Origin of the sequence: Aureimonas phyllosphaerae (assembly GCF_900113065.1) — a bacterium.
Taxonomy (GTDB): domain Bacteria; phylum Pseudomonadota; class Alphaproteobacteria; order Rhizobiales; family Rhizobiaceae; genus Aureimonas; species Aureimonas phyllosphaerae.
The window spans coordinates 55,592-111,881 of the sequence record NZ_FOOA01000003.1 but is presented as its reverse complement, the minus strand read 5'-3'; the positions used below and the strand labels follow the sequence as shown (position 1 = coordinate 111,881).

Sequence of the window (56,290 nt, the reverse complement as noted above, 5' to 3'; positions counted from 1 at the left end):
GTCGCCAACCTGATGAAGCTCGGCCGTGGCGCGGTGGTGAAGCTCGACACCAACATCTCCGATCCCGTCGATCTCATCGTGAACGGCCGCATCGTGGCGCGCGGTGAGGTTGTCGTACTGGAGAACGAGGAATCGCGCTTCGGCATCACGCTGACCGAGATCGTCGCCCCCACCGCACGCCAGCCCCGCGCCAAGGGCGCCTAAGACACGATGCTCTCGGAAGCCTATCAGAGCCGCGAACTGGGCGCGCCGACGCTGAGCGGCGCCTCGCGCGCCGCCGTCCTGCTCCTGACGCTGGGCGGCGAGGGCGCGACCAAGCTCCTGAAGCATTTCAGCGCCGAGGAGATCCGGGCGCTGCGCCAGAGCGCGGCGCTGCCGAACTCGGTCACCCCGATGGAGCTCGACGAGATCGTCGCCGACTTCCAGGACGCGTTCCGCGCCGGGGCGGCCATCACCGGCCTCAACGACGAGATGACGAAGCTCCTGCGCTCGAGCCTGTCGAACGAGGATCTGGCGATCGTCTTCGAGGGCGAGGCGATGCCGATCGACGAGAGCGGTGTCCCGGTCTGGCAGGAGATCGAGCAGCTCGGCGCCGAGGCGCTTGCCAAGATCCTCGACCGCGAGCATCCGCAGGTGGCGGCCTATATCCTCCAGCGCCTGAAGTCCGACCTCGCGGCCGTCGTCGTCGCCGGCATGGCGCCCGCCCGCCGCAACGACATCATGCGCCGCATGCTGTCGTCGGCCCCGCCGCCGGAAGCGATCGCGCGGCTGATCGAGCGTCGCTGCCGCGAGGCGTTCGTCTCGTCCTCGAACGGCGCCGAGCGCCGCGAGCGCTACGCGACGATGGCCGAAATCGTGAACCGGATGGACAAGGCGCAGACCGAGGAACTCCTCGCCTCGCTGGAGACCACCGAGCCGGAAGAGGCGGCGGCGCTTCGCAAGCTGCTCTTCGCCTTTGAGGACGTGGCCGAGCTGTCGAAGAAGGGCCGTCTTGTCCTCTTCGACGCGATCCAGGTGGAACAGGTCACGCTCGCGCTCAATGGCGCGCCGCAGGACCTGCGCGAGGCCGTACTCTCGGCGCTCGGCGCGCGCGCCCGCCGCATGGTCGAGGCCGAACTCGGCCGCAACGAGCCGGCGGCTGCCGACGCCATCCAGGCCGCCCGGCGGGCCATCGCGGGCGCGGCCCTGCGGCTCGCCGCCGAAGGGCGAATCGACCTCACCGAGAAGGTTGAGGGCTGACAACCATCGCGGTCCCGGCGCTAGAGCGCGCACGGGGCCGCTATCTGTTTCGTGAAGGGGCGGGCGCGGCATGTCGGAGGGTGCGGACAAGGAGTCCCAAACCGAGGAACCGACGGAGAAGAAGATCCGCGATACGGTCGAGAAGGGCAACCTTCCCGTCTCGCGCGAAGCACCGATCCTCGCCTCCCTTCTCGCCGCCATCGCCGTCGTCGTCTTCCAGGCGCGCAACAACGCGGCGCAGCTCGCCAGCGATCTCAAGGTCACCTTCGAGAACCCGACGCAATGGTCGATCGGGAACGGAATCGACGCCCTGCAGTTTCTGCACGCGATGGCGCTACAGAGCGCCAAGTTCGTGCTGCCGGCGACGGGCCTCTTCATGGTGGCGGGTATTCTTGCCTCGCTGCTCCAGAACCCGCCGCAGATCAACCTCGAGCGCATCCGTCCCAAGTATTCGAACATGTCGCTTTCGAGCGGCTGGGGGCGTTTGTTCGGGCGTCGCGGATTCACCGAGTTCGGTAAATCCTTATTCAAGTTCTCTGCCGTTACGATCATCGTCGGTTGGATCTTGTCCGACGAACTGCCCTTGCTGTTGAAGACGATGTTCTCGGACCCACTCCTGCTTCCCGAAACGATCCTCGGCCTGGCGATGCGGCTCCTCGCGGCCGTGTCGGTCGCCACCATCGTGCTGGTCGCCGCGGACCTTCTCTTCTCTCGCATCCTGTGGCGGCGCGACCTGCGCATGTCCAAGCAGGAGATCAAGGACGAGATGAAGCAGTCGGAAGGCGATCCGATGGTCAAGGCGCGCCAGCGCCAGATCGCCCGCGAGCGCACCAAGCGCCGGATGATGGCGGCGGTGCCGCGCGCGACCGTCGTGATCGCCAATCCGACCCACTACGCCATCGCCTTGCGCTACGTGCGCGAGGAGGGCGGTGCGCCGGTGGTGGTCGCCAAGGGCGTCGATGTCCTGGCGCTCAAGATCCGCGAGATCGCCGAGACCAACGACATCCCGGTCATCGAAGACAAGCTCTTGGCAAGGTCGATGTACGACCATGTCGAAATCGACCAGATGATTCCGCCCCAATTCTTCAAGGCGGTCGCGGAACTTATCTACTTCCTTCAGTCGCGCTCTCAGGCGCGCCTGGAGATCGGGGCAGCCTGACCCGGCCGACCTGTCGACGCCTGCCTTCCCCTCGGGAAGGCGTTTCGGTTCATTTCGCGTAAAGGTCCTCCATGGGTTCCCACGTCATGCTCAACGTTCGCAACAAGTACGCAGCCGACCGCGAGAAGGCGCTGGCGAACGGGATCAAGGAAGTGGTGGCCGAGCTGCGCCTCGTCGACGTCGTCGACTACGTGGCCTTCCTGCGGATGGACCAGTTCGGCAATATCGCCGACATCGTCGAGTCCTCGGCGCAGCTCTACCTCGCACCCGGCTCGCTGCGGTTCGCGGGCGGCGGCGACGTGCATCTCAACTGGGGCAGCGCGCCGACGATCGACCTCGACATGGAATTCCACGGCGGCGAGGTGACGGTGCACTTCAAGCTGTCGCTGACCGCGACCAAGGCGGCCGTCCATATCAACTACATCGCCTTCTCCGACCCGGATGCCGACCCTGCGGCCAATACCGAGCGCCTGAAGACTGCGATCGCGGCCGCGCGCCTTGCCACGGCGCGCAACGCCTGAAACCATTCCGCCTGCAGTTTTCGAGGCCTCGCCATCGGCGGGGCCTTTTTGTTGATGCTTTATAATTTCGTTAATACTGATTAACGATCAGTTAATACTAAGAAATCTGTAAGATCGTCAGCTTCGGACAAGTGGCTGTTCCTATGAATGGGGCACCGATCAAATGTCCGAGGACGCGACCCTTGAGCGAGTTCTATCTTTTCGGGCTGAGTTCCCGCCGAGCCGAATGGCTGTCCGCGCGCCAGGCCGTGGTCGCCGAGAACGTGGCCAACGCGAACACGCCGACCTATCGGGCCAAGGACGTGACGCCGTTCTCCGAAGTGCTGGAGACGACGGCGCTCCAGATGTCCGGCTCGAACCCGAGCCACCTCGTCGCTTCGGCCGGCCGTGATTTCGGCATCGACGAAGCCGCCCAGAAGCCGTGGGACGTCACCCATTCCGGCAACTCGGTCAGCCTCGAGCAGGAAATGCTCAAGGCCGGCGAGGTGTCGCGCGACTTCGCCCTTTCGACCTCCGTCGCGAAGTCGTTCCACCGCATGTTCATGACCACGCTGAAGGGCTGACGCCTTGACCGATTCGATCACCTCGGCCCTCAAGATCGCGGCGAGCGGCCTCGAGGCGCAATCCGAACGGATGCGCATCGTGTCCGAGAACGTGGCCAATGCCCGCTCCACGGGCGAGACGCCCGGAAGCGATCCCTACCGGCGCAAGACCGTCGCCTTCACGAGCGAGATGGACCGGCTTCTCGGGGCCGATCTCGTGCGCATCAAGTCGGTCGGCACCGACCGCTCGGACTTCCGCATGGAGCACGATCCCGGCAATCCGGCCGCCGACAAGGATGGCTACGTCAAGATGCCGAACGTCAACATGCTGGTCGAGATGACCGACATGCGCGAGGCGAACCGCTCCTACGAAGCGAACCTGCAGGTCATCAAGCAGGCGCGCGAGCTCATCAATCTCACCATCGATCTCATGAGAGGCTGACGCCCATGATCCCCGCCATCGGCAGTGCCATGCCGCGCGTCGACGCGCTGCGCCTCGACGGTCTTTCTCCTGCCGGCGCCTCGAGCGCCGCAGCCACCCAGGAAGCCGGTCAGAGCTTTGCCGCCGCCATGAACGAGATCGCCCGCGAGGCGACGCAGTCCATGAAGGGCGCGGAGACCGTCTCGATCCAGGGCGTCAACGGCAAGGCTTCCACCCAGGCGGTCGTCGACGCCGTGATGGGTGCCGAGCGCACGCTTCAGACGGCCGTCGCGCTGCGCGACAAGGTCGTCTCCGCCTATCTCGAACTTTCCCGCATGTCGATCTAACGAAAGTACCAGCCCATGCGCGCCCTTGCGATCGCCGCGACCGGCATGAACGCCCAGCAGACCAACGTCGAAGTGATCGCGAACAACATCGCGAACATCAACACCACCGGCTTCAAGCGCGCCCGCGCCGAGTTTACCGATCTCCTCTATCAGGTCGAGCGGATGCAGGGCGTGCCGGCGCGCGGCGGCGAGAACGTCGTTCCCGAAGGCGCGCGCATCGGCCTCGGTGTGCGCACGGCCGCCGTTCGCTCCGTCCACATCCAGGGTGCGCTCGAGCAGACCGGCAACAATCTCGACATCGCGATCAACGGTCAGGGCTGGCTCCAGATCCAGGGCCCTGGCGGCGAGACGCTCTACACGCGCGACGGCGCGCTCAACAAGAACGATACCGGCCAGATCGTGACGCTCGACGGCTTCACCGTGGACCCCGGCATCACCGTTCCGCAGAACACGACCGACATCTCGATCAACGATTCCGGCGAGGTCTACGCCACGGTGGAGGGCGAGGCGCAGCTGATCGGTCAGCTGACCCTCGTCAACTTCGCCAACGAGCCGGGTCTGGCGGCCGAGGGCGGCAACCTGTTCCGCGAGACGGCCGCATCCGGCGCCCCGATCGCCGGCGTGCCGGGCGATCCGGGCTACGGCGTCATCAAGCAGGGCTACCTCGAAAACTCCAACGTCGATCCGGTGAAGGAAATCTCCGAGCTGATCTCGGCGCAGCGCGCCTACGAGATGAACTCCAAGGTCATCCAGGCCGCCGACGAGATGTCGGGCGTCGTCTCCAAGGGCATCCGCTGAGCATCATGACCCGCATCGTCCGCCTTGCAAGACACGTCCTGGCCGCCGCCGCGCTCGGCCTCGTCCCGGCCGCTGGCACGGCGGGCGCCGCGGATCTGAACCTGCCGGTTCCCACCGCCGTGATCTATCCCGGACAGAGCGTCCTCGACCGCGGCGTCATCTCGGCGCGCTTCACCGTCCCCGGCAACCAGCTTTCGGCCTATGTGGTCGAGGAAGGCATGCTGAAGGACCGGATCGCGCGTCGCACGCTGCTGCCGAACCAGCCGATCCTCCTCAGCGACCTCAAGTCGCCGGATGCCGTCACGGTCGGACAGGTCGCGACCCTCATCTATCGCGAGGAGGGCCTCCTTATCACCGGCAAGGGCCTGCCGCTCCAGTCGGCGCAGGCGGGTCAGCCGGTGCGCGTGCGCAACGTCGACAGCGGCGTCCTGATCAGCGGCATCGCGTCCGAGGACGGTTCGATCGAGGTGTCGGCGCAATGAGAGCATCGCTTCGCACCGTCGTCCTCGGCGCCAGCCTCGCAGCCGTCCTCGTTCCGGCGAACGCGGCCGACTACGGCGTCGCGGACTACGGATACGCCCAGGCCGGCATCGGCGCGCACGAGAACTTCCAGACGATCGTCCCGCGTGCCCGCCAGTCCGGCGGAGTGCGCATCAAGGACGTCACCACGATCAAGGGCGTGCGCGACAACCAGCTCGTCGGCTACGGTCTGGTCATCGGCCTGCAGGGCTCGGGCGACAGCCTGCGAAACTCGCCCTTCACCGAGCAATCGCTCCAGTCCATGCTGGACCGGATGGGCGTCAACGTGCGCGGCGCCAACCCGCGCACCCGCAACGTCGCGGCCGTCATCGTCACCGCCGACCTGCCGGCCTTCGCCGGCATCGGCTCGCGCATCGACGTGTCGGTCTCCTCGCTGGGCGACGCCTCGTCGCTGATGGGCGGCACGCTCGTGATGACGCCGCTCTACGGCCCGGATGGTGAGATCTACGCCGTAGGGCAGGGGGCGCTCGCGGTCAGCGGCTTCTCTTCCGAGGGCACCAACGAGAGCCTGACGCAGGGCACGCCGACGACCGGGCGCATCGCCGGCGGCGCGCTGATCGAGCGCGAGGTTCCGCGTGCGACGGTGGATACGCCCAACATCACCATGGAACTGCGCAATCCCGACTACCGCACCGCGATCCGCGTCGTCGATGCGATCAACTCGTTCGCGGTGCGCTCCTACGGCAAGCCCGTGGCGCGCGAGCAGGATTTCCGCACGATCTCGCTGACGCGCCCGGCCAAGATGTCGTCCACCCGCTTCATCGCGGATGTCGGCGACCTGATGATCGAGCCGGACACCGCCGCGCGGGTCGTGATCGACGAGCGCACCGGCACGGTCGTCATCGGCAAGGATGTCCAGATCTCGACGGTCGCGGTCACGCATGGCAGCCTGACCGTGCGCATCACCGATATTCCCAATGTCTCGCAGCCCGCCCCCTTCAGCGAAGGGCAGACCGTGGTCACGGCGGATACGACGGTGAACGCCGAGCAGGGCGGCGGAAATCTCGCGATCGTGCAGGGCGCCAATCTCGACAGCGTGGTGCGCGGGCTGAACCGCCTCGGCCTCAAGCCGACCGGCATCATCGCCATTCTTCAGGCTATCAAGACGGCCGGCGCCATGCAGGCCGAGATCGTGGTGCAGTGATGACCTCGTTCCGCTCCCATCGTAAGGCCCTCGGGCTCGGCCTGATGCTCGCGCTTGTGACCGCAGACGCGGCTTTCGCCGAAGGCGCGTCGACGCCGCCGCCGGCCATGCCGACGACGCCCGCCAAGGTGCGCGTCATCGGCGCCGACGGCAAGGAGATGGTGACGCCGGAAGCGCCGATGACCGATACGGACCGTTTCTGCTCCAACATCGCCAATCCCGCGCTCGACGCACGCAACGCCATGCAGCTGGCCGAGATCCGCCAGGCCGAAGGCGAGATCTCCTCCAAGATCAACGAACTCGAGGCCAAGCGCGCCGAGGTCGAGAAGTGGCTCGGCGAGCGCCGTGACTTCATCAACTCGACATCCGACATCGTGATCGGCATCTATTCCGGCATGAAGCCGGATGCGGCGGCCGCCCAGATGGCCGCGCTCGACCGCCCGATCGCCGCCTCGCTCCTGACGCGCCTCAAGCCGCGGCAGGCGAGCGCGATCCTCGCCGAGATGCCCGCGCCGATCGCGTCCGAACTCGCGGCGCTGATCGTCAAGAAGACCGACCGCGCCTCCGCCGAGGCCGGTGCGAAGGACCAGTCCCTGTGAGAGCCATTGCCCCCCTCCTGGCCGTCGGCCTCCTTGCCGGTTGTTCCACCACGCGCGAGGATGCGTTTCGCGAGCCGCTGCTGACGCCGGTCGGCAGCGGGCTCTACCAGAATGCCCCGATCGTCCAGCCGGCGCCCGGCCCCGGGCCGAACGAGCTGCCGCGCAACGTCAACTCGCTGTGGACAGGCCGCAACGCCGATCTCTTCCGCGACACGCGCGCACTCAACGTCGGCGACATCGTGACGGTGAAGATCCAGATCGACGACAAGGCGACGCTCGACAACAACACCAAGCGCTCGCGCGACTCCGGCGTCAGCGTCGGCGCCGACCTCAAGGGCTCGATCGGCTCCTACGGGTTGCCGACCGTCGGCACCACGCTCGGCCTCAAGAACGGCACCAAGGCGACCGGCAAGGGAACCGTGGACCGTAAGGAAGAGATCGACGTGTCCGTCGCGGCCGTGGTGACGCAGGTCCTGCCGAACGGCAACCTCTACATCGCCGGCCAGCAGGAGGTGCGCGTCAACTTCGAGGTGCGCGTCCTGTCGATCGCCGGCATCATCCGGCCGGGCGACATCCTGCCCAACAACACGATCCACTACGAGAAGATCGCGGAAGCCCGCATCTCCTATGGCGGCCGCGGCCGCCTGACGGAAGTGCAGCAGCCGGGCTGGGGCCAGCAGGTCCTCGACAACGTTCTGCCCTACTGACGAGGGCGCACGTCGCACCGTGCCGATCTCGTCCACGGCCGCAGCCGCGTTGCCGCCGTGGGCGTTCGTCGTTCTGATGCGCGCGGCAAGGCTCGCGACAGGGCAATTCCTTAACACTTCCTTGCCGGGCGGCGGTGCCCGGCGGGACGATCCCGCCCACACCGCGCCCGGCTGCCCCATTCCATGCCGCCGGAGCGCCGAATGACCGAGCTCAGCCCTGAAGCCCTAGGCATGATGCCGGACGGCTTTGCACCGCCCAAGAAGAGCAATAAGGCGCAGACGATCGGCGCCCTCCTCGGCCTGACGGTGATCGCGCTGGCGGGAGGCGGGGCCCTTGGCTTCCTCCTCAAGAAGGACCCGCCGGTGGTCGCGGCGCCCCCGGTCGAGGCCCCGGCGGCCGCGGCCGCCGCTCCGTCGCTCGCCGCGGTCCCGGCCGGCACCAAGGAAGTGATCCAGCCGCTCGAGCCGATCCTCACCGATCTCGCCTCGCCGCCGGGCACGCAGGTCCGGCTCGAAGCCGGGCTGCTCCTATCGCTGTCGGAGGACGAGAGCGTCGACCAGACGGTGCTGGCCTCCCAGATCCAGGCCGACACACTGGTCTTCCTGCGCACGCTGGAACTTGCCCAGATCGAGGGGGCGCGCGGCCTTCTTCACCTGAAGGAAGACCTCCTCGAGCGCGCGAAACTGCGCTCGACCGCCGTCAAGGACGTCGTCGTCCGCTCGTTGATCGTCAAGTGAAGCGGCTCCTCCTCCTCCTTGCGCTCCTCGTCGCCAGCGCCGCGCCGGCCCTGGCGCAGGATGCGGTCGCGGAAGCGGCAAGCGGGCTCGCCTCGCTGATCCCCGCAGGCGACACCGCCGTCTCCGGCCGGATCGTCCAGCTGTTCGGCATCGTCACCGTCCTGTCGGTGGCGCCGGGCCTCCTCGTGATGGTCACGGCCTTCACCCGCGTCGTGATCGCGCTCTCGATCCTGCGCACCGGCCTCGGCCTCCAGACGACGCCGGCCAACCTGATCCTCATCTCGCTGTCACTCTTCATCACCTTCTTCGTGATGATGCCGACCTTCGACCAGTCCTGGCGCGACGGCCTGCAGCCGCTGATGAAGGGGCAGATCACGGAAGAAGAGGCGCTGCCGCGCATCGCCGAGCCCTTCCGCGAGTTCATGCTGGATCAGGTGCGCGAGGAAGACCTCGCCCTCTTCAACAACATCAACGAGGCCTCGATCCGCGATCGTCTGCCGGTGATGGAGCAGGGTTCGGGCGAGGGGCAGGTCGTCGACTTCCGCATCCTCGTCCCGGCCTTCATGATCTCGGAACTGCGTCGCGGCTTCGAGATCGGCTTCCTGATCGTCCTGCCGTTCCTCGTGATCGACCTCATCGTCGCGACGCTGACCATGTCGATGGGCATGATGATGCTGCCCCCGACGATCATTTCGATGCCCTTCAAGATCCTGTTCTTCGTCCTGATCGACGGCTGGAACATGCTGACAGGCAGCCTCGTGCGCTCCTTCATGTAGCGAGACCCGCACGCATCGCCTGTCTCGAAGGCTCTCGGACCCACCGGTCCGGGGGCCTTCTGCGTTGGGCTCGTGGGAAGTGCGACGCCATTTCAGTGACTTAGCCGGAAACGCCTTCAATTTGAATCGAACCCGCGCTGCAGCGGAAGTCGATTGTCATCTATACTTCACGCCGACAAGTCCAAACTCCAGATACGATTCAATTTTAGCGATCCAATACAGCAGGTATTCCGAGTTCCCCGGTAGTTTTGTCTTCGAAGCAGAGAGCAACGGCTCAAAGACAAGCTTCAAGATAAACGGGGAAAAGACAATGGTTGCTATCAGCACGACGAACAACGGTGTCGCCATGGCCGCTCTGCGCCGCGTGAACGCCGATCTCACGACCACCCAGAACCGCATCGCGACGGGCCTGCGCGTCGGCTCGGCGAAGGATGATGCCGGGATCTGGGCGACCGCCACGAAGATCCGCTCCGACATCTCGGCCTCCGAGTCGGTCAAGTCGAACCTCAGCACCGCCAAGGCCCAGGTCGATGCCGCCTCCGCCGCACTCGACGAGATCAGCGCGCTGGTTGATGAGGTCGCCAAGATCACCGCTTCTGTCGCAGCAGCTGGCGGCACGGCAACGACAAGCCAAGTCAATCAGGTCGTTGCCTTCCAGACCCAGATCACCGCCTTGATGGGCAGTTCGACGGTCAACGGCAAGAACCTTCTCGGCGCTGCGGGCGCACCAAACAACCTTTCCGTTGCGACCGGCGTTTCGGACGGGGCGCTTGTCGGAACCGTCGCCTACACTGCTGGTCTTCCGACCGCTGGCGCCGGCATGACCGAACTGATGGCCGTCACTGATGCAGCCAGCTTGGCGGCTTTCACGTCGACGGACGCTGCGACGGCGCAAAGTGAGATTGCAGCCATCGCGACCAAGCTTGGTGCCGTGTCGAAGGGGCTCGACAGCGCGATGAGCTTCAACGACCGGATGGCCGACGTCCGCAACAACGCCCTCGGTGGTCTGGTGGACGCCGATCTCGAGCGTGAAACCGCCAAGATGCAGGCGCTTCAAGTTCGCCAGCAGCTCGCCTACCAGGCCATCTCGATGAGCAACAACTCGGCCCAGAACATTCTCATGCTCTTCCGCTAAGCCTTAGGCGACGCATCGCGTCTCCCCGTCGCGCCACTTGCCGACGGCTTAGCAAAGCGACCCTCCGGCGCTCCCCGTGCCGGAGGGTTTTCGATTCCGGATCGGACCTCAGGTCCTCCATCCTTCATCATTCGGTAAGGTCATCACGTCCGCGCAAGCTTGTGCCCCCAGAGTGACGCCATCACTTCCCGCATTCCGCAGGCGAACGCATGGCGATGGTCGCTCGGGCCGAGGCCCAAAAACTCCTGTCCAACCTTCAGGCGCTGGGCGGCCGCAAGCTGGGTGCGCTGGCGTTGATCGGCGTCGTCGCCATCGCGCTTGTCAGCCTCGCCGCCTTCTACCTGTCAAAGCCGACGATGGAGTCGCTCTATTCCGGTCTCGACCGGCAGGACGTCACGCGCATCGGCGCTGCGCTCACCGAGGCGGGCATTCCGTTCGACGTGAATGCGGCCGGCGACACGGTGATGACCAACTTCTCGCAGACCGCGAACGCCCGCATGCTGCTCGCCGAAAAGGGCCTGCCGCGGTCGGAGAACGCGGGATACGAGCTCTTCGACTCGATGGGCTCGATGGGCCTCACCACCTTCATGCAGGAGGTAACGCGCGTCCGCGCTCTTGAGGGCGAACTCGCCCGCACGATCCAGACCTTGAAGGACGTGCGCGCTGCGCGCGTCCACATCGTCCTGCCCGAGCCGGGCTCGTTCCGCCGCGAGAGCCAGAAGCCGTCGGCCAGCGTCGTGATCCGCACCGACAACACCGAGGACTTTGCCAACGCGCAGGCGATCCGCCACCTCGTGTCCTCCGCCATTCCCGGCATGCAGGTCGATCAGGTGACGGTGCTGAACACCGACGGCACGCTGCTTGCCTCCGGTGACGACGCCTCCAACGCCACCTCGACCAAGCAACTCGGCATGGAGGGTATCGTCTCCTCCTCGATCCAGGACTCGATCCGCCGCACGCTCGCCCCGTATCTTGGCGTTGGCAACTTCCAGTCCAGCGTTATCGCCCGCCTCGATACCGACCGGCGCCAGATCTCCTCGCGCAAGTTCGATCCGGACGGCCGCGTCGAGCGCTCGACGCGCACGGTGCGCGAGACCGGCCAGTCGACCGACCAGGCGGCCGACGCCAATGCGGCGACCGCCGCGCAGAACGTGCCCCAGGCCGCGCCTCAGCCCGCCGCCAACGGCACGTCCTCGTCGGAGGCCAAGGAGCGCCGCGAGGAGCTGACCAACTACGAGATCAACGAGACCACCACGCAGACCGTCTCCGACGGCTACGACGTGCGCCGCCTGTCGATCGCCGTCGTCGTCAACCGTGCCCGGCTCGCCGCCACGCTCGGCGAGAACCCGACGCAGGAGCAGATCGACGCCGCGCTCGCCGAGGTGAAGACCCTCGTCGCCTCGGCGGCCGGGATCACCGACAGCCGCGGCGACCAGCTCGAAGTGACCGCCGTCGACTTCGTCTCCAACGGCCAGGACCTCCAGCCCGTGCCCTCGCTCGGCTATGGCGAGATGCTGCTGAAGCAGTCCGGCACGATGGTCAACGCGCTCACCATCCTCGTGGTCGCCGTGCTCGTCATCTGGTTCGGTCTGAAGCCCGCGATCCGCGCGATCTCGGCCCCGGCCGCCAACGACAACGTCGACGACGCCATGCTGACCGGCGACGGGCCGATCGAACTGCAGAACCCGATGCTCGACAGCGATCTCGGCCCGCTCAACACGCCTCCCGGCTTCGGCGCCGACCTCGTGGCCTCGCTGGGCTACGGCGAGCCGCCCGCCAACGACGACCTGTTCGACGAACTCACCCGCAACCGTGCCAACTCGCCGAAGGTCCGCCTCGAGAAGCTCGTCGATTTCGACGAAGCCCAAGCGGCGGCCATCCTCAAGCAGTGGATTCACCAGAAAGAGGCGGCCTAAGCCATGATCCCTCTCGCGCAATTCCTGTCGGACGAAAACGAAGACGAGTTCGTGCCGCTGCGGGCCCAGGCGCCGCGCCGGCCTCCGGTCGCCGCTCCCCGCGCCTTCGAGGCTGGCCTGCCGCGGGTCTCCTCGCAGGCCGCGCCGGCGGCGCGCGCGGCGGCCAAGCCTGCCGCTCCCATGCCCGCCATGCGCCCGACGGCGATGCCGCCCAAGGCCCTGCAGGCAGCTGGCGTCGCGCCCGTCCAGCCGCGGCCCGCGGCCGAGCCGCGCATCTCGCTGCGTGAGGTCGAGGCCGAGCGCCGGGCCTGGGCAAGAGAGCGTGAAACGCTTCTGCGAGCTCATGAGATCGCGTTGGCCCAGGCCCACCAGGACGGTGCCGCCGAAGCTGGCGAGGCGGTGCGCCAGGATCTGGAGCGCGCGTCCGCCGAACGCATCGAGGCCCTTCGCCAGACGCTGGCAGCCGACCACGAGGGGGTGCTCGCCGAGGCGCGCCGGCAGTGGGTCGAGACCGAAGGCGACCGGCTCGCCGATCTCGTCATCCTGCAGATGGCGGTGTTCGAGGATGCGTTGAAGACGACGCTGAGCTCGCTCCTGCGACCCCTCGTGCTCGACGCGCGAAAGCGCATGACGGTGGACGAGCTGGCGGGCGCGGTGAAGACCATCGCCTTCGACGGCACCACGGTGAAGATCGCGGCATCCGGCCCGAGCGATCTCCTGCATTCGCTGGAGGACAAGCTCGGCGATCACGCCCGCCATGTCTCCTTCGATCCTGACGAGACCTATGCCGACGTTCGCATCGACGCCAATCAGACCGTGATCGAGACCCGTCTCGCCGCGTGGCTGAAGGCCGTCGAGGAGGCGCTTTCGTGAGTGCACTCGATACCGAGCGGCACGAGATCATCATCGTCCGTCGCAGCGGCGAGGGCGAGGACGGGCACCATGGTGGCGCCTGGAAGATCGCCTTCGCCGACTTCATGACGGCGATGATGGCCTTCTTCCTCGTGATGTGGCTGACCAGCGTGTCGGACGACGCGACGAAGAGCCAGATCGCCCAGTACTTCAACCCGATCGAGCTGAACGACCCGCTGCCGCCGACGGACGGTGTCGCGCGCGACCCGTCGGCCCCGGCGCAGACGCCCGGTCCCGCCGCGGAGGACAGCAAGACGCCCGGCACCCCCGGCGGCAAGCCCGTCGGCGGCGACGCCAAGGGCGGCGAGGATCAGGCGATCTTCCGCGATCCGTATGCGGTGCTGGCCGAGATCGTCGCCGAGAACGAGGCGATGGGCGACACCGGAAAGGCGATCGGCAAGCCCGACGGCACCGGGCTTCCGGGCCTCAATGGGGGCGACGCCTATCGCGACCCGTTCGATCCGACGTCCTGGCAGCTGACGCCGAACGCGGTCGCCGGCAAGGAGGTCGAGGTGACTGCCGACGATTTCGCGACGGTCGCCGTCGAGCCGCCGAAGCCCGCGCCGCCGCCGGTCGAGGTTGCTGCCGCACCCGCCGCGCCGGCAACGCCCGAGCAGAGCGATGCGGCCGAGTTGCAGAAGGAGATCGACGCCAGCGTGCCGGGAACGGAAGTCGCCGACGTCCAGGTGAAGAGCGGCGATGCGGGATCGGGCACGGTCACGATCTCGCTCGCCGACACGCTCGACACCGGCATGTTCCAGATCGGTTCGGCCCGGCCCACGGCCGACGCGATCCGGCTGATGGAAAAGATCGCGGCGATCCTCAAGGACCGTCCGGGCGACATCGTCATCCGCGGCCATACGGACGCACGGCCCTATTCGGGCAACGGCCAGATCGACAACTGGCGCCTGTCCACCGACCGCGCCCACATGGCCTACTACATGCTTCGCCGCGGTGGCCTCGACGACAAGCGGGTGGAGGCGATCGAAGGCGTCGCCGACCGTCAGCCGAGCAATGCTTCCGATCCCGAGGCCGCCAGCAACCGGCGCATCGAGATCCTCTTGAAAGAACCCAAGGCGTGAAGAACTCTCTGCGGCTCCTGCTCGGCTCGTTGCTGATCGGTGCGTCCATGCTGCCCGCGCGCGCCATGGAAGCACCGGCGGCGCCCGATGCGGCAGGCCAGGTGGAGCCGTCGTCCGAGGCGGTCGCGCCGCCGGCGCCGGAAGCACACGGCGCGGACGCACCGGATGACGGGGCGCCGGCCGCAGAGCATGCGCCGGAGACCCCGGCGGCCCTTGCCGAGGGACATGACACGCATTGGACGGAAAGCCGGACGCCGATGCCGTTCGACGTCATGCGTTCGGTGCAGTTCCTGCAGGATCAGGTCGCGCGCGGGAACGTGCGCGCCATCCGGGTGCAGGCGCTGCTCCTGCGCCGCTTCGCCCGCACGTTCATCGAAGCGGCCCCCGAGGTCTGGAACGACCCACGCAACACGCGGGCTGTCGTCCTCTTCACGTTCAGCGGCGGGACGCCCGACGTGATCTCAACGCTTCTCGACCAGGGTCGCCTGCCGGAGTCGGAAAGGGCGCTCTTCGAGGGGGCGCTCGCCTATGTCCGCAACGATCTGCCGACGGCCGCCAAGAAGCTCGAGTCCGTGACGATCGACGACCTCGAGCCGGTCCTTGCAGCGCAGGTGAGCCTCGCCCTCGGGCAGATTCACCAGATCGACCATCCCGACCAGGCGATCGAGGATCTGGCGAATGCACGCCTGCTGGCGCCCGGCACGTTGATCGAGGAGGCCGCGCTGCGCCTCGGCGCACCGTTGGCGGATGCCGCGGGCTCTCATGACGATGCGGATCGGATGGCCCGACGCTATTTCGATACCTATCACGACTCCAGCTACGCCGCGAACTTCGAGACGCGCTATGTCGCGCTGGTCGTGGGTCGCGCCGTGCCGGACGCGCAGGGAGCCCTGATCTCGATGGATGCCGTCGTCGCCGGATTGCCGGATGATCGGCAGCAGCGCCTGTATCTGGCCGCCGCGCGACGCTCGCTGGTCGCCGGCAGCCTGCCTTTCGCTTCGCAGGTGGCCGAGCGTGCCATCGTTCTCGGCGGACTCGAACCCGGCGACGCCTCGCGCGCCACCCTCTACCGGACAGCCTCCTCGCTTGGAACGGACAGCCAGGACGCGTCCCGGAAGGCCCTCGACGGGATCGACCGGAACCTCCTGCATATCGAGGACCAGAAGATCCTCGATGCCGCCTATTCGGTGCTGGACTCGATGGCCAGGCCTGCCCTGATGACCGAGGTCAGCAATCCCGGTCCGGTCGAGCCGGAGACGTCAGCCGTGCTCGCGCGAGCCAAGGCGGCGCTCGACGCCGCGTCCCATGAAATGAAGAAGCCCTGAGCCATGAAGATCGATCTTTCCCTCGCGCCGGTCGACAAGGAGCCCGCGCGCGCCTCCGCTCATTCGGATCTCGACCGCGGCGTGATGGGCGATGCGTTCGGGAAGGCGGTGCGCGATGCCGAAGGCAAGCGTTCCGCCAACGCCAACGACCAAGCATCGCGGGCGGACGCCGAGACGGCGAAGCCGAGCGAGGAGGGGGCAGGCGATACGGTCGCAACCGACCAGCAGGATGCTCTCGAGACCGAAGGGAAGGACGAGACCAAGGGCAAGGCCGATCCGCTCCAGGCGCTACTCGGAGCGCTCGTGGGCGCGAAGGCGCCTGCCGGCGGCAAGGATGCGACCGCAGAACAGGGCAAGGCCGGGCGCGAGGCTCCCGAAATACCCGATGCGGCCGGGCTGAAGGTCGCGGTCTCCGAAGAGGCCGCCGCGAAGGACAAGGCGGCGGTGAAGCTCGACGTCCTCCGGATGGAGACGCATTTCGAGCCGCATCAGGACGGAATGGTGCTGGTCGAGGGCCGCGCGGTCGCGAAGCCGGACGCGGCATCCGCTGCCGAGGCGAAGGCCGGGGGTGCCGGCAATGCCAGCGTGACGGCAGCGCTCGCGGACATCGCGAAGGGACGAACGGGCGAGGCAAAATCGGCAGCGGCCAACGGTCCTCAGGCCGAAGCGGACGACGGAGCCGCCGTGCCGATGCGCTTCGACGAGGCGATCTCCCGGCTCGGACGCAACGCCTCCGAAAGTTCGGGTCGTGAAACCGGGCGCGACGGGTCGGCGGCAGCGCAGTCGGCACTCGGCGAACTCGCCGCCCGTCGCAATGCCGCGCGCAGCGCGGACGCTGCGGCAGGCACCGTCTCCGCCACGACGGCGATGCCCTCATCCTCCCCCTACAACCTGGCCGGACAGGTCGCCGGCCCGATCATGGAAGCGTTGGGCGACCCTGCCCAGGCTTCCACCCAGTCCGCCCCCGCCAGCAGCGATGCGCACCTGCGGATGCGCGCGGGCGGCGGCGCCCTGAAGACACTCACGATCCAGCTGCATCCCGAGCATCTCGGCACGGTCGACGTGTCGATGCGGCTGAACGAGGGACGGCTGACGCTGGAACTTGCCGCCAGCCGCAGCGACACGGCCTCGATGCTGCTCGACGATCAAGCGTCCCTGCGCAAGCTTCTCGAGCATGCCGGCTTCTCGCTCGACGACGCTGCGATCTCGGTTATCACGCGGGACAACGGGCAGTTGCGCACCGCGGACGCCAGCGGAACGAATTCGCAGCCGAACGACCAGGGCGGTCGTCCGGCGGGGGAGGGGCGCTCCGACGCCCGCGGCCAGTCCAGCGGATCGGACGAGCAGGCGAGCCGACGCCGTCCCACCCAGCAGGGCCGCGACGACGGCTCTCCGGCCAAGTCTCAGGCCGGATCGACCTATCTCTGAGCAATCGGACAGGGGATGCCGTCGGCCATCAGGTCTTCGGCATCCCTTCTCTTTTCGTAACCCGAGGTTGCGACACCCGATCGAGCGCAAAACGGTTGCAAGGCTCGCGATAGCTTGCACGGATAGATTGAAAATCAACGGTCCGTGATTTATCTCGAATGTGAATGGTTTCGAACAAGCGTCTGTCAACAAATGGTAAATCGACGCTGACTGTTACGAACCATTAACCCTATAGTGATTTTTGGGGATGGCCCGATTCGCGGTGGGTTGGTTATTTGTTTCCTAACGAAACGCAAGTCACGCGGCGGGGACAAATGATCGTAGTTGTGGACAATCGCGAGCTGGTCACGAACGGCTACAAGTCCCTCTTCGGGACGGAAGGGGTCTCCTCCGCCGGTTTCGGCGTCGACGAATTCCGCGACTGGGTCGAGTCCGCGTCCGACAACGACCTGTCGGCCGTCGAAGCCTTCCTGCTCGGCGACTTCCCCGAGCGCGGCGCCTTCACCCGTCTGGTCCGCAGCCGCTCCACCGCCCCGATGATCGCCCTGGCCGAAGCCAAGGCCCTGACCTCCACGCTCGACCTCTTCGCGGCCGGCATCGACGACGTCGTCGCCAAGCCCGTGCACGTCAAGGAGATCCTGGCCCGTGTCGGCGCCATCCGCCGCCGCGAGGTGACGATCGACCGCGCCAAGACCACGGTCGACGAGATCTGCGTCTTCGCCGACGGTCGCGACGCCGAAGTCGCCGGCCAGCCGATGGTGCTGCCGCGCCGCGAGCGCCGCATCCTCGAGTATCTGGTCGCCAACAAGGGTCGCCGCGTCTCGAAGCAGCAGCTGTTCAGTGCGATCTACGGGATCTTCGACGAGAACGTCGAGGAGAACGTCATCGAAAGCCACATCTCCAAGCTGCGCAAGAAGCTCAAGATGCGTCTGGGTTATGATCCGGTCTCGTCGAAGCGTTACCTCGGTTATGGTATCGGCGTCTGAAGCAACTCGCTTCGTAAAGTAGACGAACGACTTTGAGGGCCCGGCACGAAAGTGCCGGGCCCTTCGATTTATGAAGATATGGTTAATGATATGTTATTTAAATTCTATGTGACAGCAGCTTCGCGCAAGCCATTCCCACTAGTGTGAATGCAATCTGAGGTAACGGATAAGGGTGGCAGTATGAGCATCGGCGGCCTAATGCGCACGAGCGTCTCCGGCATGAACGCGCAGGCGACGCGCCTCAGCGCGGTGTCGGAGAACATCGCGAACGCCAACACCAACGGCTACAAGCAGACCACCACCGAGTTCACCTCGCAGATGCTGGCCAACGGCAAGGGCCAGTACAACTCGGGAGCGGTGGAGGCCAACGTGCGCACGCTGATCAGCGAGCAGGGCGGCCTCAGCTACACCGCCAACTCCGTCAATTCGAAGAAGCTCGACCTTGCGATCTCCGGCCAGGGCTTCCTGGTCGTCGACGACGGCAACGGCGGCAACGTCCTGACGCGCGCCGGCTCCTTCATGCAGCAGCCGGACGGCACGCTGGTCAACGCCGCCGGCTACGCGCTGAAGGGCTACCCGGTCGGTGCGACGGGCACCGACTTCGTCCTCAACGGCTTCGCCGGGCTCAAGCCCGTGAACCTCAACGCCGGCCTCCTCAGCGCCAGCCCGAGCACCAAGGGCATCCTCACGATCCCGCTGAACAAGGACTTCACGGAGCAGACCGGCGATCTGCCATCTGCGAACACCGACAAGACGCCCGACCCGAAGAAGACGGTCTCGAACTCGCTGGTGGTCTACACCAACTCCGGCGAGGCGGTGAAGCTCGACATTTATTATACCAAGACGAGCGACGCCAATAACGAGTGGGAGGTTACGGTCTTCGACAGCCGCGGTGCCAGCAAGACCGGCACCAACCGCCCATTCCCCTACGATGACGGCCCGCTGAAGACGGCGACGCTCGCGTTCGACGCCACGAAGAACTACTCGCTGGCGTCGATCGACGGCACCGCGACCGGAATCCTCGACATCGACCTCTCCAGCATCGGCGGTGTCGCGGCCTTCAATCTGGACATCGGCAATACGACCCAGTTCACCGGCGACAACCAGCCGCTGGAAGCCAAGGTCGACGGCAACCCCGCCGAGGTGATCGATAAGGTCAACGTCGGCAAGGACGGCACGGTGCTCGCGACCTTCACGTCCGGCGCCACCCGCGAGCTATACAAGATCCCGCTCGCCAAGGTCGCCGCGCCCGACAACATGACCGTCCTGTCCGGCAACGCCTTTGCGCCGAGCCTCGAATCCGGCAGCGTCCTGATGGGCTTCGGCGGATCTGACGGCTTCGGCGACCTGATCTCCGGTGCGCTCGAGAACTCCACCGTCGACATGGCCTCTGAGCTCACCACCATGATCGAGAGCCAGCGGTCCTACACCGCCAACTCCAAGGTCTTCCAGACCGGTTCGGAAATCATGGACGTGCTGGTGAACCTGAAGCGCTGACGGCGCCGGTTCCCAACCTTTCCTGACAGCAATGCGCGTCGCAGGACTGCGGCGCGCCGCCGGACCGATCGTCCTTCGTACCCTACCGGATTGCTCCCATGTCGCTCTCTGCCGCGTTGAACACTGCCAAGTCGTCGCTGGCCGCGTCGCAGCTTCAGACGCAGATCGTCTCGAGCAACATCGCCAATGTGAACACGGCGGGTGCCACCCGCAAGATCGCGAACGTGGTGACGGGCGCTGGCGGTGGGGTCACCGTTTCCTCGATCTCGCAGGCCTCCAACTCGGTCCTCTTCCGCAACATGCTGGACGCGACCTCGAAGCTGCAGGTCGCCGTCACTCAGTCCGACGCCTACTCGCGGATCAACGAAATCCTGGGCGACACCGCGGCCAAGGAGTCGCCGCAGGCCCGCATCGCCGCCTTGAACGACGCGCTTTCGACGCTGGCCAACACGCCGGGCAATTTCGATCTCGCCCGCAACGCCGTGCAGGCCGCTCAGGACGTCGTCACCACCATCCGCACCCATGCCGCGACCGTCGACACGATCCGTCGCGACGCGGACGACGGATTGGTGGTAGCGGCTGCCGACATGCAGCAGATCCTGGCCGAACTCGAAACGGTCAACCGCCAGATCGTGCAGGGCACGAACAAGGGCCAGGACATCACCGACCAATCCGACCAGCGCGATCGGCTCGTCACGCAGCTGTCCCAGTATGTCGGCGTCAGCGTCCAGCTGCGCGGCAGCAACGACATGGTGATCTACACCGACTCCGGCGTGACGCTCCTCGAGAACACGGCGCGTAGCGTTTCCTACCAGTCGACGAATTCCCTTGCGCCGGGCGCCGAGGGCAACAGCTTCTACATCGACGGCGTCGCCGTGACCGGCGAAAAGTCGTACATGCCCGTGAAGACCGGCAAGATCGCCGGGCTGACCGAAGTCCGCGACGAGATCGCCAACACCTATGGCGCGCAGCTCGACGAACTGGCCCGCGGCCTCGTGTCCGCCTTCTCCGAGTTCGATCCGTCGGGCACGGGCGTCGCCAAGACCGGCCTCTTCACCTCGACCGTCGACATGTCCACGACCACCGGGCCCGTTTCGGTCGGCGCGTTCACGACGCCTGGCGCCTTTGCGGCCGACAAGGACGTGTCCTTCACGGTCACCTACGAAGGCACGACCTACCAGGCTTCCGGAACGCTGACCGCCGCGGATCTCGCCAGCGAGGCAGCCTTCGCCAGCCGCCTTCAGTCGCTTGTCGCGGGCGCCAAGACCACGACGGGAGCGACGCTCGGCGCCGGACGCATCTCCGTCACCAGCACGGGCACCGCGCTGTCGATGTCGGCAACCGGCGTCGGCGATAGCATCGGATTCGCAATCTCCGGGCTTTCCGCCAACATGACGGCGGCCGGCGTCACCGCCGGGACCGGCACGCCTGATCCCGAGCCGGTCTATCGTGGCCTCAGCTCGAACCTGACGATTGCCGCCGGCCTTGGCGCCGATCCGACGCTGGTGCGCGACGGCGTGAACTACCAGTACAACCCGGGCTCGCCGACGAAGCTCGGCGGCTTCAGCGATCGCATCGTGGCGCTCGGCAAGGCCCTGGATACGGCCCGCTCCTTCTCCAGCGACGCGGGTGCCAATCCGAAGGCGACGCTGGCCGGCTACGCAGCTTCCTCGATCGGCTGGGTGCAGCAGTCGCGGACTGCCGCCAGCAATTCCGCGACGTCGATGACGACGCTTGTCAACAAGACCAACGAGACGCTGTCCAGCGAGACCGGCATCAATCTCGATGTCGAGCTGACCCGCCTGATCGAACTCGAACGCTCCTATCAGGCGTCGGCCAAGATCATCTCTACCGTGGACCAGATGTTGGCCCAGCTTCTCCAATCTATCTGACGGATCGCGTAAGTCATGACCATTTCCTCGCTGTCCTTCAACGCCGCCACCCGAGCGACGATCCTGCGTCTCCAGTCCGAGCTGAAGGACGCGACGACGGAGTTGAGTTCGGGGCGCCACGCCGATATCGGCATGACCCTCGGTCGGCTGACGGGGGATGCGGTCCAGTACCATTCGCAGGAGACCAGCATCGTGAAGATGCTGGAGTCGAACAATCTCGTCACCAGCCGCCTCGAGCTGATGGACGACACGCTCGACGATCTGCGCAGTTCGGCGGAATCCGTCTCGTCGAACCTGATGACGGTGGTGGCGAACGGGGCGAACGCCGATGCGGTTGCGGGTTCGATGATCGCGGCCAAGGGCGCTCTCGGCTCGCTGATCGGCTCGCTCAACGTCAACATTACGGGCCAGTACCTGTTCGCCGGCGCGCAGACCGACCAGCTGCCGATGACCGACGCCAGCAACGTCGTCGCGACGCAGTTCCAGGCCTTTCTGGCCGCCGCCGGCAAGACGCCCGAGACCGTGACGAAGGACGAGCTCACCCGGTACTTCTCGAAAGACGGTTTCACTGCCACCGGCGGCCAGATCTACCGGTTCGACGACATGTTCGCCGACAACCTGCCCCCGACCGCACCGCCCCAGCCAAGCTGGAACGACTGGTCGACCGCGTCCGACACGCCCGTCGTGTCGCGCATCTCGAAGACCGAGACGATCGAGTCGTCGCTCAGCACCAGCGACAGCGCGATCCGCAAGATCACGGCGGCCTATGCCCTGATCGGCAGCGTCGGCCTCGACAAGATGGGCGCCGATGCCCGCACGGCAGTCGCCTCGGCCGCCTACGAGAGGGTCGGCGACGGCATGAAGGGCCTGACAGCCCTGCAGACGCAGATCGGCGGGCGCCTCAACCGCGTCGAGATCGCCAACACCGCGCTGAACACCCAGAAGGCGCTGGTCCAGAATGCGATCGACCGTCTGGAAGGTGTCGATACCGCCGAGGCGGGCCTCCGGGTGTCGGCCTTGGAGACGCAATTGCAGGCTTCGTTCACGGTGACCGGGCGCCTGAAGAACCTCAGCCTTCTGAACTATCTCTGACCCCTTCGAACGGCCGGCATGATCGCCAGGCAGCCGCGAACCAGCCTCACGGGATACGAAGCATGTACCAGTTCTCCTATGCGGAAGTCAGTTCGGAGAGTTCCGCGACGGCTCGCGACCGCGAGCGTGAGGCGCTTGACCGTACCGTGGCCGCCCTTCAGCGCGCTCAGGCCGCCGGCCCGAAGTCGCGCGAAGCCGTCGAGGCGATCTACCTGACGCGCAGCCTCTGGAGCGTGCTCGTCGAGGATCTTGCCAACCCCGAGAACGCGCTTCCGGAGGAACTCCGCGCCGCGCTGATCTCGATCGGTCTCTGGATCATGCGCGAGGCCGAGGCCATCCGTCTTGGACGCAGCGACGACTTCTCCGCGATGATCGAGATCACCGCGATGATCCGCGACGGTCTCGGAGAGTAACGATGTCCACACTTCGGATCACGCTGCGTGCCGGAGAACGGATCTTCGTCAACGGCGCGGTGATGCGCGTCGATCGCAAGACGCATCTGGAATTCATGAACGACGTGACGTTCCTGCTGGAAAGCCACGTCATGCAGGCCGACGACGCGACGACGCCCCTTCGCCAGCTCTACTTCGTCATTCAGCTGATGCTGATTGACCCGGCCGGCGCCGCCGAGGCGCGGGCGCTCTTCGACCGCACCTATCCCTCGCTGCTTGCCGCCTTCTCGTCCGCCGAGATCCGCTCGGGCATCCAGGATGTCGTCGATCTCGTCCACCGCGAGCGCAACTTCGAAGGACTGAAGCGGCTCCGCTCGCTGCTGCCGCTAGAGGACCTCGTCATGCAGGGTGAAGGCGTCGTGATGCCAGAGATCAAGCCGATCGCCCGTCCGGTCGTCGCCATGGGAGCCCGATAGTCATGTCCACCGTCTCCAACGTCTCTACGAACGCCGCGACCTCGGCCGCAGCGACGAAGTCCTCCGGCAGCGTCTCAAGCGAGATGAAGACCGGGCTCGACTACGACGCCTTCCTGAAGCTTCTCGTCGCCCAGATGAAGAACCAGGATCCGACGAACCCGACCGATCCGACCCAGCAGATGAGCCAGCTCGCCTCGTTCTCGAACGTCGAGCAGTCGATCAAGCTCAACCAGAAGCTCGAGGCGATGACGACGCTCTCGACGCTGACGCAGGCGAACAACCTGATCGGGCGCACCGTCACCACCGGCGACGGGTCGGTCAGCGGCGTCGTGAAGTCGATCCAGGTCGCCAGCGATGGCGCAGTCGCCACGCTCGCCGACGGCAAGCTCGTGCTCCTCGAAGCCGGCATCAAGGTCGAGTAGCATGAACGAGGCCGACGCCATCGACATCGTCCAGTCCGCGATCTGGACCGTGGTCGCCGCCTGCGGGCCCGCCGTCGGCGGCGCCATGCTGGTCGGCATCGTGATCGCACTGTTCCAGGCGCTGACGCAAATCCAGGAGGTCACGCTGACCTTCGTGCCGAAGATCCTTGCGATCTTCGTCATCATCGCCTTCACGGCTTCCTTCACGGGCGCGCAGGTCTACGCCTTCACGCAGGAAACCTTCTCGCGGATCGAGCACGGGTTCTGACGACCTCAGTTGCGTAAAGCATAGAGAAGGCCCGGACCGCGCGCGGTTCGGGCCTTTTCGTTTCGGGCCCTGCGCCAGCCCGGCACCAGATCGAAATGGCAAGAAAGCGTTAACGATCCCGCTGTCCGCGCCGCGCGCCCGGCCAGCCGTCCAGGACCGATGCGCATGGCCGTCGACACCCTCAAGATTTCCTCATCAGCACTGCCGCCGCGCGCCAGCATGCGCGACATCGGCTTCGCGCTCGGCATCGTCGCGATCCTCGCGGTGCTGTTCGTACCGATCCCGTCCTTCCTGATCGACATCGGTCTCGTGGTCTCGATCGCGCTGTCGATCCTGATCCTGATGGTGGCGCTCTGGATCGAGAAGCCGCTCGACTTCTCGGCCTTTCCGACGGTGCTGCTGCTCGCGACCATGCTGCGCCTGTCGCTGAACATCGCGACGACGCGCGTCATCCTCAGCCACGGCGACGAAGGCCACAACGCGGCCGGCTACGTCATCGGCGGCTTCTCGCAGTTCGTGATGGGCGGCGACTTCGTCATCGGCATCGTCGTCTTCATCATCCTGATTACCGTCAACTTCCTCGTCATCACAAAGGGTGCGACGCGTATCGCGGAAGTCGGTGCGCGCTTCACCCTCGACGCCATTCCCGGCAAGCAGATGGCAATCGACGCCGACCTTTCGGCCGGCCTTATCGACGAAAAGCAGGCGCAGACCCGTCGCCGCGAACTGGAAGAGGAAAGCTCGTTCTTCGGCTCGATGGACGGTGCCTCGAAGTTCGTGCGCGGCGACGCCATCGCCGGTCTCATCATCACGGCCGTCAACATTTTCGGTGGCATCATCATCGGCGTCACGCGCCACGGCATGGACGCCGCGCATGCCGCCGACGTCTTCGTGAAGCTGTCGGTCGGCGACGGTCTCGTCACGCAGATTCCGGCGCTCGTCGTCTCGCTCGCCGCCGGCCTTCTGGTCTCGAAAGGCGGTACGCGCGGCGCGGCCGAGAGCGCCATCATGATGCAGCTCGGGCACTACCCGCGCGCGCTGATGGTGGCCGCCGCGCTGCTCTTCGTGCTGTCGCTGCTGCCGGGCCTGCCCTTCATGCCCTTCGCCATCGTCGCCGTCCTTTTGGGCACGATCGCCTATGTCATCCCGCGTCGCCGGGCGACGGAAGCGGAGAAGGTGCAGGTCGCCAAGCGCGAGCAGGAGGCTCAGGCCGTGGAAGCCGAACGCCAGTCGGTCAAGGAGTCGCTGCGCATCATCGAGGTCGAGCTCGTGCTCGGCAAGCAGGTGGCCGCGCACCTGTCCTTCTCGCGCGACGAGCTGGCCAACCGCGTCGGCAAGATGCGCCGCCGCTTCGCCTCGCGCTACGGCTTCGTGATCCCCGAGATCAAGCTGTCGGACGACCTGTCGATCGGCGGCAAGGCTTATGCGATCAAGGTCCACGGCACCACGGTCGCGACGCAGGAGGTGCGCCTCGGCGACCTTCTCATCGTGCTTGGCGACGCGCCCGCGCCCGACATGCCGCACGACCTGACGAAGGAGCCGGCCTTCGGCCTTCGTGCCGCGTGGATTTCGGAAACCTTCGCCTCGTCCGCCCGCCGCGCCGGTTTCGAACCGGTCGACACGCTGTCGATCATCCTGACGCACCTGTCGGAGGTGATGCGCAACAACCTTGCGCACCTCCTGTCCTACAAGGACATGCGTTCGCTGCTCGACCGGCTGGAGCCGGAGTACAAGCGGCTCATCGAGGAGATCGTGCCGACGCACATGAGCTATTCCGGCCTTCAGGCCGTCCTGAAGCTCCTCCTTGCCGAGCGCGTCTCGATCCGCAACCTCACGCTGATCCTCGAGGCCATCGCCGAGATCGCGCCGCATGTCCGTCGATCGGAAAAGATCGTCGAGCACGTGCGCACGCGCATGGCGCAGCAGATCTGCGGCGATCTCCTTCACAACGGGCAGCTCGGCGTCCTGCGCCTCGGCAACCGCTGGGATCTTGCCTTCCATCAGGCGCTCAAGCGCGACGCCAAGGGCGACGTCATCGAGTTCGATATCGATCCGCGCCTCGTCGAACAGTTCGCGACGGAAGCCTCCAAGGTGATTCGCGAGAAGACCGACCAGGGCGAGAACTTCGTCCTCGTCGCCTCGCCCGATGCGCGCCCCTACGTGCGAATGATGATCGAGCGGATCTTCGTCAACCTGCCGGTGCTGTCGCATCTCGAGATTGCGCGTGGCGTCGACATCAAGGCGCTCGGGTCGATCGCGTGACGCCGGACGTCGAGGTCCTCGTCCTCTCGGCCTTTCTGGTGTTCTGCCGGATCGGCTCGTGCCTGATGGTCCTGCCGGGCTTCTCCTCCATGCGCATCCCGGCGCAGATTCGCCTGTTCGTGGCGGTGGCGATCGCCTTCGCGGTCGCGCCGCGGCTTTTGCCCGACATCATGCCGCTGGTGCGCGGCGCGTCCGACGACATGCGCATCGCGATGATGTTCGGCGAACTCCTGAACGGGCTGCTGATCGGCCTTCTCGGCCGCGTCTTCATGATCGCGCTGCAGTTCTCCGGCAGCGTCATCGCCAACGCGATCGGCATGGGCCAGACCCTCGGCGTGCCGATCGAGGGGCACGAGGCGGACCCCGCATTGGTCTCGCTAATCACGCTGACGGCGACCGTCCTCATCTTCTCACTCAACCTGCATGCCGAGATCGTGCAGGCACTTCTGGCGTCTTACCGCGCGATGCCGGTCGAGCTTGGCTTCTCGATCCGCTCGGGGCTGGCCTCACTCGTCGACAATCTCGACGAGACCTTTCACCTCTGCCTGCGGATCGCCAGCCCCTTCGTCGTCTATGCCGTGATCGTCAACTTCGCGATCGGCCTTGCCAACAAGATGACGCCGCAGATCCCGGTCTACTTCATCTCGCTGCCCTTCGTTCTGGCCGGCGGCCTCGTTCTTCTCGGCTTCTCGATCGGCGACTACCTGACGCTGTTCATCGAGGGCTTCCGCAACTGGGTGCTGAACGGATGAGCGGACAAAGCCGGGCAGCGCGTCTCGCGCGCGTGCGGGACGTTCAGGAGAAGATGCGCCAGCTGGAGGAATGGCGGCTCGGCGAACTGGTGCGCGAGGAAACGCGCCTTCGCGAGACCGAGCGCGAGCTCCTCGAGACCTTGGGCTCCCAGTCGCTGATGCAGGGTCTGTTTCTGGAAGGAAAGGCCGCGGCGCTCCGGCGGAACGACGTCGTGCTGCGCGAGACGCAGGCGAGGGAGGCCGTCGCGCGCGAGAAGGTTCAGAAGGCGCAGGCGACCGAGAAGCGCCTGGAGCGCGCCGCCGATAAAGCCGAGGCGACCGAGCGTGCCGCCACGGAGCGCTCCGAACTCCTGCTGGCTCTAGAAGACCATCTCGCCGCACGGGCCGCAAGTTTCGAATAAGTGGACTGGTCTACGAATCGTGTCAGCCGATCGCGGCACCGAACGAGGTGTCGCGGTGCGATCGAACTCCGGGATTGTCCTCCATGACCGTTTCAGCTCTCGCGGGCCCGCTGCCGGCCTTGCGCGCGGACCAGTCCGCGCCGTCGGCCGCGACCCGCAAGGTCGACGCCGGATCGCAGACGCAAGCCTTCGAGGCGGCCATGCAGGCCGCGCCCGTTTCCGCCGACGCGACCCTGGACGAGGTGAACTTCCACCATCAGAGCTCGCGCAGCGCCGAACTGAAGCCTCTGCAGAAGTTCGAGGCCTTCGTGCTGCGCAACTTCGTCGAAAGCATGCTCCCCTCCAAGAACACCGCGTTCTTCGGCACGGGCACGGCCGGCAATATCTGGCGTTCGATGCTGGCCGAGCGGATCGGCGACGAGATGGCCAAGGCCGGCGGGGTCGGGATCGCCGAGATGCTGGAAAAGGACGGTCGAGGCGGGGGCAAGGCTCCGGTCGTCGATACGACGAAGGCCTGACGACCCGGGGGTTGGGAGCCCCTGGCAACGAAACACAAGCGGCTCGTCCGCATCTGAAAAGGGTTGAGGCATTGGAAGCGGTTCTGACACAGGCGATTAACAGGCTCGAAGCTGTCATCGCCGGGGAGATGATGGCGCTGCAGGCCGGCGACCACACGGGGCTGGGGGACATCAGCCATCGCAAGAACCAGAGCCTCTTGGAACTGACCCGCATCTCGCGGGGCATCGAGCCGGAGAGCGTCAGCGATGGTCTGCGCACGCGCCTCACCGTCCTGCGCGAGCGCCTCGACGACAACAGCCGTCTCCTCGAGCTTCATATGGAAGCCACGGCCGAGGTGGCCGGTCTCATCACGCGCGCGATCGCGGAAGCCGAGTCCGACGGCACCTATGTTGCGCCTCAGAACGGCGGCAGGCGGAACGGATGATCAAGATCCTGGGCATCGGCATCTGGGTGTGTCTGGTCACGTTGGGGACGGGCTATGCCGTCGCCAACATGACGGCCGGCGCTGCGCAGGAGGCGCCGCCGCCCGCCAACTACTTCGAAGGTCTCGACTACAAGAAGACCGACACGATCGCCGTGCCGATCATCGCCGAGAATGCCATCCAGGGCTATGTCCTGGCCCGCTTCGTCTACACGATCGACGGCAAGACGGCAGCGGCGCTCGCCGTGCCGCCCGAGCCCATCATCCTCGATCAGGCGTTCAAGTCGGTCTATTCGGTCACGAGCTTCGACTTCCGCAACCCGGAGCGCTACGACCTGCCGGCCTTGCTGGCGGAGCTGAAGGACAACGTCAACACCAAGTACGGCAAGCCGGTGGTGGAAGACGTGATGATCGACCAGTTCGATTTCCTCCCCAAGAACCAGCTCGGCGGCGAGGTCCTGAAGACCAAGTAGCCGAACGGTTCTTTACGAACGGTTCATCATGACGCGCGAGAATGGTGCGAATGTCCCGCGCCGGCATGGGCGCGCCCGACAAAGGCTGGTGCCGTGCTTTCGACCCTGATGAACTACCGCCTCTACAGCGCCGACATGGCCAAGTCGCTGGCGCGCATCGCGAGCCAGGCGACCGTCGAACGCGACGCCGACTACTACAAGGCGAACATCGGCAAGGTGAAGACGCCGGAAGACCTCCTGAAGGACCAGCGGCTCTACGCATACGCGATGAAGGCCTATGGGCTGGAAGATCAGATCCAGTCCAAGGGTCTGATGCGCAAGGTGCTGGAAAGCGACCTGTCGAAGACCGACAGCTTCGCCAACAAGCTCGTCGACAAGCGCTATCGTGAATTTGCCGCTGCCTTTCAGTTCGGCTCCGCCAGCAAGGCGGCGATCCAGACCGCTTCGCAGACGGAAGCCCTTACGGAAGCCTACAGCTCCCACCGGGTGACGCTCGCCACGCGCGCCAGCGCCGACGTCAACGCGTTCAAGGCCAGGCTGGGCGAACTCGTCCAGGGCACAACAAATCCGGATGTGGCGGGTGCGATCGTGAACGACCCGGCATTGCTGTCGTTCCTGGAGAAGGCCACCGATCTCGAGCCTCTGCCCTCCAACAAGGATGCGATCCGCCAGGCCCTGACGGGCGGCACGCTGTCGAGCCATCCCGGCCTCGTCGCGCTGCGCGACATGTTCAATTTCAATGCCGACGGCAGCATCAAGGCGAATATGCCGCTGCAGACCGCGGCGCAGATCGCGGACCTCTCCTCGACCTACTTCGACAGCAGGGGTGCCGGCGCGACGTCGCAAGCCGCCGCCGTGAAGACGACCTATTTCCAGCAGGCGATCGCCGGCGTCGATACGGCGGGGAAACTCGCCAGCGACCCGCAGCTTCTGAACTATACGCTCAGCGCCTTTGGCATCGACCCGTCGCTGACGTCGGCCGGCTTCGTCGAGAACATCCTGCGCTCGCAGCGTGGCGACGCCAACAGCGCGCTCGCGCAGATGCCGGAGACGACGGCCGAGGAAATCGCGTCCAAGCAGCGTTTCACGGCCCTGAACGCCGCCTTCGCGTTTAAGGCCGACGGCACTCGTGCCAACGGCGGCACCGTGTTCGCCACCGGCTTCGACGCGCAGGGCATCGAGGACCGGTTCTATCAGAACTACCAGACGTTCGCCCTGCAGGACGACAAGCGCAAGACGTCCGTCTTCCAGGCGCGCCTGTCCAACATGAAGACGATCAACGACCTCCTCGGTCGCGACGCCGCCTTCGGCAAGTCTGCCTTCGACTACATTCTGACCGCCTTCGACATCGACCCGAGCACGGAGTCGTCATCCAAGATCCGGCGCGTTCTGCTCAGCGATCCGTCCGATCCGACGAGCTACGTCTCGCGTCTCAAGGACGAACGCTACGAGCGTCTCGCCGCCGCGTTCAACTTTGGCCCTGACGGGAAGGCGACGACCCAGCGTCTCGCCCAGTCCGTGTCCGCGCAGACCGCGACCGGCTCGCTCTACACGGCCTCCTTCGGAACCGATGTGAACGCCGCCAAGAAGGAACTGATCCGCAAGGACACCGAGACCTATCTCGGCGCGATCGGCAAAGTGAGGTCGCTCGACGATCTTCTCGACGACAAGAAGACGGTCGCCTACGCGTTGAAGGCGTACGGCCTCTCGGACGAAAACCTGTCCGACCGCGACCTGAAGCGACTGTTCACGAGCGATCTCGGCGACCCGAAGAGCTTCGCGAACGCCAAGGGCGACAAGCGATATGTCGACCTTGTGTCGGCCTTCAACTTCACGCCGTCCGGAACGATCCAGCGCGACGGCGAGGGGGTTCAGTCGGGTGCGAAGCTGCTCTCGACGCAGAACCGCTTCCTGCTCCAGACGATGGAGAGCCAGGTCGGAGAACAGAGCGAGGGCGCGCGGCTCGCCCTCTACTTCCTGCGCAAGGCGCCCGACGTGACCTCGGCCTACGGCATCCTCGCCGACAAGGCGCTCTTTGAGGTCGCCCGTACGGCCCTCGGCCTTCCCGCCGGCATTTCCGGCATGGCGATCGAGAGCCAGGCGAAGCTTCTGGAATCCAAGATCGACTTCAAGGATTTCCAGGACGCCAAGAAGCTCGACAAGTTCATCGTCCGCTTCTCGTCGATCTACGACAGCCAGAACAGCGCGGCGTCCTCGCCGATCCTGGCGCTGTTCGGAAACAGCGCAGGATCGAACGGCATCATCAGCCTTCTGTGACGGTGCGGGGCCTTAAAGGCCGCGGGCACCCACATATATCGCATAGAGCGAACGCGTCGCCGTGATGAACAGGCGATTGCGCCGCGGACCGCCGAAGCAGAGGTTCGCAACGACCTGCGGCACCAGGATCTTGCCGAGGCGCGTGCCGTCCTGCGCAAAGCAGTGGACGCCGTCCGCCGCGCTCGACCAGAGGTTGCCAGCCGTATCCACGCGGATGCCGTCGGGAACGCCGACGTCGATCACGCAGAAGACGCCGTCGTCCTTCAGCGTTTCGCCCTCGACCCGGAAGCGACGGATGTGGGTCGGCGCGCCGTGGGTGTGGCTCGCGCCGGAATCGGCGACGTAAAGGACGCTCTCGTCCGGCGAGAAGGCGAGGCCGTTCGGCTGGAGGAAGTCGTCCACGACCCGGCGAATGTCACCGCTCTGCCCGTCCACCCGGTAGACGCCGCGGACCGGCTGTTCGGGCTCGGCCTTCGAGCCCTCGTAGTCGCCCATGATCCCGTAGGTCGGGTCGGTGAACCAGATCGAGCCGTCCGAGCGTACCACGAGGTCGTTCGGCGAGTTCAGCCGCTTGCCCTCGAACATGTCGGCGATCACCGTGATCGAGCCGTCGATCTCGGTGCGTGTCACGCGCCGCGTGCCGTGCTCGCAGGACATCAGCCGCCCCTGACGGTCGCGGGTGTTGCCGTTCGAGAAGTTCGAGCCCTGCCGGAAGACCGACGTGCCGACATCGGGGATGTGGCGCATCATCCGGTTGTTCGGGATGTCGCTCCACACGAGGTGGCCGGCATCGGCGAACCAGACGGGCCCTTCCGCCCAGCGGCAGCCGTCGAACAGCACCTCGAGTTCCACGTTGAGGAGGGTGAGCGCCTCGAAGCGCTCGTCGTCGATCTGGTACGGCGTCATGATCGCCATGGACGAATTCCTCAGTTGCGCCCGGTCTTCGGACCGCCGGCGATCGTGATGATGGCGATGATGATGAGGCCGGTGAGCAGCAGCCGCAGCCCTGCGCCGACGCCGAACGTGTTGAGCATCGTCACCAGGAGGTAGAGGAAGATCGACGCGCCCCAGAGGCCCGGAACGTTCGACTGGCCGCCGGAAACCGACGATCCGCCCACCACGACCACCGCGATCGAGGCGAGGAGATACTCCTCGCCCATGTTGAGCGACGAGCCGCCGGAGAAGCCGGCGAGGACCGCGCCGCAAAGGCCCGCGAGGACGGCCGACAGGACGTAGGTCACCCAACGCAGCCGCTCGACGGGAATGCCCGCGAGCGAGGCAGCGCGCGCGTTCTGCCCGATCGCGGCGATCGACCGGCCGTAGACGGTGCGGTGAAGGACGACCCCCATCAGGATGCACAGGACCAGCGTCGCGATCGCCAGATAAGGGATGCCGAGGATGCGGCCGGTGGTGAAGTCGCCGAAGGCTTCCGGCGGGCGCACGCGCAGGCCGCGACCATAGGCGATGGCGACCGACTGGATCAGGAAGCTCGCCGAAAGGGTCGCGATGATCGGCGGGATCTGGAGAAGCCGGATCAGCGCGAAGTTGAAGCAGCCGACCACGACGCCGACCCCGAGCGCGGCGAGAAGCCCCGGCAGGATCATCGCATCGTTGCCGCCCATGACCGTCATCGAAACGGCGCCCGCAAGCGCGATCGTCGAGGGGATCGAGAGGTCGACGTTGCCCGGCCCCGTCGTGATGACGAACATCTGCCCAAGGCCGACGATCACGTACATCGTCGCGAAGGTGAGGGCGGTGGAGAGGATTTGGCCGGCGCCCGTGCCGCCGGTGAAGGCGATGGTGGCGAGAAACACCGCGCCCGCGCCGAGGAACGAGAAGATCCAGGGACGGCTCGGGCCCGCTCGGCGCGTCGCCGGGGAGGGGGTGGTCGCGCTCTTCATGCCGCCTGCCTTTCCACGCGGTTGACGAGGGCGCGCAGCGCCAGCACCACGATCAGGATCGCTCCCTGCGCCCCGATCTGCCAGTCCGGCGAGATGCGCAGGAACGAGAGGAGCGATCCCGCGAGCGTGAGGGTCAGTGCCCCGAGCACCGCGCCGATCGGCGAGATGCGTCCGCCGGTGAACTCGCCGCCGCCCAGGATCACGCCCGCGATCGACAGGAGCGTGTAGCGGAGGGCGATGTTGGCATCCGCCGAGGTGGTGAGCCCGACCAGCGCGAGGCCGGACAAGACGCCGAAGAACCCGCAGAGCGCATACATCGTCATCTTGGCGCGCAGGAGCGACCAGCCGGCACGCTGGACCGCCTGCGGATTGCCGCCGGCACCGCGCAGCACCACGCCGAAGGACGAACGCATCAGGAGGAAGTGCCCCGCGACGGCAAGCAGCGCGCTCGCGATGATGGTGAGCGGCACGAGCGGCGTCTTCAGCTTCACGAGGCCGGAGAGCCAGGTCGGAGCGGTGCCGCCGGGGCTCGGCAGGAGAAGCACGGCAGCGCCGAGCCAGACGAAGCTCATGCCGAGCGTGACGACGATCGACGGCAAGTTCCGCAGGTGGATCAGCGCGCCGAGGAGCGCGTAGACGCCGATGCAGCCGGCGAGCGCGAGAATGCCGTAGAGCGGCGTCTCGTTCATCAGCGTCGCGCCGATGCAGGCGACGAAGGACACGAAGCCGCCGATCGACAGGTCGAGATCGTTGACCGCGATGACGCAGAGCTGCGCCATCGTCGCGAGTGCGATCGGAAGCGCGAGGTTGAGCATCAGCGACAGGCCGAGATAGCTCATCGCGCGCGGCTGGATGACGAAGATCGCGACGAGGAGCAGCGCCAGCGAGATCGGCGGAAGCAGGTCGCGCAGCGTGCGGGCGAGGGCAGGGGAGCGCGTCATGCCGCGCTCTCCTCGAAGGAGGATTGGAGGACCCGCGCTTCCGACAGTTCGCTGCGCGCCATGTCGGCCACGATGCGCCCGGACCGGAAGACATAGACGTGGTCGCAGGCGCGCAATTCGTCGAACTCCGTCGTGTACCAGAGGAAGGTGCGGCCTTTGGCAGCCTCTGCGCGGATCAGGGCGTAGACCTCCTGCTTGGTGCCGATGTCGACGCCGCGCATCGGATCGTCCATCAGGACGATGTCGGCGTCGGAGGCCAGTGCACGCGCGAACAGCGCCTTCTGCTGGTTGCCGCCGGACAGTGTCAGGATGCCGTTGGCCATGTCCGGCGTGCGGATCGCGATGCGCGCCTTCCACTCCTCCTCCATGGCGCGCTCGGCGTTCGGGTTGATCAGCCCGAAACGGCTCATGGCTTTCAGCGATCGGACCGTGACGTTGCCGCCGATCGACCAGAGCGGGAACACGCCATCGGTTTGCCGGTCGCCGGCGACGAAGGCCGTGCGGCCCTGAAGCTCGGCGTAGCGCGAGCGTCCGCCCGACGCGTTCTGCAGAAGCACCAGCAGCGCCGTCTGTCCGTGGCCCGCGAGGCCACCGAGCCCGATGATCTCGCCACGGCGTGCCTCGACGCGGCGACCGTTGCCCTGGCGCGGCGGCGCGGCGGACGCAACGATCGGCGCCGCGGATCGGGGGGCGGCCGCCGCTTCGGCGGTCTCCTCCGATCCATGCGCGACATGGCCCATCGCCTCGACCAGCGAATGGCGTGTGAAGTCCCGTGCCGGGCGGTCGGCGACCACCTTGCCGTCGCTCATGACGATGATGCGGTCGCAGGTTTCGAGAATTTCACCGAGGATGTGGGAGATCAGGACGACGCTCCCGCCGCCTTCCACGAAGCGCCGGACATGGGCGAGCAACTGGCTCGCCACCTGCGCGTCGAGCGAGGAGGTCGGCTCGTCGAGGATGACGAGCGAGAGCGGCGTCTCGCCGGCCGCGAAGACCGTCGCGATCTCGACCATCTGCCGCTGGCCGAGGGCGAGGTCGGAGACAAGGTCGCCCGGCCGGATGCCATGTCCCGGAAAGATCGTGTCGAGTTGCCCGGTGATGAGCCGCGCCGCGCGCTTGCGCCAGCCGAACCCCTTGAGGAAGGGATGCCGGACGCGCGCATTCTCGGTTACGGTCAGGTTCGGGCAGAGCGAGAGTTCCTGGAAGACGCAGCGCACCCCGAGCTTGCCCGCCCGCTCGACGGAATAGCGGCCCGTTTCGTCCGATCCCAAGACCGACAGCGTCCCCGCATCGGGTCGCACATTGCCAGCGAGCACCTGCATCAGCGTCGATTTGCCCGCGCCGTTGTGGCCTGCGAGGCCGACGCACTCGCCCGGCGCGATCGCGAAGTCGACGCCGCCAAGCGCGCGCACGGCGCCGTAGGCCTTCGCGACGCCGCGAAGGTCCACAAGCGGGCGTGCGGATGCGTGGGCGGGCGCGGGGCCGCCGTCGGATGGCATCATGAGGCAGCTCTCGAAATCGAATCGCGGAAGCAGGCGGCGAAGGACGGGATGCGTCCTCCGCCGCTTGGCGTCACTTCGCCTCGGCGATCACCTTCTTGGCGTCGTCCTGGCTGTACTCGACATTGGCGACGCCGCCTTCCGGGGTCGTCTTCAGCGACTCTTCGAGCCCGGCCTGGTCGATCGACAGGAACGGTACGACGAGATCCTTCGGCACTTCCTGTCCGTCGAGGATCTGTTGCGCCACCCAGAAGGCCAGCGTCGAGACGCCCGGTGCAATCGAAACCGACATGGTCTCGTAGCCGTCCTTGTCCTTCTGCTGCTTCCACCAGGCGAGCTCGTCCTGGCGGTTACCCATGATGATGGTCGGCGTCGGGCGGCCGGCGGCGGTGAAGGCTTCCGCCGCGCCGAACCCGTCGCCGCCCTGCGTCACCACGCCGACGACCTGCGGGATGCTCGGCAGGACGCCCGCGACCGACTTCTGGGCCACGGTCTGCGTCCAGTCGCCCTGGACCTCGGAGACGATCTTGAACTTCGGGTTGGCCGCGACGCCCGCCGCGATGCCCTCGTGGATCTCGGTATCGACCGACGTGCCGGCGAGGCCGCGGATCTCGAGCAGGTTGCCGCCGTCGGGATAGCGCTTGGCGAGGTAGTCGAGCTGGCCCGAGCCCATCTTCTTGAAGTCGACCGCGACGCGCCAGGCGCAAGGCTCGGTCACGATGCCGTCGAACGACACGACCGTGATGCCCGCGTCGCAGGCTTCCTTGACCGCACCGTTCAGCGCGGTCGGCGAGGCCGCATTGATGACAATCGCGTCGTAGCCCTGCAGGATCATGTTCTGGATCTGCGCGGCCTGCTCGGTCGCTTGGTTCTCGGCGGTCGTGAAGGCGTCGGCCGACTTCACGACGCCGTCCGCGACGGCCTTGTCGGTGACCGTCTTCCAGCTTTGCAGCATCGCCTGGCGCCAGGAGTTGCCGGCATAGTTGTTCGACAGGGCGATGGTCTTGTCCGCGGTGTCGGCGAAGGCCGAGCCGGCGGCGAAAAGGCATGCAGCGGCCGTGCCGGCCATCAGAAGATGCTTCAGCATCAGTTGTCCTCCCATGGGCCGCATCGGCCCTCCCATCCGGCCCGGCGCGCGACGCGCGAGGCTTGGCCGCTCCCGACGGCCGAAGCGCAGTGTGGAACGCCGCGAAGGCGGATGTCCAACCCGATTTGCGCAAGGCTTTTGCGGGTTCCCGCAAACGTCGTGCGTCGCTTCCACCGTCGACCGCGCGTTGCGGGCTGGCGGCGCGACCGCAAACATGATGCGATCGGGCCATGACCCTTGCCCGCAACGTCCTGCCCGCCGAAGCGCCCGTCCGAGCCGTGCCGGGTTCGGAGGCCGTGTTCGCACACCTTCTGCGCATCTCGCGAGCGATGGCGGGTCATCTCGATTTTCAGGCGGCGATTCAGGCGGTCTCGGCCGAGCTCGGCGATGTGCTGCCGCACGACCATCTCGACATCTGCCTCCTCGGTTCGGAGGGCACGATCCACGCCGCCTACGAGGCCGGACTCCACACGGACTGGAGCCTGAACCCGCACCCCGTTCCCGTATCGGGAAGCCCGATCCGCAGCATCCTGCAGGGCGAGACCCTCGTGATGCGGACGGGCGATGCGACGCTGGACCCGCGCTTCCGGTTCGAGGGCGCCTTCAATCACCCGATCTTCGACCAGAACCTGCGCTCGCGGATCCACACCGCGCTTCTCGTGCGCGGCGAGGTGATCGGCGCCTTCTCCTGTTCCAAGCACGATGCCGACTTCTACGGCGAGGGCGACGCCTCGCTGGCGCGGCACGTCGCGGACCTCCTGGCTCCTTACTTCTACGCCCTGCGCGCCAGCCAAGAGACGCGCCGCCTCGCCATCGAGGAGGCCGAGGGGCGGGCTCGCGAGGAGGGCCTGCGCGAAGGGGCGCTCCGCCTGACGGAGGAACTGGAGCGAGAGCGCCAGCGGATCGGCATGGACCTTCACGACCAGACGCTGGCGGACCTGACCCGCATCGTCCGACGTCTGGAGGCGCTGCGCGAAGGGCCGGTCGATCCCGACAGCCTGTCGCCGGCGATCGTCGGACTTCATCGCTGTGTCGGCGAACTCCGGCGCATCATCGACGACGCTCGACCCAATGTCCTCGAACTGTTCGGCTTCGCCGAGGGTGTCGAAGACTTTCTCGGACGCGTGGCCGCCGACAGCGGGATACAGTGGCAGCTCGGCGACACCAGCGATGGTCTCGTCGACGAACTCGATCCGGCACTTCGCGTGGCGTTGTTCCGCATCGTGCAGGAGGCCGTCAACAACGCCGCGCGGCACGCCGATCCGTCGCGGATCGACGTTGGCATCGCCGTGCGCAAGGATGGCGCCCTGCAGATCGAGGTGCGTGACGACGGCGTGGGCTTTGCGCCGATGCCGCAGCGTCGCCGGGTCGGCGGCATCCGAAACATGCAGACGCGGGCCCGGCTCATTTCGGCAAGCTTCTTCCTCGACGGGTTGCCGGGCGGGCGCGGAACCCTGATGTCGCTGGTCCTGCCGATCGAACGGAGAGCTTCGCGGTGAGCGAACAGGACATTCTTCTCGTCGAAGACGACGCCGTGCACCGCGCTTTCCTGCGCGACGTGATCCGCGCCGTGCTGCCGGGGCGCTCGCTGATCGAGGCAGCGGACGGCGAGGAGGGCGAGAAGCTCGCCCGGCGCTTTGAGGCCCGCGCGATCGTGGTCGATCTCCAGATGCCCCGCCGGACCGGCGTCGAGTTGGCCCGCTCCCTGTGGCGCGACCGGCCGGACACCAGCATCATCTTCTGGTCGAACTACGCGGACGAAGCCTATGTGCGCGGTGTCTCGCGCATCGTGCCGGCGGGCGCGGCCTACGGCTACATCCTGAAGTCGGCATCCGAGGAACGGCTTGGGCTCGCGCTGAAGGGCGTCTTCGTCGAGGGGCAGTGCGTGATCGATCGCGAGATCCGCGGCGTCCAGCAGAAGGCGGCCAATCGTTCGGAAGGGTTGTCCGACGTCGAATACGAGGTGCTCGTCGATCTCGCCCTCGGCCTCACCGACCGGATGATCGCCGAGCGTCGCGGCATTTCGCTGCGCAGCGTCCAGAACCGGCTGCAGCAGGTCTACGAGAAGGTGGGCGCCTATGACGGCGCGGGCGGTGCCGACCTCTTCAACCTGCGAACGCGCTGCGTCAGTCTGGCCATGATGCGCCGGCTCCTGAACCGTGCCGGGCTCGATCAGGCCGAGGCCGAGCTTCAAACCTGGCTCGAGCGCAACGGGGCCCGGACGCCTGCCGGCTAGCCAGCACAAGGATACGAACTTGAATCCGCTTGGTGAGGCGTGCCATCGAGCGGAGACCGGGAGGATACGAGTATGGATACCAAGCTGACCAACGCCGCGGATCTGGCTGCGATGATGCTGGAGCGCTTCGGGCCGCGCTCCGTCCTGACCGAGCCGACCGACACGCTGCGCTACCGGCGGGACTGGCACGGCGACGTCGAGGGCAGCGCGGTCGCCGTTCTGCGGCCCGGCGACACGGAAGAGGCGTCCGCCATGGTGCGCTTCTGCGCCGAACATGGGCTGGCCGTGGTTCCGCAGGGCGGCAACACGGGGCTGGTGTTGGGGGCGCTTCCGACGAGCGCGCGAGGCCACGTCGTCGTCTCGACCGAGCGCATGAACCGCATCCGCGGCATCGACGCGGCCGACTTTTCCGCCGTGGTCGAGGCCGGCTGCGTGCTCGCCGCAATCAAGGACGCGGCCGAAGCGGAGGACCTGTTCTTCCCACTGTCGCTCGGCGCGGAGGGAAGCGCCCAGATCGGCGGCAACATCTCGACCAATGCCGGCGGCATCAACGTTCTACGCTACGGCATGACGCGCGAGATGATCCTCGGCCTCGAGGTGGTGCTGGCCGACGGGACGGTCTGGAACGGCCTGTCGACGCTGCGCAAGAACAATTCCGGCCTCGATCTCAAGCAGCTCTTCATCGGCGCCGAAGGGACGCTCGGCCTCATCACGGCCGCCGCGATCCGCCTCGTCCCGAAGCCTTCGCATGTCGAGACGGCGTTCCTGGCGCTAGCCGACCGCAACGACGTGATGGCGCTCTATGCGCTGGCGCGGCGCGAATGTTGCGATCTCCTGTCGGCCTTCGAGCTGGTGCCGCCGGAGGGCATGACGCTGGCGAAGGAAGCGGATCCGAGCCTCGCGCTGCCGCAGATCGCCGATGCGCCAGCCTATGCGCTGATCGATGTCGCGGCCACGGGCTCGCTCGATCTGAAGCCCCTGGTCGAGCGCTTCTTCGAACTCGCGATGGAACGCGGCTATGTGATCGACGGCGTCCTCGCGGCTTCGCAGTCGCAGGCTGCCGACCTTTGGCAGATCCGCGACGGCATGAACGAGGGGCAGGCGAAGCGCGGCGTCCACCTTCGCACCGACTTGTCCGTGCCGCCGTCCAAGGTCGCCGCGTTCATCGAGGAGGGCATGCGGGAAATGGCCCTACGTCTGCCGGACTGCCTGCCCGTTGCCTACGGCCATGTCGGCGACGGCAACATCCATTTCAACGTGTTGCCGCCGGCCGGCCTGCCGCGCGAGGAGCGCGACGCGAAGCTGGCGTCGGCCAAGAAGGTGCTGAACGCGATCGTCGATCGCTATCAGGGGGGCATCAGCGCCGAACATGGAATCGGGCGACTGAAGCGCGACGACTTCGCCGCGCGCCGATCGCCCGTGCAGCAGGAGATTCTCACCGGCATCAAGGCGCTGCTCGATCCTGCGGACCTCTTCAATCCGGGCTGCCAGATCGCTTCGCCGCGCGACGGGGCGGACGTGACCGTCTTCTGAGGCGCTGCGTCGGAGGGGCGCCAAGACGACCCGCCGGCGCATTCCATGAACGGTCTCGACGCTCGACGCTCGACGCTCGACGATGGCGCCGGCGTCTGGCTTCGCGCTAGGAGATGAAATCCGCCGCTGCCTTGTCCCTGCGCTAGTCGGGTCGCCTCTAACCGGCCACCGTTTCCGTCAACGTACGGCGCACCGCCTGCGACCAGCCTTTCAGCTTGGCGCCGCGCTCCACGGCTCCCATCGCCGGCTCGAAGCGGCGTTCCAGCCGCCAGCGGGCCGAAAAGCCGCCCATGTCAGGCCACGCGCCGCAGTGATGCCCTGCGAGCCAGGCGGCGCCGAGTGCCGTGGTCTCCAGGACAGTCGGTCGGTCTACCGGCGCGTTGAGAATGTCTGCGAGACGCTGCATCGTCCAGTCGCTCGCGACCATGCCGCCGTCGACCCGCAGCACCGTGTCGGACGCGCCCTTCCAGTCGCGGCGCATGGCCGACAGGAGGTCTGCCGTCTGGAAGCAGACGGCTTCCAGCGCCGCGCGGGCGATCTCGTTCGGCCCCGTGTTGCGCGTCAGCCCATAGATTGCGCCGCGCGCCTCGGCGTCCCACCACGGCGCGCCGAGGCCGGTGAAGGCGGGCACGAGATAGACGTCCTGCCCCTCGTCGGCGCGCGTCGCCATTGGTCCGGTGTCTGATGCCTTCTCGACGATCTTCAACCCGTCACGCAGCCATTGCACCGCGGCGCCGGCGATGAAAATCGAGCCTTCCAGCGCGTAGGTCGTCTTCCCGTTCAGCCGGTAGGCGATGGTGGACAGGAGCCGGTTCGCCGAGCGAACACGCTCCGTGCCGGTGTTGAGCACGGCAAAGCATCCGGTGCCGTAGGTCGACTTCATCATGCCCGGCCGGAAGCACGCGTTGCCGAGCGTGGCGGCATGCTGGTCGCCGGCGATGCCGCAGATGCGGATGCCCTCGCCGAAGAGCGAGGCGTCGGTCGTGCCGAAATCGGCCGCGCAGTCGCGCACCTCGGGGAGGATCGCGCGCGGCACTCGGAAAAGGCGCAGCAACTCGTCGTCCCACTCGTTGCGCTGGGTGTCGAAGAGCATGGTGCGCGAGGCGTTTGTGGCGTCGGTCGCGTGGACGCGCCCGCCCGTCAGGCGCCAGAGCAGGAACGTATCGACGGTGCCGAAGGCGAGCTTGCCGGCTTCGGCCTTGGCACGCGCGCCCGCCACGTTGTCGAGCATCCAGGCGATCTTGGTGCCCGCGAAATAGGGATCGATCACGAGGCCGGTGCGCTCGGAGATCATCCCCTCCGCGCCGTCCTCCGCAAGGCGGCGACAGATGTCGGCGGTCCGCCGGTCCTGCCAGACGATGGCATTGTGGATCGGCTGGCCGGTTTCGCGGTCCCAGATCAGCGTCGTCTCGCGCTGGTTGGTGATGCCGATGCCGGCGATGTCCCTGGCTGAGAGGGATGCGTCGGCGAGCGCCGTCTTCACCGTCTCGACGACGGAGCGCCAGATCGCTTCTGGGTCGTGCTCGACCCAGCCCGAGCGAGGCAGGATCTGTTCGAACTCCTGCTGGCCAACACCGATCACGCGGAACGAATCGTCGAAGACGATGGCGCGCGAGGACGTGGTGCCCTGATCGATCGCCAGCACGTATCCGGTCATGAAGCGAAGCCCTCTGGTTTCAAACGGGTGCGGGAGGGCCGGTCGACCGGCCCTCCCGCGTCATTCAAGGCGCAGCGGTCAGTTCTTCGGCGTTGCCGAAGCGGGCGTGGCCGTCATGCCGGCGTCGCCGCCCTGGGCCATGTCGGACCAGCTCTTGACGAGCTCGTCATAGTTGACCGTGATCGGCTTTTCCTTCTCGTTCTCCTTCTTCATCTGGGGAGCGAGGGTGCCGTTCTTCTGAGCCTCGGCGTTCCAGTACGCGAGATCGTGCTCCTCATTGAGCTTCGGTCCCTTCTCGCCCTGCACGCCAGCCCGCTCGAGGCGCGCCATGACCTTCTCCTGCTCGGCGCAGAGCGAGTCCATGGCTTCCTGCGGGGTCTTGTTGCCGGCCGCCGCGTCACCGATCGCCTGCCACCAGAGCTGGGCGAGCTTCGGGTAGTCGGGAACGTTCGTGCCGGTCGGCGACCACTGCTTGCGAGCCGGCGAGCGGTAGAATTCGACGAGGCCGCCGAGGTCCTTGGCGCGGTCGGTGAAGCTCTGGTGCCGGATCGTCGATTCACGCACGAAGGTGAGACCCATGTGGCTCTTCTTCACGTCCACCGTCTTGGACGTGACGAACTGGGCATAGAGCCAAGCGGCCTTGGCACGCTCGGTCGGCGTGGACTGCATCAGCGTCCACGAGCCGACGTCCTGGTAGCCGAGCTTCATGCCCTCGACCCAATAGACGCCGTGCGGCGAGGGGGCCATGCGCCACTTCGGCGTACCGTCCTCGTTGACCACCGGCAGGCCCTTCTTGACGGCATCGGCCGTGAAGGCCGTGTACCAGAAGATCTGCTGTGCGATCTCGCCCTGCGCCGGCACCGGGCCGGACTCGGAGAAGTTCATACCCTGCGCGGTCGGCGGAGCGTATTTCTTCAGCCACTCGAGATATTTCTCGATGGAGTAGACGGCCGCCGGACCGTTGGTGTCGCCGCCGCGGGCGACGCACGAGCCGACCGGCTGCGACTGGTCGTTGACGCGGATGCCCCATTCATCCACCGGCAGGCCGTTCGGCAGGCCCTTATCGCCATTGCCGGCCATCGAAAGCCAGGCATCGGTGAAGCGCCAGCCGAGCGAGGGGTCTTTCTTGCCATAGTCCATATGGCCGTAGACCCTCTTGCCGTCGATCTCGCGACCGGTGAAGAATTCGGCGATGTCCTCGTAGGCCGACCAGTTGACCGGAACGCCGAGATCGTAACCGTACTTCGCCTTGAAGTCGGCCTTGTTCTTCTCGTCGTTAAACCAGTCGTAGCGGAACCAGTAGAGGTTGGCGAACTGCTGATCGGGCAGCTGGTAGAGCTTCTTGTCGGGCGCCGTGGTGAAGCTGGTGCCGATGAAGTCGGCGATGTCGAGGGTCGGCGAGGTGGCGTCCTTCCCCTCGCCGGCCATCCAGTCGGTGAGGTTGCGCACCTGATTGTAGCGCCAGTGCGTGCCGATCAGATCCGAATCGTTGACATAGGCGTCGTAGATGTTCTCGCCCGACTGCATCTGCGTCTGCAGCTTCTCGATCACGTCGCCTTCGCCGATCAGGTCGTGCGTCAGCTTGATGCCGGTGATGTCGGAGAAGGCCTTCGCAAGCACCTTCGACTCGTAGTCATGGGTCGTGATGTTCTCGGAGACGACCTTGATCTCCATGCCGGCGAAGGGCTTCGCGGCATCGATGAACCACTGCATCTCCGCTTCCTGCTCGGCGCGCGAGAGACTGGACTGGTCCTTGATCTCGGCGTCGAGGAACGATTTGGCCGCGTTCATGTCGGCAAAGGCCGGCCCGGCGGCGAGCGCGATGGCAATGCCCGCCGCGCTCATCATCCAATGTTTCTTCATGTCGGTCTCCTCCCAAGAGCCATGCAGTCTGCGGCCGGTCCGACGAGCCCTCCCGCGCGACCGGCCGCGCGCGACGGGGTTTTCCGCCGCTTCAGACGAAGCGGAACACGAGCCCCGCATAGACGAGGCAGACACCCAGCGCCCACCAGAGCTGGGCGTCGGGAAAGAGGAACAGCGAGCCGAGGCAGATGAAGGCCGAGCCGAGCAGCGAGACGAACAGGCGGTCGCCGCGCGTCGTCTCGAAGCGCAGCACGCCGACCCGCGGGCTGCCGCCGGGTGACGCCACCTCCCAGACGCCCATCATGGCGATGAGGGCGAAGATGCAGAGGAAGAAGGCGGCGGTCGGCCAGGTCCAGGCCATCCATGAGAAGTCCATTCGTCCCTCCTCAGACGCGGCCCAGGGCAAAGCCCTTGGCGATATAGTTTCGGACGAACCAGATCACGATCGCGCCGGGAATGATGGTCAGGGCGCCGGCGGCCGCGAGGACGCCCCAGTCCATGCCGGAAGCCGAGACCGTGCGCGTCATGATGGCGGAGATCGGCTTGGCGTCGGTCACCGTCAGCGTGCGGGCGATCAGGAGTTCGACCCAGGAGAACATGAAGCAGAAGAAGGCGGCAACGCCGATGCCGCTCGCGATCAGCGGCATGAAGATCTTGAAGAAGAAGCGCGGGAACGAGTAGCCGTCGATATAGGCGGTCTCGTCGATCTCCTTCGGCACGCCGGACATGAAGCCTTCCAGGATCCACACCGCCAGCGGCACGTTGAACAGACAGTGCGCGAGCGCCACCGCGATGTGCGTGTCGATCAGGCCGAAGGCCGAGTAGAGCTGGAAGAAGGGCAGAGCGAAGACGGCCGGCGGCGCCATGCGGTTGGTCAGCAGCCAGAAGAACAGGTGCTTGTCGCCGAGGAACCGGTAGCGCGAGAAGGCGTAGGCCGCCGGCAACGCCACCGAGACCGAAATCACCATGTTCATGACGACATAGATGATCGAGTTGATGTAGCCGGAGTACCAGGACGGGTCGGTGAAGATCGTCCGGTAGTTGTCGAGCGTCGGGTTCTGCGGCCACAGCGTGAAGGTCGACACGATCTCCTGGTTCGTCTTGAAGCTCATGTTGACGAGCCAGTAGATCGGCAGGAGCAGGAACAGGATGTAGATCGCCGGGATCAGGGCTTTGGGCCGGAACCGGCCGGACGCCATGCGCGAGCGCGCCTTCAGCGCCTGTTCGGAATGCAGCGCCGGCGGAATGGCAGCATGTGCCTCGCCAGTGGAGACAGTGGTCGCACTCATGCCTGGTCTCCCGCGCTCGGCCGATCGGTGCCGGCGTTGGTCATCACCGTGTAGAAGACCCAGGACAGAAGGAGCACGATCAGGAAGTAGATCAGGCTCATCGCAGCGGCCGGTCCGAGGTCGAATTGCCCGACCGCGGTCTTGACGAGATCGATCGACAGGAAGGTCGTCGAGTTGCCCGGACCGCCGCCCGTCACCACGAAGGGTTCGGTGTAGATCATGAAGCTATCCATGAAGCGCAGCAGCACGGCAATCAGGAGCACGCGGCCCATCTTGGGCAGCTGGATGTAGCGAAACACCGCCCAGCGCGAGGCGCCATCGATCTTGGCGGCCTGATAATAGGCGTCGGGGATCGAGACGAGGCCGGCGTAGCAGAGGAGAACGACGAGGCTCGTCCAGTGCCAGACATCCATGACGATGAGCGTCGCCCAGGCGTCGAACGAGTTCTGCACATAGTTGTACGGGATGCCGAGGCTCGCCAGCGTGTGCCCGAGCAGGCCGATGTCGGTGCGCCCGAACACCTGCCAGATCGTGCCGACGACGTTCCAGGGAATGAGGAGCGGCAGGGCCATGAGTACGAGGCAGACCGGCACCCAGATGCCCTTCTTCGGCATGGCCAGCGCCACGAGGATGCCGAGCGGCACCTCGATCGCAAGGATGATGCCGGAGAAGATCAGGTTGCGCACCAGCGCGTCGTGAAAGCGCGAGGACTGGAGGACGTCGGTGAACCACTCGGTCCCGGCCCAGAAGAACTCGTTGTTTCCGAACGAGTCCTGCACCGAGTAGTTGACCACGGTCATCAGCGGGATCACCGCGGAGAAGGCCACCAGCAGCAGCACCGGCAGCACCATGAACCAGGCCTTGTTGTTCCAGGTCTTTTCCATGGTTCAGTCCCTTTCCGCCACGAGCCAGCTGTCGGCATAGAGGTTCACCGCGCCGGGCTCGAAGCGCACGGCCGCATCCGCCGGAACCTCGGCGCCCTCGGGCAGGATCGCGGCGAGCTTGTCGGCGCCCAGACGCGCGCGCACGATGCGCTCGGCGCCGATGTCCTCGATCTTGTCGATGCGGATCGGCAGCGACCCCTCGCTTCCCTGCGGAACGAGGCGCACGAACTCGGGGCGCACGCCGAGCTCGATCTTGCGGGCGGCGCCGGGGGCCGCCGAGCGCGTCTCGACCGATCCGCCCTCGAGGATCGCGCGGCCGTTTTCGATGCGGCAGGGCAGGACGTTCATGCCCGGCGAGCCGATGAAGTAGCCGACGAACGTGTGGCGCGGCCGCTCGAAGAGCTCCTTCGGCGTACCGATCTGCACGACCTGACCCTCGTACATGACGACGACCTTCTCGGCGAAGGTCAGCGCCTCGGTCTGGTCGTGCGTGACGTAGACCATGGTCGCGCGGAACTCGCGATGAAGCTCCTTCAGGAGCGAGCGCAGCACCCACTTCATCTGCGGGTCGATGACGGTCAGCGGCTCGTCGAAGAGGATGGCGTTGACGTCGTTGCGCACGAGGCCGCGACCGAGCGAAATCTTCTGCTTCTCGTCGGCGGTTAGGCCGCGCGCCTTGCGGTTGGCTTTCGGGGTGAGGGCGAGGCGATCCAGCATCGTGGCGACGCGCCGCGTAATCTCGGCTTCCTGCACCTTCCGGTTGCGCAGGGGGAAAGCGAGGTTCTCCGCCACGGTCATCGTGTCGTAGATGACCGGAAACTGGAAGACCTGCGCGATGTTGCGGGCCTCGGGCGCGAGGTCGGTCACGTCGCGCCCGCCGAACCGGAGCCGCCCCTCGGACGGGATCAGGAGACCGGAGATGATGTTGAGGAGCGTGGTCTTGCCGCAGCCCGACGGGCCGAGCAGGGCGTAGGCGCCGCCGTCCTCGAACACGTGGTCGACCTCGCGCAGGGCGTAGGTCCCGGCGCGCGCGAGTTCGGGCGTGTAGGCGTGGCGGATGTGGTCGAGCTGGATCTTGGCCATCGGTTCCTCCCTCAGGCCGCGCGCGCGAGGGCCGGGGCAACCGCCCGCCCGTCCGTGCCGAAGATGCGCATGTCGGCGGGCGAGAAATGCAGGATGATCGGATCGCCGCGCTCGGCCGAGCGGACGCCCGGCAGGACGGCAACGATGCGCTCGCCGCCGAGGTCGGCATGCAGATAGGTCTGCGAGCCAGTGACCTCGGTCACCACGACGCGAGCCTCGAAGCTGGCTGCACCCGGCGCGGCCGAACCGGCACGCAGATGGTGCGCCCGGACGCCGGCGAAGTAGTCGCCATCGGCGAGGCCCGGCGCCGGTATGGAGAACCCGTGCGGGGACGTGAGCTGGCCACCGCGCGCGCTCATCGGCAGCACGTTCAGCGGGGGATCGGAGAAGATGCGCGCGGTCTCGAGGTCCGCCGGGCGACGGTAGACGTCGGGGGTCGGACCGAACTGGGTGACGCGTCCCTTGGAGAGGGTGGCGGTGTTGCCGCCCAGAAGCAGCGCTTCGGTCGGCTCCGTCGTCGCATAGACGAAGATCGCGCCGCCCTCAGCGAAGATGCGTGGCAGCTCCTCGCGCAGTTCCTCACGCAGCTTGTAGTCGAGATTGGCGAGCGGCTCGTCGAGAAGCACGAGGTCGGCTTTCTTGACGAGCGCACGCGCCAGCGCTGTCCGCTGCTGCTGGCCGCCGGAAAGATTGAGCACGGTGCGATCGAGATAGGGCTCGAGCTTCATCAGCTTGGCCGCATTCGTCACCTCGGCGCGGATCTCCGCTTCGGGTCGCCCCTTCACGCGCAACGGCGAGGCGATGTTCTCGAACACCGTCATCGCGGGGTAGTTGATGAACTGCTGGTAGACCATTGCGACGTTGCGCTTGGCCACGGGCACGCCCGTCACGTCGCGCCCGTCCATGAAGATACGGCCGCTCGTCGGCCGGTCGAGCCCGGCCATCAGGCGCATGAGGCTCGTCTTGCCCGAGAGGGTCGGGCCCAGAAGGACATTGAGCGAGCCGCGCTGCAGCGTCAGGCTCACGTCCTCGATATGGGTCTCGGCGCCGACGCGCTTGCCGACCTGTTCCAAAAGCAGCACCCGTTTCCTCCCGTGCAGCCTTGATTTCCGTGTCACGACCGCGCCCGTCTTCCGGCGCGAACCGCGTTATTCCGCGGCGAGCCCCGGACTTCGCTCCCGTGCGACGAGGGCGCGCAGGCATTCTTCCAGCGGTCCCGTCTCGTCCAGCGCAAAGCGCAGGCCGAGCTTGGAGCGACGCCACAGGACGTCTTCCACCGTGCGGGCCCATTCGTTGCGAACGAGCCACGCGACTTCGCGCTCGGAAAGGCCGTGGCCGAGGTCGCGACCCCAGTCGGCTCCCCCGTCCTTCGCCACGGCCAGAGCATCCGTGCCATAGGCGCGGACGAGGCGCTCCCGGGTCGACTTCGAAAGTCCCGGGGATAGTGACGCAAGTTCGGCCTCAAGCTGGCCGAGACCGTCCACGGGAAAATTGCCGCCGGGCAGGGGTGCCTCGCCGGTCCAGGCGCCGCGTTTGGCACCGAGCGCCTTCTCGATCGAGCCGAGAACGTCTTCGGCGAGCCGACGGTAGGTGGTGATCTTGCCGCCGAAGATGTTGAGAAGCGGCGCGCCCGCCGACGTGTCCACCTTCAGGACATAGTCGCGCGTCGCCTCCTGCGCCTTCGAGGCGTGGTCGTCGAACAGGGGACGCACACCCGAGAAGGTCCAGACGATGTCCTCGCGCCGCAGCGGCGTCTCGAAATATTCGCTCGCGGCGTCGAGGAGGTAGGTCGTCTCCTCCTCGCTGATCGCGGCCTTCGCCGGGTCGCCGGTGTAATCGCGGTCGGTCGTGCCGACGAGCGTGAAGTCGCGCTCGTAGGGGATCGCAAAGATGATCCGGCCATCGGCGTTCTGGAAGATGTAGGCGCGGTCGTGATCGAAGAGCTTGCGCATGACGATGTGCGAGCCCTGGACGAGACGGATGTTGTGCGCGTCGTTCCGGCCCATCGCCGATCGGATCACCTGATCGACCCAGGGGCCGGCTGCATTCACGAGAAACCTCGCGGCAACGGTCTCGACCGCGCCGGTCTCGGTGTCCTCGAGCGTGATCGTCCAGCCGTCGGCCTCGCGGCGGGCGCCCGTGACGCGGGTCCGCACACGGATCGAGGCGCCGTGACGCTGCGCGTCGCGGGCGTTGAGCACCACCAGCCGCGTGTCATCGACGCGGGCGTCGGAATACTCGAAACCCTTGGCGAACTCGCGCTTCAGCGGCGCGCCGAGCGGGCCGCGAAGATCGACTGTGCGGGTTGCCGCCAGCTTCTTCCGGCCGCCAAGATGATCGTAGAGGAAGAGGCCGAGGCGCAGAAGCCAGGACGGGCGCAGGCCCGCATGGTGCGGCAGCACGAAGCGCAGCGGCTCGATGATATGGGGTGCGATGCCCCAGAGCACCTCGCGTTCCATTAGCGCCTCGCGCACCAGGCGGAACTCGTAGTGCTCGAGATAGCGCAGGCCGCCATGGATCAGCTTGGTGGACCATGAGGACGTACCGCTCGCCAGATCCTTGGCTTCCGCCAGACCGACCGAGTATCCGCGACCCGCGGCGTCGCGAGCGATGCCGCAGCCGTTGATCCCGCCACCGATAATGAAGACGTCGAAGCGCTGCATGACCTCACCGCTTTCGCAGTGCAGCAAGAACCGCGCAAATGCGAAAGTAAGGCGATTACAAACGAAAACAAACGAAAGTCAAGCGGCGTCAGATCGGATCCGCCGTTGCGGCAGTTTCCACCAGTCGGACCCCGGCCTGACGGCAGATGTCGCGCACTTCCTCCGAGCCGCAGCGATCGGTGACGAAGCTTTGCACCTGCGAGATGTGGCCGATTCGAACGGGTGCGCTGCGCTCGAACTTCGAGGAGTCAGAAACGAGGATCACATGGCGGGCGTTGGCCATGATTGCCTGCGCTACGCGAACCTCGCGGTAGTCGAAGTCGAGAAGGGCACCGTCGGAATCGATGGCCGAGACGCCGACGATGGCGAAGTCGACCTTGAACTGTCGGATGAAGTCGACCGCGGCTTCCCCGACGATGCCGCCGTCGGTGCGCCGGATCACGCCGCCGACCACGATCACCTCGATATGCGGGCTCGCGCGCATGACGTTGGCGACGTTGAGATTGTTCGTGATCACGAGGAGACCGGCATGATGCAGCAGCGCTTGGGCCGCCGCCTCCGTCGTCGTGCCGATGTTGATGAAGAGCGAGGACCGATCGGGCACGAGGTCGGCGGCCGCGCGACCGATCTCGAGCTTCTCCGTGGCGGCGATGGCACGGCGCGCATCGTAGCCGACGTTCTCGGCCCCTGATCCCAGCACCGCACCACCATGGATGCGCGAGAGCAGGCGCTGCTCGCAAAGCTCGTTCAGGTCCTTGCGGATCGTCTGGACGCTGACCTCGAACCGGCCAGCCAAGGCGTCGACGAGAACCTTGCCCTCACGTTTGGCCGTTTCGACGATTCGGGCCTGACGCTCGGACAACATGCGGACCCTCGTTCGATTGTGAGCGAAAAGCGAAAGCGGAATGCTACGAAGCGAAACATAGTGTCAGTTGCGTGCGAAAGGAAACGGGCACATGTTTTCACGCGGAAACCATCGACCAGAAAATTCGCTGGCGGCCCTTTGCCGGAAGCCGAAGCCGCCCTATAGAGCGGCCCCGTCGCATGGTTGACCAAATGTTGTGATCCAGAAGACGGGAGGGACTGATGGATATCGTGAAGGAAAATCGAATGATGAAGGCAGCGAATTTCGCCCTGACGCGCGACGACATGGTGCGCATGGAAGGCGAGGATGCGGCCCGCAGCCATCGCACGCGTCGTGACAACCCGTATCGCCCCGGCAGTGCCGACTGGCGCGCCTGGTGCAACGGGTTCGAAGCCGTCCGCTGACGGAACGACCGCACAACACGGGATCACAGCCGGGTCGAAGTGCTTCGACCCGGGCCATGCCGGTCAAAGGCAGGCGGACAGTCCCAGGATCGGCGCGTAGTTGACGATCGTCACCGCGACCGACACCACGGCCGCAGCGAGGGTGGTCCGCGCAAAGAAGCGCGACATCTCCTCGTCAGCGGGTGCCCGCTGTGCGCGGCGCCAGGTCCACCTGACCAGCCCGGCGAGAATGGCGAGGTGGAGAAGCCAAACGCCGATCAGAACCGCTCGCTGCAGCGAGATCGGACCGATGTCTCGATCCTCCCAGCCGAACGCGCATCCGATCGACAGAAGCGCATAGAGCGCGACGAAGGCTGAACTCCAGACGACGAGTCCGGCAACCAGCACGATGAGATTGGCGGCGGAGCGATCCCCGATCACGGCGCGACCCTTTCCACCGCAGCCAGCCAAGGCATGATGGCCACGAACGCCAGGCCAATGATCCCCGTAGCGGCGGTGTACCCGTGCCACAACGCGCCGATCGACAGGTCGGCGCTGCGCCGCGCCGATACAATGCCGGCTCGGATGCGCCAGAGACCGAACAGGGCGAAAACGAGACCGACGGCGGCGTGGAAGCCGAGATAGGTGAGAATTGCCGCGGTCAGCGCGAGATGCGCGTGGCTTGTGGGCTCGGGTACCTGCCAGACGAGCCATCCGAGGAGCGCGGTGGCGCCGGCGCTTCCGGCAACCGCAACGATCATTCCGGGAAGGCCCGAGCCCTTCTTCAAAGAACGCAGCGCGAAGGCCGCTCCGCCGACGGCGACAAGGAGGGCCGCGGCTGCGGCGACGAGGATCGTTGCAGGCAGGTCAGTCATGAGAGGTGGCGGCCAGCTCGGAGCGACGAGCCACAGGAACAGCGCACCGAACAGGAGCGAGGCGAACATCGTCGCGTCGGCCAGGAGCACGAAGGTCATGCCCCACCAGGACAGTGGACGCGACGTTTCCGGATGGATCGGGAGGCGAAGGCCATGCCCGGCGTCCAGCTCGCCACGGTCGACGGTCGCCCCTGTCGCCCGCGTCCAAAGGAGTAAAAGCCCGAGCGTCGAGACGATGGCTGCGATCGAGAGCGGGTAGACCTTGAACAGCAGCGAGAGGACGAAGACGCCGGTCGACACGGCCGTCCACAGTGGCAGGAAGGTCGGCTGCGGCAGGATCTGGATCGCCTGCGCTCGCCCCGTCGCCATCTCGACCACCAGCGTTTCCTGCCAGTCGTTGCGCGGAATTGCGAGGTATCCTTGGCCGGACGCGAGCTTCCGGCCCGTTTCGGGATCGGAAAACAGGGGATCGCGCCCTTCCACCATGGGCAGCGAGGCAAAGCCGTAGGACGGCGGGGGCGTTGCGGTCGCCCATTCGAGACCGCCGGACTTCCAGGGATTGCGCGGGGCGATGCGCCCGTAGCGGAACTGGAAGATGAAGTCGAAGGCGACGAGGGCAAAGCCCATCGTGGTAATGAAGCCGCCGATCGAGGAGACGAGATTCAGCCAGTCCCAGCCGTAACCGCTCTCGTAGGTGTAGTAGCGGCGCGGCATGCCGAGAAGGCCGGTCAGGTGCATGATCAGGAACGTCAGGTTGAAGCCGACGAAGATCAGCCAGAACGCGACATGGCCGACGCCATAGAGCGGCATACGCCCGCTGAAATGCGGGAGGTAGAAGTAGGCCGCCGCCAGCATCGGGAACACGAAGCCGCCAACGAGGACGTAGTGCATGTGGGCGACCACGAAATGCGTGTCGTGAGCCTGCCAGTCGAACGGCACGATCGCCAGCATGACGCCCGTCAATCCGCCGCAGACGAAGACCACGAAGAAGCCGATGAGGTAGAGCATCGGAAGGGAGAGGCGGGGGCGCCCCGCCATCATCGTGCCGATCCACAGGAAGATCTGCACGCCCGTCGGCACCGCCACGAGCACGCTCGCGGCCGAGAAGAACGCCTGCGCCAGATGGGGAATGCCCACCGTGAACATGTGGTGGACCCAGAGCCCGAAGCTCAGGAACCCCATGGCCGTGACCGAGACGACGATCCAGGAATAGCCGAGCAGCCGGTGTCCGACGAGGACCGGCAGGATGGTCGAGATCATGCCCGCCGCCGGCAGGAAGATGATGTAGACCTCGGGGTGGCCGAAGAGCCAGAAAAGGTGCTGCCACAGAAGCGCGTCGCCGCCGCGCGTGGGATCGAAAAAGGGCAGGTCGAAGGCCCGCTCCATCTCGAGAAGGATCGAGCCTAGGATCAGTGGCGGGAAACCGACCAGCATCATTCCGGCGGTGATCAGGATATACCAGGCGAAGATGGGCATGCGGGCGAGCGACATGCCGGGCGCGCGCACCTTCAGGATCGACACCGTGAGCTCGACCGCCGCGGCCATCGCCGAAATCTCGACGAAGGTGATGCCAAGCAGCCAGACGTCCGCGTTGATACCGGGCGAGTAACGGCCCGACGAGAGCGGGGTGTACATGAACCAGCCGCTGTCTGGCGCCACGCCGACCATCATGGCGACGATCAGGATCGAGCCGCCGAACACATAGCACCAGAACCCGTAGGCTGACATGCGCGGGAAGGCGAGGTCGCGCGCGCCCATCATCTTGGGAAGAAAGTACATCGCCAGCCCTTCGAACATCGGGATGGCGAACAGGAACATCATCACCGTGCCGTGCATGGTGAAGATCTGGTTGTAGAGTTCCGGGCCGACGAAGGCGCTGTGCGGCGAGGCGAGCTGCGCGCGGATCAGCATCGACAGGACGCCGCCGATGGCGAAGAACACGAAGGCCGCGACGATGAAGCGGCGGCCGATCACCGTGTGATTTACGGCCGACAGCTGGCCGAGCCCGCGCGGCGTGCGCCAGATGCGCTCCAGTTCCTGGTGAAGCCGGACGGGCTCGGTCACGCTCATGGGGAGCCCTGTGGGAGTTGGGACAGTGCGGCTTCGAGATCGTCCGGCGCATGCGCCACGACCTCGAACTTCATGGCGGGATGGCCGACCCCGCAGAACTCGGCGCAGACGCCGCCGTAGGTGCCGGGTCGGTCTGCCATCAGGCGGATCGTGTTCACGTGGCCGGGAATGGCGTCAATCTTTCCGCCGAGCCGGGGAACCCAGAAGGCGTGGATCACATCGGTGCCGACGACCCGTATATCGACCGGGCGCCCGGCCGGGAGATGAAGGACGTCGGCGCTCTCGCGCCCGTCGGCATAACGGAAGCGCCATGCCCAGCGATAGGGATGGGCTTCCACGGAATAAAGACCCGGCGTGCCGGGATGCGCCAGCAATCTCTCCCCCGTGACGAGGGCGAAGACCAGGAGAGCGGTCAGGACGATGCCGGGAAAGGCCAGGCCGCCCCATACGAGCCAACGCTTCGGCGGCACGTTTCGCCCGATGCCCGGTTTCCAGAAGGCGATGCCGACCAGCGCCATGACCAGCACGAAGATCGCGGTGGCCCCGGCCAGCATCACCCACCAGAGGAGCGCGGTCGAAGCGGCGGCGGGTCCGGCCGGCTGAAGCGTCGAGAGAGGACCCGTGCAGCCGGCCAGGAGTGGCAGAAGCAGGAAGATGCTCCAGATGCCTTTGCCAGGCATTCGCCGAGTGGATCGCAACGCAGAGACCCGTCGATGAGCAAGTCGGTCACGAGCAAGAGCCCGGTTCTTCGACGGGTGGCGGAAAAGGACGTCAGCTCGGCGATCGCCGTGGCGGGGCATCCGATCCACGCCATGGCCGTCCATTTCCCGATCGCGCTCGTGATCGCAACGCTCGGCTGCGACATCTTCTACTGGTGGTCGGGGGACGACTTCTGGCTTCGCGCCGGCCTCTGGTCCGCCGGCGCAGCGCTCGGGTTCGGCGTGCTCGCCTCGATGGCCGGCACCATGGAGCTGATCTTCGTACCGGGCATCCGCGCTCGGGCGGCGAGTTGGACCCACGCGATCGCCGCGATGATGCTGATCTCGATCATCGCCACGAATTGGGGTCTGCGCCTCGCCAGCCCGGAGTCTATCCTGCCGGTCGGTCTGTTCCTGTCGGTGCTGGGAAGCGTCTTCACGGGGCTGGCGGGATGGCACGGCGGCAAACTGATCCTGCATCATGGCGTCGGCATCATGGTGTCAGACGACGAATGACGTCCTCGCCGACGCGACTGAGACCGCCCGGCTCGAAAGCGGCGGCCGGCATCCAGTCGAGCGACACGGCGGGCTTCGCCAGAACGACCCAGAGAATGCCCGTCAGGACGCTGCAGATGGCTACGGTCGACAGGACGACGCGCCAGGTTCGAAAATGGCCCTCTTCGCGGAACACCGACAGAACCAGAAGACCAAGCCGCACGTGGATCGTCACAAGAAGACCGACCAGAAGCAGCTTGATGGCAAACCAGGGCGTGAACACCTCCCGCAGGAGGATCAGCGCCGTTCCGGTTCCCACCGCGACGAAGGCCGCTGGAGAGACGACGACCACATAAGCAAACCGCGTGAACGCATGGAGCCGGTGGAGTTCCTGTCCATGCCCGAGTGCTTCGCGCTGGCTCATCAGAATCGGCAGCGTCAGGAGACCCGCGGCCCAGACGACCAGCGCAGCGATGTGGAGGCTCTTCGCCCAGACGAGGATCAAACGACCGACCTTTCCCCTACGTCATCGCCGCCTGCCAGCTTGACGACGCCTCCAAGGGCCGCAAGGAGATACGGGATCAGCGCCGGGACCCACATGACGAGGCCGGCGAGTTGCTGGTCGTCCAGAGCCGAAAGGCCGAAAGGTTCGGTCGTCAGGACATGCTGCGCATAGAGCGCGCCCGGCGCGAAGGTGATGAGGGCGCCGAGGAGGCCCATCTGCACAATAACCGTCAGATGCGCGAAAAGGGCCGGCGCGCTCGCGGAGCCGGGGCCGAGCACACAGCGCCAGAAGGCGACTGCCGATC

59 protein-coding genes (2 of these 59 cut by a window edge) are annotated in these 56,290 nt (G+C 66.3%); 40 read left to right on the top strand and 19 right to left on the bottom strand.

Features of this window, described 5'->3' with window-relative positions; all coding sequences use genetic code 11:
* The 35 genes from fliN to BM175_RS05505 form a co-directional block, all read left to right on the top strand.
* Positions 1-204: the 3' portion of a flagellar motor switch protein FliN gene (fliN, locus tag BM175_RS05680; RefSeq protein ID WP_244545914.1), read on the top strand. The gene continues 114 nt to the left of window position 1, outside the view; only the last 204 of its 318 coding nucleotides appear in the window; its start codon lies beyond the left edge, outside the window; the stop codon is at positions 202-204.
* A gap of 6 nt (positions 205-210) precedes the next feature.
* Positions 211-1,239 (top strand): FliG C-terminal domain-containing protein, encoded by a 1,029-nt coding sequence (locus BM175_RS05675; RefSeq protein ID WP_090960520.1) that lies wholly within the window; start codon positions 211-213, stop codon positions 1,237-1,239.
* 70 nt (positions 1,240-1,309) lie between these two features.
* Entirely contained in the window at positions 1,310-2,398 is a 1,089-nt protein-coding gene (gene flhB, locus BM175_RS05670; RefSeq protein WP_090960517.1) for a flagellar biosynthesis protein FlhB, read from the top strand.
* A gap of 71 nt (positions 2,399-2,469) precedes the next feature.
* A complete protein-coding gene (locus tag BM175_RS05665; protein ID WP_090960514.1) occupies positions 2,470-2,919 on the top strand; it encodes a hypothetical protein in 450 nt (149 codons plus the stop codon).
* A 182-nt stretch (positions 2,920-3,101) separates the two neighbouring features.
* Positions 3,102-3,482, top strand: coding sequence for a flagellar basal body rod protein FlgB (gene flgB / locus BM175_RS05660; RefSeq protein WP_090960512.1), 381 nt, complete (start codon positions 3,102-3,104; stop codon positions 3,480-3,482).
* A gap of 4 nt (positions 3,483-3,486) precedes the next feature.
* Entirely contained in the window at positions 3,487-3,903 is a 417-nt protein-coding gene (flgC, locus tag BM175_RS05655) for a flagellar basal body rod protein FlgC (protein WP_090960508.1), read from the top strand.
* Positions 3,904-3,908: 5 nt separating this feature from the next.
* The gene (gene fliE / locus BM175_RS05650) at positions 3,909-4,229 is read left to right on the top strand and encodes a flagellar hook-basal body complex protein FliE (protein WP_090960506.1); all 321 of its coding nucleotides are present in this window, start codon (positions 3,909-3,911) and stop codon (positions 4,227-4,229) included.
* 15 nt (positions 4,230-4,244) lie between these two features.
* Positions 4,245-5,027, top strand: a complete 783-nt coding sequence (flgG, locus tag BM175_RS05645) for a flagellar basal-body rod protein FlgG (protein WP_090960504.1) — start codon at positions 4,245-4,247, stop codon at positions 5,025-5,027.
* A 5-nt stretch (positions 5,028-5,032) separates the two neighbouring features.
* Positions 5,033-5,509 carry a flagellar basal body P-ring formation chaperone FlgA gene (gene flgA, locus BM175_RS05640; protein ID WP_090960501.1) on the top strand — a complete coding sequence of 159 codons (477 nt, stop codon included), beginning with the start codon at positions 5,033-5,035 and terminating at the stop codon, positions 5,507-5,509.
* On the top strand, positions 5,506-6,711 hold the full coding sequence (gene flgI, locus BM175_RS05635) for a flagellar basal body P-ring protein FlgI (RefSeq protein ID WP_090960498.1): 1,206 nt from the start codon (positions 5,506-5,508) through the stop codon (positions 6,709-6,711). The genes flgA and flgI overlap by 4 nt, the downstream gene beginning before the upstream one ends.
* Positions 6,711-7,310: a MotE family protein gene (locus tag BM175_RS05630; protein WP_090960495.1), complete on the top strand. Its 600-nt coding sequence runs from the start codon at positions 6,711-6,713 to the stop codon at positions 7,308-7,310. The genes flgI and BM175_RS05630 overlap by 1 nt, the downstream gene beginning before the upstream one ends.
* A complete protein-coding gene (flgH, locus tag BM175_RS05625) occupies positions 7,307-8,017 on the top strand; it encodes a flagellar basal body L-ring protein FlgH (protein WP_055889544.1) in 711 nt (236 codons plus the stop codon). The genes BM175_RS05630 and flgH overlap by 4 nt, the downstream gene beginning before the upstream one ends.
* 201 nt (positions 8,018-8,218) lie before the next feature.
* Positions 8,219-8,755 (top strand): flagellar basal body-associated FliL family protein, encoded by a 537-nt coding sequence (locus tag BM175_RS05620; RefSeq protein ID WP_139224569.1) that lies wholly within the window; start codon positions 8,219-8,221, stop codon positions 8,753-8,755.
* On the top strand, positions 8,752-9,531 hold the full coding sequence (fliP, locus tag BM175_RS05615; RefSeq protein WP_090960489.1) for a flagellar type III secretion system pore protein FliP: 780 nt from the start codon (positions 8,752-8,754) through the stop codon (positions 9,529-9,531). Before BM175_RS05620 ends, fliP begins: the two co-directional genes overlap by 4 nt.
* A gap of 64 nt (positions 9,532-9,595) precedes the next feature.
* Positions 9,596-10,666, top strand: coding sequence for a flagellin (locus BM175_RS05610; RefSeq protein ID WP_139224568.1), 1,071 nt, complete (start codon positions 9,596-9,598; stop codon positions 10,664-10,666).
* Between the two features lie 209 nt (positions 10,667-10,875).
* On the top strand, positions 10,876-12,582 hold the full coding sequence (fliF, locus tag BM175_RS05605) for a flagellar basal-body MS-ring/collar protein FliF (protein WP_175526771.1): 1,707 nt from the start codon (positions 10,876-10,878) through the stop codon (positions 12,580-12,582).
* A 3-nt stretch (positions 12,583-12,585) separates the two neighbouring features.
* Positions 12,586-13,455 carry a hypothetical protein gene (locus tag BM175_RS22330; protein ID WP_139224567.1) on the top strand — a complete coding sequence of 290 codons (870 nt, stop codon included), beginning with the start codon at positions 12,586-12,588 and terminating at the stop codon, positions 13,453-13,455.
* Positions 13,452-14,576, top strand: a complete 1,125-nt coding sequence (locus BM175_RS05590) for a flagellar motor protein MotB (RefSeq protein ID WP_090960477.1) — start codon at positions 13,452-13,454, stop codon at positions 14,574-14,576. Before BM175_RS22330 ends, BM175_RS05590 begins: the two co-directional genes overlap by 4 nt.
* Positions 14,573-15,901, top strand: coding sequence for a hypothetical protein (locus tag BM175_RS05585; RefSeq protein WP_090960474.1), 1,329 nt, complete (start codon positions 14,573-14,575; stop codon positions 15,899-15,901). Before BM175_RS05590 ends, BM175_RS05585 begins: the two co-directional genes overlap by 4 nt.
* Positions 15,902-15,904: 3 nt before the next feature.
* Positions 15,905-17,329 (top strand): flagellar hook-length control protein FliK, encoded by a 1,425-nt coding sequence (locus BM175_RS05580; protein ID WP_090960471.1) that lies wholly within the window; start codon positions 15,905-15,907, stop codon positions 17,327-17,329.
* A gap of 314 nt (positions 17,330-17,643) precedes the next feature.
* Complete coding sequence (locus BM175_RS05575; RefSeq protein WP_090960468.1) at positions 17,644-18,315, top strand: response regulator transcription factor; 672 nt, start codon at positions 17,644-17,646, stop codon at positions 18,313-18,315.
* 180 nt (positions 18,316-18,495) lie between these two features.
* Positions 18,496-19,812, top strand: a complete 1,317-nt coding sequence (locus BM175_RS05570; protein WP_090960465.1) for a flagellar hook protein FlgE — start codon at positions 18,496-18,498, stop codon at positions 19,810-19,812.
* Between the two features lie 98 nt (positions 19,813-19,910).
* Positions 19,911-21,704 (top strand): flagellar hook-associated protein FlgK, encoded by a 1,794-nt coding sequence (flgK, locus tag BM175_RS05565; RefSeq protein WP_090960463.1) that lies wholly within the window; start codon positions 19,911-19,913, stop codon positions 21,702-21,704.
* Between the two features lie 15 nt (positions 21,705-21,719).
* Positions 21,720-22,796 (top strand): flagellar hook-associated family protein, encoded by a 1,077-nt coding sequence (locus BM175_RS05560; RefSeq protein WP_090960461.1) that lies wholly within the window; start codon positions 21,720-21,722, stop codon positions 22,794-22,796.
* Between the two features lie 62 nt (positions 22,797-22,858).
* Positions 22,859-23,209 (top strand): flagellar biosynthesis regulator FlaF, encoded by a 351-nt coding sequence (gene flaF / locus BM175_RS05555; protein WP_090960458.1) that lies wholly within the window; start codon positions 22,859-22,861, stop codon positions 23,207-23,209.
* A 2-nt stretch (positions 23,210-23,211) separates the two neighbouring features.
* A complete protein-coding gene (flbT, locus tag BM175_RS05550) occupies positions 23,212-23,664 on the top strand; it encodes a flagellar biosynthesis repressor FlbT (RefSeq protein WP_090960455.1) in 453 nt (150 codons plus the stop codon).
* Between the two features lie 2 nt (positions 23,665-23,666).
* Positions 23,667-24,086: a flagellar hook assembly protein FlgD gene (flgD, locus tag BM175_RS05545; protein WP_090960452.1), complete on the top strand. Its 420-nt coding sequence runs from the start codon at positions 23,667-23,669 to the stop codon at positions 24,084-24,086.
* 1 nt (position 24,087) lies between these two features.
* Positions 24,088-24,354 (top strand): flagellar biosynthesis protein FliQ, encoded by a 267-nt coding sequence (gene fliQ / locus BM175_RS05540; protein WP_090960449.1) that lies wholly within the window; start codon positions 24,088-24,090, stop codon positions 24,352-24,354.
* 165 nt (positions 24,355-24,519) lie between these two features.
* Positions 24,520-26,616 carry a flagellar biosynthesis protein FlhA gene (gene flhA / locus BM175_RS05535; protein ID WP_090960446.1) on the top strand — a complete coding sequence of 699 codons (2,097 nt, stop codon included), beginning with the start codon at positions 24,520-24,522 and terminating at the stop codon, positions 26,614-26,616.
* Positions 26,613-27,368: a flagellar biosynthetic protein FliR gene (locus tag BM175_RS05530; protein ID WP_090960443.1), complete on the top strand. Its 756-nt coding sequence runs from the start codon at positions 26,613-26,615 to the stop codon at positions 27,366-27,368. The genes flhA and BM175_RS05530 overlap by 4 nt, the downstream gene beginning before the upstream one ends.
* The gene (locus BM175_RS05525; protein ID WP_090960442.1) at positions 27,365-27,769 is read left to right on the top strand and encodes a hypothetical protein; all 405 of its coding nucleotides are present in this window, start codon (positions 27,365-27,367) and stop codon (positions 27,767-27,769) included. Before BM175_RS05530 ends, BM175_RS05525 begins: the two co-directional genes overlap by 4 nt.
* Before the next feature lie 83 nt (positions 27,770-27,852).
* On the top strand, positions 27,853-28,287 hold the full coding sequence (locus tag BM175_RS05520) for a rod-binding protein (RefSeq protein ID WP_090960439.1): 435 nt from the start codon (positions 27,853-27,855) through the stop codon (positions 28,285-28,287).
* A 71-nt stretch (positions 28,288-28,358) separates the two neighbouring features.
* Positions 28,359-28,712: a hypothetical protein gene (locus tag BM175_RS05515; RefSeq protein WP_090960436.1), complete on the top strand. Its 354-nt coding sequence runs from the start codon at positions 28,359-28,361 to the stop codon at positions 28,710-28,712.
* Positions 28,709-29,182, top strand: a complete 474-nt coding sequence (locus tag BM175_RS05510; RefSeq protein ID WP_090960433.1) for a hypothetical protein — start codon at positions 28,709-28,711, stop codon at positions 29,180-29,182. The genes BM175_RS05515 and BM175_RS05510 overlap by 4 nt, the downstream gene beginning before the upstream one ends.
* 93 nt (positions 29,183-29,275) lie before the next feature.
* Complete coding sequence (locus BM175_RS05505; protein ID WP_090960431.1) at positions 29,276-31,459, top strand: DUF1217 domain-containing protein; 2,184 nt, start codon at positions 29,276-29,278, stop codon at positions 31,457-31,459.
* Between the two features lie 12 nt (positions 31,460-31,471).
* Here BM175_RS05505 and BM175_RS05500 read toward each other — a convergent pair whose 3' ends face one another.
* From BM175_RS05500 to BM175_RS05480, 5 genes are all read right to left on the bottom strand, one after another.
* Positions 31,472-32,374: an SMP-30/gluconolactonase/LRE family protein gene (locus tag BM175_RS05500; protein WP_090960428.1), complete on the bottom strand. Its 903-nt coding sequence runs from the start codon at positions 32,372-32,374 to the stop codon at positions 31,472-31,474.
* Positions 32,375-32,385: 11 nt separating this feature from the next.
* Positions 32,386-33,360 carry an ABC transporter permease gene (locus BM175_RS05495; protein ID WP_090960425.1) on the bottom strand — a complete coding sequence of 325 codons (975 nt, stop codon included), beginning with the start codon at positions 33,358-33,360 and terminating at the stop codon, positions 32,386-32,388.
* Positions 33,357-34,301: an ABC transporter permease gene (locus tag BM175_RS05490; protein WP_090960423.1), complete on the bottom strand. Its 945-nt coding sequence runs from the start codon at positions 34,299-34,301 to the stop codon at positions 33,357-33,359. The genes BM175_RS05495 and BM175_RS05490 overlap by 4 nt, the downstream gene beginning before the upstream one ends.
* On the bottom strand, positions 34,298-35,803 hold the full coding sequence (locus BM175_RS05485) for an ATP-binding cassette domain-containing protein (protein WP_244545887.1): 1,506 nt from the start codon (positions 35,801-35,803) through the stop codon (positions 34,298-34,300). Before BM175_RS05485 ends, BM175_RS05490 begins: the two co-directional genes overlap by 4 nt.
* A gap of 70 nt (positions 35,804-35,873) precedes the next feature.
* Complete coding sequence (locus tag BM175_RS05480) at positions 35,874-36,887, bottom strand: ABC transporter substrate-binding protein (protein ID WP_090960420.1); 1,014 nt, start codon at positions 36,885-36,887, stop codon at positions 35,874-35,876.
* A gap of 329 nt (positions 36,888-37,216) precedes the next feature.
* On the opposite strand from BM175_RS05480, the gene BM175_RS05475 reads away from it, so the two are divergent.
* The 3 genes from BM175_RS05475 (at position 37,217) to BM175_RS05465 (ending at position 40,656) form a co-directional block, all read left to right on the top strand.
* The gene (locus BM175_RS05475; protein WP_244545913.1) at positions 37,217-38,386 is read left to right on the top strand and encodes a GAF domain-containing sensor histidine kinase; all 1,170 of its coding nucleotides are present in this window, start codon (positions 37,217-37,219) and stop codon (positions 38,384-38,386) included.
* Complete coding sequence (locus tag BM175_RS05470) at positions 38,383-39,123, top strand: response regulator (protein ID WP_090960415.1); 741 nt, start codon at positions 38,383-38,385, stop codon at positions 39,121-39,123. The genes BM175_RS05475 and BM175_RS05470 overlap by 4 nt, the downstream gene beginning before the upstream one ends.
* A 72-nt stretch (positions 39,124-39,195) precedes the next feature.
* Positions 39,196-40,656 (top strand): FAD-binding oxidoreductase, encoded by a 1,461-nt coding sequence (locus BM175_RS05465; protein WP_090960413.1) that lies wholly within the window; start codon positions 39,196-39,198, stop codon positions 40,654-40,656.
* Between the two features lie 157 nt (positions 40,657-40,813).
* Here the strand turns inward: BM175_RS05465 and glpK are convergent, their stop codons facing one another.
* The 9 genes from glpK to BM175_RS05420 all read right to left on the bottom strand — a co-directional run bounded on the left by glpK (position 40,814) and on the right by BM175_RS05420 (position 50,960).
* Positions 40,814-42,313 carry a glycerol kinase GlpK gene (glpK, locus tag BM175_RS05460; RefSeq protein ID WP_090960410.1) on the bottom strand — a complete coding sequence of 500 codons (1,500 nt, stop codon included), beginning with the start codon at positions 42,311-42,313 and terminating at the stop codon, positions 40,814-40,816.
* Between the two features lie 78 nt (positions 42,314-42,391).
* A complete protein-coding gene (locus tag BM175_RS05455; RefSeq protein WP_416358434.1) occupies positions 42,392-44,161 on the bottom strand; it encodes an ABC transporter substrate-binding protein in 1,770 nt (589 codons plus the stop codon).
* Positions 44,162-44,267: 106 nt separating this feature from the next.
* The gene (locus tag BM175_RS05450) at positions 44,268-44,552 is read right to left on the bottom strand and encodes a DUF2160 domain-containing protein (protein ID WP_090960404.1); all 285 of its coding nucleotides are present in this window, start codon (positions 44,550-44,552) and stop codon (positions 44,268-44,270) included.
* A 10-nt stretch (positions 44,553-44,562) separates the two neighbouring features.
* A complete protein-coding gene (locus BM175_RS05445) occupies positions 44,563-45,375 on the bottom strand; it encodes a carbohydrate ABC transporter permease (protein ID WP_090961240.1) in 813 nt (270 codons plus the stop codon).
* 86 nt (positions 45,376-45,461) lie between these two features.
* Positions 45,462-46,349, bottom strand: a complete 888-nt coding sequence (locus tag BM175_RS05440; protein ID WP_055886867.1) for a carbohydrate ABC transporter permease — start codon at positions 46,347-46,349, stop codon at positions 45,462-45,464.
* A gap of 3 nt (positions 46,350-46,352) precedes the next feature.
* Positions 46,353-47,432, bottom strand: coding sequence for an ABC transporter ATP-binding protein (locus tag BM175_RS05435; RefSeq protein WP_090960401.1), 1,080 nt, complete (start codon positions 47,430-47,432; stop codon positions 46,353-46,355).
* A gap of 11 nt (positions 47,433-47,443) precedes the next feature.
* A complete protein-coding gene (locus tag BM175_RS05430; protein WP_090960398.1) occupies positions 47,444-48,514 on the bottom strand; it encodes an ABC transporter ATP-binding protein in 1,071 nt (356 codons plus the stop codon).
* A gap of 66 nt (positions 48,515-48,580) precedes the next feature.
* Positions 48,581-50,095, bottom strand: coding sequence for a glycerol-3-phosphate dehydrogenase (gene glpD, locus BM175_RS05425; RefSeq protein WP_090960395.1), 1,515 nt, complete (start codon positions 50,093-50,095; stop codon positions 48,581-48,583).
* Positions 50,096-50,183: 88 nt separating this feature from the next.
* Positions 50,184-50,960 (bottom strand): DeoR/GlpR family DNA-binding transcription regulator, encoded by a 777-nt coding sequence (locus BM175_RS05420; protein WP_090960392.1) that lies wholly within the window; start codon positions 50,958-50,960, stop codon positions 50,184-50,186.
* A gap of 245 nt (positions 50,961-51,205) precedes the next feature.
* Here BM175_RS05420 and BM175_RS22630 point away from each other — a divergent pair, with 245 nt between their 5' ends.
* A complete protein-coding gene (locus BM175_RS22630; protein ID WP_175526770.1) occupies positions 51,206-51,364 on the top strand; it encodes a hypothetical protein in 159 nt (52 codons plus the stop codon).
* A 63-nt stretch (positions 51,365-51,427) separates the two neighbouring features.
* On the opposite strand, the gene BM175_RS05410 is transcribed toward BM175_RS22630, so the two are convergent.
* Genes BM175_RS05410 through coxB form a run of 3 tightly spaced genes read right to left on the bottom strand, consistent with a single transcriptional unit; the run spans position 51,428 to position 54,968 of the window.
* Positions 51,428-51,784 carry a hypothetical protein gene (locus BM175_RS05410; RefSeq protein ID WP_090960388.1) on the bottom strand — a complete coding sequence of 119 codons (357 nt, stop codon included), beginning with the start codon at positions 51,782-51,784 and terminating at the stop codon, positions 51,428-51,430.
* Positions 51,781-54,288 (bottom strand): cytochrome c oxidase subunit I, encoded by a 2,508-nt coding sequence (gene ctaD, locus BM175_RS05405; RefSeq protein WP_090960385.1) that lies wholly within the window; start codon positions 54,286-54,288, stop codon positions 51,781-51,783. Before ctaD ends, BM175_RS05410 begins: the two co-directional genes overlap by 4 nt.
* Complete coding sequence (gene coxB, locus BM175_RS05400; protein ID WP_210185768.1) at positions 54,285-54,968, bottom strand: cytochrome c oxidase subunit II; 684 nt, start codon at positions 54,966-54,968, stop codon at positions 54,285-54,287. The genes ctaD and coxB overlap by 4 nt, the downstream gene beginning before the upstream one ends.
* Positions 54,969-55,001: 33 nt before the next feature.
* Here coxB and BM175_RS05395 point away from each other — a divergent pair, with 33 nt between their 5' ends.
* A complete protein-coding gene (locus BM175_RS05395; RefSeq protein WP_090960380.1) occupies positions 55,002-55,502 on the top strand; it encodes a DUF2231 domain-containing protein in 501 nt (166 codons plus the stop codon).
* On the opposite strand, the gene BM175_RS05390 is transcribed toward BM175_RS05395, so the two are convergent.
* Together BM175_RS05390 and BM175_RS05385 are read right to left on the bottom strand one after the other, a co-directional pair.
* Positions 55,480-55,986: a CopD family protein gene (locus BM175_RS05390; RefSeq protein WP_090960377.1), complete on the bottom strand. Its 507-nt coding sequence runs from the start codon at positions 55,984-55,986 to the stop codon at positions 55,480-55,482. The two genes, BM175_RS05395 and BM175_RS05390, sit on opposite strands and share 23 nt — an antisense overlap.
* Positions 55,983-56,290: the 3' portion of a cytochrome c oxidase assembly protein gene (locus BM175_RS05385; protein ID WP_090960374.1), read on the bottom strand. Its footprint extends 457 nt past the window's final position; the window shows 308 of its 765 coding nt (coding positions 458-765); the start codon falls outside the window, past its right edge — the gene reads right to left on this strand; its stop codon occupies positions 55,983-55,985. Before BM175_RS05385 ends, BM175_RS05390 begins: the two co-directional genes overlap by 4 nt.

Bases quoted from the DNA above. Each gene is read 5' to 3' on its own strand.
- BM175_RS05675 (WP_090960520.1), top strand. From the start codon at position 211: ATGCTCTCGGAAGCCTATCAGAGCCGCGAACTGGGCGCGCCGACGCTG.
- flhB (WP_090960517.1), top strand. From the start codon at position 1,310: ATGTCGGAGGGTGCGGACAAGGAGTCCCAAACCGAGGAACCGACGGAG.
- BM175_RS05665 (WP_090960514.1), top strand. From the start codon at position 2,470: ATGGGTTCCCACGTCATGCTCAACGTTCGCAACAAGTACGCAGCCGAC.
- fliE (WP_090960506.1), top strand. From the start codon at position 3,909: ATGATCCCCGCCATCGGCAGTGCCATGCCGCGCGTCGACGCGCTGCGC.
- flgG (WP_090960504.1), top strand. From the start codon at position 4,245: ATGCGCGCCCTTGCGATCGCCGCGACCGGCATGAACGCCCAGCAGACC.
- flgA (WP_090960501.1), top strand. From the start codon at position 5,033: ATGACCCGCATCGTCCGCCTTGCAAGACACGTCCTGGCCGCCGCCGCG.
- flgI (WP_090960498.1), top strand. From the start codon at position 5,506: ATGAGAGCATCGCTTCGCACCGTCGTCCTCGGCGCCAGCCTCGCAGCC.
- BM175_RS05630 (WP_090960495.1), top strand. From the start codon at position 6,711: ATGACCTCGTTCCGCTCCCATCGTAAGGCCCTCGGGCTCGGCCTGATG.
- BM175_RS05620 (WP_139224569.1), top strand. From the start codon at position 8,219: ATGACCGAGCTCAGCCCTGAAGCCCTAGGCATGATGCCGGACGGCTTT.
- fliF (WP_175526771.1), top strand. From the start codon at position 10,876: ATGGCGATGGTCGCTCGGGCCGAGGCCCAAAAACTCCTGTCCAACCTT.
- BM175_RS22330 (WP_139224567.1), top strand. From the start codon at position 12,586: ATGATCCCTCTCGCGCAATTCCTGTCGGACGAAAACGAAGACGAGTTC.
- BM175_RS05580 (WP_090960471.1), top strand. From the start codon at position 15,905: ATGAAGATCGATCTTTCCCTCGCGCCGGTCGACAAGGAGCCCGCGCGC.
- BM175_RS05575 (WP_090960468.1), top strand. From the start codon at position 17,644: ATGATCGTAGTTGTGGACAATCGCGAGCTGGTCACGAACGGCTACAAG.
- BM175_RS05570 (WP_090960465.1), top strand. From the start codon at position 18,496: ATGAGCATCGGCGGCCTAATGCGCACGAGCGTCTCCGGCATGAACGCG.
- flgK (WP_090960463.1), top strand. From the start codon at position 19,911: ATGTCGCTCTCTGCCGCGTTGAACACTGCCAAGTCGTCGCTGGCCGCG.
- BM175_RS05560 (WP_090960461.1), top strand. From the start codon at position 21,720: ATGACCATTTCCTCGCTGTCCTTCAACGCCGCCACCCGAGCGACGATC.
- flaF (WP_090960458.1), top strand. From the start codon at position 22,859: ATGTACCAGTTCTCCTATGCGGAAGTCAGTTCGGAGAGTTCCGCGACG.
- flbT (WP_090960455.1), top strand. From the start codon at position 23,212: ATGTCCACACTTCGGATCACGCTGCGTGCCGGAGAACGGATCTTCGTC.
- flgD (WP_090960452.1), top strand. From the start codon at position 23,667: ATGTCCACCGTCTCCAACGTCTCTACGAACGCCGCGACCTCGGCCGCA.
- fliQ (WP_090960449.1), top strand. From the start codon at position 24,088: ATGAACGAGGCCGACGCCATCGACATCGTCCAGTCCGCGATCTGGACC.
- flhA (WP_090960446.1), top strand. From the start codon at position 24,520: ATGGCCGTCGACACCCTCAAGATTTCCTCATCAGCACTGCCGCCGCGC.
- BM175_RS05525 (WP_090960442.1), top strand. From the start codon at position 27,365: ATGAGCGGACAAAGCCGGGCAGCGCGTCTCGCGCGCGTGCGGGACGTT.
- BM175_RS05520 (WP_090960439.1), top strand. From the start codon at position 27,853: ATGACCGTTTCAGCTCTCGCGGGCCCGCTGCCGGCCTTGCGCGCGGAC.
- BM175_RS05510 (WP_090960433.1), top strand. From the start codon at position 28,709: ATGATCAAGATCCTGGGCATCGGCATCTGGGTGTGTCTGGTCACGTTG.
- BM175_RS05500 (WP_090960428.1), bottom strand. From the start codon at position 32,374: ATGGCGATCATGACGCCGTACCAGATCGACGACGAGCGCTTCGAGGCG.
- BM175_RS05495 (WP_090960425.1), bottom strand. From the start codon at position 33,360: ATGAAGAGCGCGACCACCCCCTCCCCGGCGACGCGCCGAGCGGGCCCG.
- BM175_RS05490 (WP_090960423.1), bottom strand. From the start codon at position 34,301: ATGACGCGCTCCCCTGCCCTCGCCCGCACGCTGCGCGACCTGCTTCCG.
- BM175_RS05485 (WP_244545887.1), bottom strand. From the start codon at position 35,803: ATGATGCCATCCGACGGCGGCCCCGCGCCCGCCCACGCATCCGCACGC.
- BM175_RS05480 (WP_090960420.1), bottom strand. From the start codon at position 36,887: ATGCTGAAGCATCTTCTGATGGCCGGCACGGCCGCTGCATGCCTTTTC.
- BM175_RS05475 (WP_244545913.1), top strand. From the start codon at position 37,217: ATGGCGGGTCATCTCGATTTTCAGGCGGCGATTCAGGCGGTCTCGGCC.
- BM175_RS05465 (WP_090960413.1), top strand. From the start codon at position 39,196: ATGGATACCAAGCTGACCAACGCCGCGGATCTGGCTGCGATGATGCTG.
- glpK (WP_090960410.1), bottom strand. From the start codon at position 42,313: ATGACCGGATACGTGCTGGCGATCGATCAGGGCACCACGTCCTCGCGC.
- BM175_RS05455 (WP_416358434.1), bottom strand. From the start codon at position 44,161: ATGATGAGCGCGGCGGGCATTGCCATCGCGCTCGCCGCCGGGCCGGCC.
- BM175_RS05450 (WP_090960404.1), bottom strand. From the start codon at position 44,552: ATGGACTTCTCATGGATGGCCTGGACCTGGCCGACCGCCGCCTTCTTC.
- BM175_RS05445 (WP_090961240.1), bottom strand. From the start codon at position 45,375: ATGGCGTCCGGCCGGTTCCGGCCCAAAGCCCTGATCCCGGCGATCTAC.
- BM175_RS05440 (WP_055886867.1), bottom strand. From the start codon at position 46,349: ATGGAAAAGACCTGGAACAACAAGGCCTGGTTCATGGTGCTGCCGGTG.
- BM175_RS05435 (WP_090960401.1), bottom strand. From the start codon at position 47,432: ATGGCCAAGATCCAGCTCGACCACATCCGCCACGCCTACACGCCCGAA.
- glpD (WP_090960395.1), bottom strand. From the start codon at position 50,095: ATGCAGCGCTTCGACGTCTTCATTATCGGTGGCGGGATCAACGGCTGC.
- BM175_RS05420 (WP_090960392.1), bottom strand. From the start codon at position 50,960: ATGTTGTCCGAGCGTCAGGCCCGAATCGTCGAAACGGCCAAACGTGAG.
- BM175_RS22630 (WP_175526770.1), top strand. From the start codon at position 51,206: ATGATGAAGGCAGCGAATTTCGCCCTGACGCGCGACGACATGGTGCGC.
- ctaD (WP_090960385.1), bottom strand. From the start codon at position 54,288: ATGAGCGTGACCGAGCCCGTCCGGCTTCACCAGGAACTGGAGCGCATC.
- coxB (WP_210185768.1), bottom strand. From the start codon at position 54,968: ATGCCTGGCAAAGGCATCTGGAGCATCTTCCTGCTTCTGCCACTCCTG.
- BM175_RS05395 (WP_090960380.1), top strand. From the start codon at position 55,002: ATGAGCAAGTCGGTCACGAGCAAGAGCCCGGTTCTTCGACGGGTGGCG.